Here is a 56879-nt window from a genome sequence, read left to right as displayed (position 1 = left end):
GATAAAACAGGGCTGGTTCGATCACCGGATGCTCGACAGCACCGGGTGGCAGATCCGGATGGTCCGGGGCTCGCCCGAGGTGATGGCACCACCCTGGCTCGAGAGCGGCCCGCGTCGATGGCGAAAGACCACGAAATCGCGAATCCAGATGGCCGACGCCATCGAACATAAGAACATCACCCGCGACGACCAGTAGCCTTGGATCATGACACGGCGCGAGAGTGAACCCCTGTACACGACGGCGATCACGGCCGGCCGGGCCGTTTTCGGCCTGCTGCGCCTGAAGCCGTCCGTCACGGGCCTGAAGAACCTGCCGGACACCGGGGGAGCCGTGCTGGCGATCACCCACTTCGGCTACATGGACTTCGCCCTGGTCGAGTGGATGCTGTGGCACAAGAACCGGCGTCACATCCGTTTCATGGCCAAAAAGGGCGCGTTCGACCAGAAGCTCGTCGGGGTGCTGCTACGCGGAATGCGGCACATCTCGGTCGATATGAAGGCGGGTGCGGAAGCCTACGGCCAGGCCGTGAAGGCGCTGAAGGAGGGAGAACTGCTCGGAGTGTTTCCGGAGGGCGGCGTGAACGCGTCCTTCACCGTGCGGGAACTCAAGAGCGGCGCCGTCCGGATGGCCGCCGAGGCCGGAGTCCCGATCATCCCGATCGCCGTCTGGGGCGGCCACCGCCTGCTCACCAAGAATCACAAGCCATCGCTGCGCGAGGCATCCGGCGTTCCGGTCAGCTTCGCCGTCGGTGAGGCGTTCACGGTCGCCGAATTATCGGCGGCTGCGGGGGAGGACGCCCAATCGTTGACGCAGGCGCTCCACGGCACCCTCCAGGGTCTCGTCGACGGACTGCAGGCCGCCTACCCGGTCGACGGTGCGGGGCAATGGTGGCAGCCGCGGCACCTCGGGGGCACCGCGCCCACGCCCGAGGTGGCCGCCGTGGCCGAGGCCGAACGCCGCCGCCTGAGGGACGCGAAGGCCCAGGCCGGGTCGAGTAAGACCAGTCGGGGCTAGACCCGTCGGGGCTGGACATCGGCCCCCGGCACGCGGTAGGTGCGCTCGTGATAGAGCAGGGCCTGGTCGTTCTCGCCCATGCCGCCGGACTCGATCTTCACGACCACCACGGCGCTGTTGTGCACCAGGACGCGCTCGATGATCCGGCCCACCATCCATGAGGTGACGTCCTTCAGCACGGGCAGGCCGTGCGGTCCGGGTTGCCAGTGGTCGCCGTCGAAGCGTTTGTCGGCCGGACCGGACATCACCTCGGCGACGCCGCGGTTGCGCGCCCCGAGAATGTGGATGACGACCCGGTCGCTCTCGGCGATCGCAGGCCAGGTGCTGGCCGACCGGGCCATGTTGAAGGTGGCCAGGGGCGGGACCGACGAGAGGGAGGCCAGTGATGTGGCCGTGAACCCCACCGGGGTGCCGTCGGGCCGCAACGCGGTGACCACGGCGACGCCGGCGGCGTGACGCCGGAAGGCGTGCTTGAACGCGGCCAGGTCCAGCGGCGCATTGGGGTCCTCGGCCAGGGGAACGGCGGCTGGCACCGCTGGCACGGCGGCTGGCACGGCGGCTGGTGCGGCGGCGTTCTGGGGCGTTTTGGTGTCGTTCATCTCAGTGACTCAATCTCCTCGGCGTTCAGACTATTCCCGGTGGGCGGGAGTTGATCGCTAGGCTGGAAGGCGATGATCCAGACTATTGACCTCAGAGGGACCCGGCCCACTCCGGCGGAATTGCTTGCGGCCGTCCCGCGCGCGCTCACCGACGTGACCGCGGCAAGCGATATCGCAGCCGAACTGATCGACGATGTACGGGCCAGGGGCGAGGATGCCCTCCTCGGCCAGGCGGAACGTCTCGACCGGGTGCGACCGGCCCACGTGCGGGTCCCCGCCTCCCACGTCGCCGAGGCGCTGGCCGGGCTGGAGCCCGCCGTGCGCACGGCCATCGAGGAGACCATCCGCCGGGTGCGCATCGCCAGCGCGGCCCAGGTCCCGCCGACCGTGACCACCACCATTGCCGACGGCGCCACCATCGTGCAGCGCTGGCAGCCGGTCAACCGGGTCGGCCTGTATGTGCCGGGCGGCAAGGCCGTCTACCCGTCCAGCGTCGTGATGAACGTGGTGCCCGCCCAGATCGCCGGCGTGTCCTCGATCGCGCTGGCCTCACCGCCGCAGAGCCACTTCGACGGCCGCGTGCACCCCACCATCCTCGCGGTCGCCGGTTTGCTCGGCATCGACGAGATCTACGCCATGGGCGGAGCCGGCGCCATCGGCGCATTCGCCTACGGCGTTCCCGGCCTCGGGCTCGACCCGGTGCAGCTCGTCACCGGACCCGGCAACGTGTACGTGGCCGCCGCGAAGCGCCTCGTCCGCGGGGTGACCGGCATCGATTCCGAGGCCGGCCCCACCGACATCCTCGTCATTGCGGATGCCTCCGCCGACCCGCGACTCGTCGCGGCAGACCTGGTCAGCCAGGCCGAGCACGACGAACTGGCCGCAGCCATGCTCGTCACCGACTCGGCCGTGCTCGCGGACGCCGTCGCCGAGCACCTCGTCGGGCTGATGGAGACCACCACCCACAGTGCCCGCGTCACCGCGTCGCTGAACGGGCGGCAGTCCGGGATCGTGCTCGTGGACGACGTGGCCGCGGCGGCCGCGTTCAGCAACGCCTTCGGACCGGAACACCTCGAGATCCAGACCCGGGACCCGGAAGCCGTCCTCGCCCTGATCGAGAACGCCGGCGCCATCTTCCTCGGCCCGCACTCCCCGGTCAGCCTCGGCGACTACGCGGCCGGCTCGAACCACGTGCTGCCCACGGGCGGGCAGGCCCGGTTCTCCTCCGGGCTCGGCGCCTACACCTTCCTCCGCCCGCAGCAGGTGGTCACGTACACCCGGGAGGCCCTGCGCGAGGTCGCCGGGCACATCGCGGCCCTGTCCGCCGCCGAGGCACTGCCGGCCCACGGGGACGCCGTCACCGCGCGTTTCGCCACCGCGCAATTCGGCACCGAGTAGGCTGGCAGCACAATGTTCTGCCCGTTCTGTCGCCACCCCGACTCCCGAGTCATCGACTCGCGCACGAGCGACGACGGACTCTCGATCCGCAGGCGCCGGCAGTGCCCGGAGTGCGGCCGCCGGTTCAGCACCACCGAGACGGCCAGCCTGAACATCGTCAAGCGCAGCGGGGTGGTCGAACCGTTCAGCCGGGACAAGATCGTCGCCGGCGTGCGCAAGGCCTGCCAGGGCCGCCCGGTGACCGATTCCGACCTGGCCATGCTGGCCCAGCGGGTCGAGGAGACCATCCGTCAGACGGGCTCGTCGCAGGTCGACGCGAACGACGTCGGCCTGGCGATCCTGCTCCCGCTGCGCGAACTCGACGAGGTGGCCTACCTGCGCTTCGCCAGCGTCTACCAGGCCTTCGACTCGCTCGAGGATTTCGAGGCCGCCATCTCCCAGCTCCGCATCGAGCACGGCGTCACCGCCGCAGCCCCGGCGGCCGCTGCCGGCCCGACCGAGCCCTAGAACCGAACCGCAGAACCGAACCTTAGAGGTCCCGTGTACCCGCTCGTCTTCTCGCTCTTCTTTGCCCGGCTCGACCCCGAACGCGCGCACCACCTGGCCTTCTCGGTGATCCGGGCCGTGCCCGCGCTGGGCTTCGGCCGCCTCGTGCACCGCTTCACCCGGCCCCGGACGGACCTCGGCGTCGACACCCTCGGGCTGCATTTCGCGTCGCCGTTCGGCCTCGCCGCCGGATTCGACAAAGACGGAAAGGCCGTCATCGGGCTCGGTCAGCTCGGCTTCGGCCATGTGGAGGTCGGCACGATCACGGCCGTCCCGCAGCCCGGAAACCCGACGCCGCGACTGTTCCGCCTGATCCCCGACCGTGCGGTGATCAACCGGATGGGGTTCAACAACGACGGCGCCCGCGCGGCCCGCGTACGCCTGTCCCGGGTGCGCGCCGTGCGTGGACGCCCGGTCCTCGGCATCAACATCGGCAAGAGCCGGGTCACGCCGGTGGAGGACGCCACGGCCGACTACCTGGCCAGTGCCGCCCTGCTGGCGCCCCTGGCCGACTACCTCGTGGTCAACGTCAGTTCGCCCAACACTCCCGGCCTGCGCGGTCTGCAGGAACTCGACCAGCTCGCCCCGCTGCTGCGCGCGGTCAAAGCCGAGGCCGGTGCCACCCCGCTGCTGGTCAAGATCGCCCCCGACCTCAGCGACGACGAGGTCACCCGCATCGCCGAACTGTCCGTGTCGCTTGGCCTCGACGGCATCATCGCCACCAACACCACGCTGTCCCGGGACGGGCTGAAAACGGATGCGGCCGTCGTCCTGGCCGCCGGCGCCGGCGGCCTCTCCGGCGCGCCGCTGCACGCCCGGTCCCTGGCCGTGCTCCGCCTGATCCGGGCGTCGGTGCCGGCCAGCCTCTGCGTGATCTCCGTCGGGGGCGTGGAAACGGCCGAACAGGTCGCCGAACGGCTCGCTGCCGGGGCCACCCTCGTGCAGGGGTACACCGGTTTCCTCTACCGCGGGCCGCTCTGGGCGCGCCAGATCAACCGGGGGCTGGATCGTATCCTGGCGGCCTGACGTCCGTTCCGAGGCCATCCAGGGTCCACGGGCGGGACCGGCTAGAGCAGGCCGCGCTCCGCGAGCTGGCGAGCCAGGCTCGCGCCGTCCGGGCCGTAGACCCAGCGCGGGTCGTGCGGCTCCTCCACGGTGTCTGTGACGACTTTGGCAGCCTTGGCCGGGCGTCCGGCCAGTACGGCCTCACCCGGCGACAGCTGGCGGATCGCGACCGTCTCCACGCTGCCGGGGAAGTCCCGCTGGAACTCGCCGTAGATGGCCTCATCGTGCTGGCCGTCGTCGCCGATCAGAATCCAGCGGATCTCCGGGAACTCCTGGGCCAGGCGCCGCAGATTCGCCCGCTTGTGATCCTGACCGCTGCGGAACCAGCGGTCGTGGGTCGGGCCCCAGTCGGTGAGGAGGAGCGCCCCGGAGGGGTACAGGTTGCGAGACAGGAATCGGGTCAGCGTCGGAGCGACGTTCCAGGCGCCGGTCGAGAGGTAGATCATCGGGGCGCCCTCCGCGGTGGCGGCCAGCCGGTCCAGCAGAACCGCCATGCCCGGGGTCGGAACGCGGGCATGCTCGTCGAGCACGAAGGTGTTCCAGGCGGCGAGCAGCGGCCGGGGGAGGGTGGTGACCATGACCGTGTCGTCGATATCGGAGATGATGCCGTGGCTCACGGAGGGCGCAACGATGAAGATGGGGGCGTCGACCGGCTGGAACGCGTCATCCGTGTGCAGCTGGGCCACGTGCCAGCCGGGCGTGAGCTTCACCTGGACGACCGTGTCGACCACGCCGCCGCGGTCGGCGCGCACGCGATGGGTGCTGCCGTTGATCTCGATGGTCACGGTCACGTCGTTGACCGGCACGCTGGTGAAACTGCGCCAGCCACGAATGCCCGCGTCCCGCCGCTCGGCCCGCCAACGATGGTGAACCGTTCTGGCCGGCTTCTCCGGCTTTTCCGGCTTGGCCAGGAGCACGCGGCAGAGGATGCGCACCCACTCGGTCGAGCCGTAGCCGGCATAGGGGATGACGGTCGGCAGGTAGCCGCGTTTGCGGGCCGAGCGTTCCCGCTTGAAATGCAGCCAATCCTCGACGCGGGCCGCGCGATGCATCATCTTCGCGGGTGCGCCCGTGGGCAGGATTCGAGGAGACGTCGACACAGTCCCTAGTCTCGCACGCGCCGGCCGCGGTCAAACCCGCGCCCGCGGCGGAAACCGCATCGGCAGCGCGCGGCGGCATCCGTGGAAAAAACGCGGGTTTCTCACATTCACCGGCGGGGCGCGCCGTTCCTGGCATCCGGAGCGTGTTTTGCACCGTAGGCTGATGACTTATCTTTCAAGGAGGACAAGTGTCACTCAGTGACCTTTTCGGTGGGGATCCTTTCGTACCGGGCCAGACGGTTCGGACCGAGCCAATTCAGCAGCGCAGCACGGCACGCCTGTCCGGCCTGCTCGACGCCGCTGCCGTCGTCGTCGACGAGGTGGGCTTCGACCGCATCACCACGGCGATGGTGGCCGAGCGCGCCGGGGCGTCGATCGGTACCGTGTACCGCTACTACCCCGACCGGGTGGCCGTGCTGCAGGCGCTGCGGGAGCGAGCGGTGCAGCGGTACCGGCAGCGGGTGGCGGATGAGCTCAAGCAGAGCTCCCCGCAGACCTGGTGGGACGCCGTCGACTGCTCCATCACGGCCTTCGTCGACCTGTATCGTTCCGAGCCGGGTTTTCGCATCATGCACTTCTCGGACCGTGAACTGTCCCCGATCACCGCCGATCTCGACTCCGGATTCTTCGCCCGGCAGCTGGCCGTGGTCCTCGCGGAGGAGTTCGGCCTCGCTGGCGGCGCCGAGCTGACTTTCCGCCTCGAAGTTGCGGTCGAGATGGCCGATTCGATCCTGTCCCGCGCGTTCCGGGCGAACCCCCAGGGCGACGAGCGTTTCATCGCGGAATGCCGACGTGTCATGCAGGATTACCTCCTCGGCTACTACGGGCCGGGCACCGCCTAGAAAGCGACTTCCATGATCGAGTTCCGCTCGGTGAGCAAACAGTTCCCGGACGGCACCCTGGCCGTTGAGGACTTCAGCCTGACCCTCCCGTCACACCAGACGACGGTGCTGGTCGGGTCGTCGGGTTCCGGCAAGACCACCCTGTTGCGCATGATCAACCGGATGGTCGACCCGTCGTCCGGCGCGATCGAGATCGACGGCGTCGGCATCCACACCCTCGAGCCCGTGCAGCTCCGCCGCCGCATCGGCTATGTGATGCAGAATTCCGGCCTGCTGCCGCACCGCACCGTGATCGACAATGTGGCCACCGTGCCCCTCCTGCGCGGGACGCCGAAGAAGAATGCCAGGCAGGACGCCCTGGCCCTGCTCGACACCGTCGGCCTGGACCGCTCCCTCGCGGACCGGTACCCGAGCCAGCTGTCCGGCGGACAGCAGCAGAGGGTGGGCGTCGCCCGTGGACTCGCGGTCAACCCCAACATCCTGCTGATGGACGAGCCTTTCGGGGCCGTCGACCCGATCGTTCGGGCGGAGCTGCAGCAGGAACTGATCCGGCTGCAGAGCGAGCTCGGAAAGACCGTCGTTTTCGTCACGCACGACATCGAGGAGGCGTTTCTCCTGGGCGACCAGGTCGTGATCCTGCGCGAGGGCGGCCGGATCGCGCAGATTGGCTCGCCGGCCGAGATCCTGGCCAACCCGGCCGACGATTTCGTGGCCAGCTTCGTCGGAGCCGACCGCGGCAAGCGCGCCCTGCATCTGGAGCGCCGGGGCGACGGTGACGTCCTCGTTGACAGCGAGGGGCGTCTGGCCGGAGTACTAGTGCCCGGCGGCCGGCCCCACGAGACAAAGGCCGGCCCGTTCCCGGGGCCGGGTGCTCCGGCGCAGGGTGGGGAGCCGCAGTGACCTGGATCTGGTCGAATCTGGACCTCATCTGGGATCGCACCCTCGATCACCTCGTCCTCAGCGTGCCGCCGATCGTCTTCAGCTTCCTGATCGCGCTGCCGCTCGGCTGGCTCGCGAACCGGTACCGGCTCAGCCGGGGCGTCATCCTGACCGTCAGCGGGCTACTCTACGCCATCCCGTCCCTGCCGCTCTTCTTCGTGCTCCCGGCCATCGTGGGCACCAGCCTCCGATCGCCCCTGAACCTGGTCATCGCCCTGACCCTCTACGGCGTGGCGCTGATGGTGCGCGTGGTGGCCGACGGCCTGGCATCCGTGGACGCGGACGTGCGCCAGTCGGCCGTCGCGCTCGGCTACTCCGGCTGGAGCATCTTCTGGCAGGTGGAACTGCCGCTCTCCGGCCCCGTTCTCCTCGCCGGCCTCCGGGTCGTGGCGGTCAGCACGGTCAGCCTCGCCACGGTGGGGGCTGTGATCGGCGCCCAGAGCCTCGGCAGTCTCTTCACGGATGGCTTCCAGCGCGGCATCGAGGCCGAAATCATCGCCGGCATTGTGGCGACCGTGCTGGTCGCGCTCCTGCTCGACGGGGCGCTCGTCGTTCTCGGCCGGGTCGCCCTGCCGTGGACGCGCCCGGCCGGCTCGAACGGGGCCGCCGCGCGCGAGGCCCGGATCGTCGAGGTCACCACATGAACCTCTTTGTCGACGCACTGAACTGGATCCTCGACCCGGCCAACTACACCGGGCCGGGCGGCATCTCCGTGCGCCTGGTCGAGCACCTCGGCTTCACCGTCGTGGCGCTGCTGATGGCCTCCGCCATCGCCATCCCGTGCGGGTTCGTCATCGGCCACACCGGCCGTGGCCGCGGCCTGGCCGTGGCCACGTCCGGCGGGCTCAGGGCCATCCCGACCCTCGGGCTGCTCACCCTGGTGGCGCTCTGGATCGGGATCGGGCTCGGCGCCCCGTACGTGGCGCTCACCGTGCTGGCGATCCCGCCGATCCTCGCGGGCGCCTACACGGGCTTCGAAGCGATCGACCGGGCCGTCATCGACTCCGCGCGGTCCGTGGGCATGTCCGAGGCCCAGATCGTGCGCACGGTCGAGATCCCGCTGGGCCTGCCGCTGCTGATCGCCGGGTTGCGGTCCGCCACCCTCCAGGTCGTCGCCACAGCGACCCTGGCCGCGTATGTGGCGGATTTCGGACTCGGCCGGTTCCTGTTCGCCGGCCTCAAGACGAGAGACTATGGGGAGATGCTCGGCGGATCCATCCTCGTCATCCTGCTCGCTTTCGCGCTCGAGGGAATATTCACCGTTGTGCAGAGACTTGTCGTCCCTAGAGGTGTTGCGTCCGGACGCCTCCCAGTCGACCGGGCCAGGTCAGCCAGACCCAGCCCGGGGATGGAACCCGCCATCACGGAAGGAAACCACTAATGTTCACAGTGAATAAAGGCCGGCTCGCGGCAGTCGCCGCGGTCGCGGTTGGGGCCGTCGTAGCCCTTGCAGGGTGTGCGTCCGGTGACCCGCTGGACTCCGGAAGTTCCGGCTCCGGTGATTCCGGGACCCTGGTCGTCGGTTCCCAGGACTACTACTCCAACGAAATCGTCGCCGAAATCTATGCCCAGGCGCTCGAGGCGAACGGCGTGACGGTCGACCGCCAGTTCAAAATCGGCCAGCGCGAGGTCTACCTGCCCGAGATCAAGGGCGGGGCCATCGACGTCTTCCCCGAATACACCGGAAGCCTGCTGCAGGCTCTCGACTCGAAGGCCGCCGGCGGCACCGCCGCCGAGACCTACGCCGAACTGCAGGATGCGCTACCGAAGGGCCTGAGCGTGCTGGACATGGCGGCCGCGACGGACCAGAACTCCTGGACCGTGACGCAGGCCTTCGCCGACAAGTACAAGCTGACGGACATCGCGTCGCTCAAGAACGTGACCGAGCCGATCACGGTGGGCGGCAACTCCGAGCTGGAGACCCGGCCCTACGGGCCGACGGCGCTCAAGGAGAAGTACGGCATCGAGACCGCCGGGTTCAAGCCGGTCGAGGATGGCGGCGGCCCGCTCACCGTCAAGGCCCTGGTCGACAACGACATCCAGCTGGCTAACATCTACACGGCCAGCCCCAACATCAAGTCGGACAACCTCGTGGCCCTGCAAGACCCCGACGGGCTGTTCTTCCCGGACAACGTCGTGCCCGTCGTGTCCAAGAAGGTCGACGACAGGGCCGCCGCGGTGCTGAACAAGGTCAGTGCCGCCCTGAGCGCCGAAGACCTGGTCAGCCTCAACTCCGAGAGCGTGAACGACCAGCTCTCGGCCGAGAAGATCGCGGCCGCCTGGCTCAAGCAGGCGAACCTCTTCTAGGCATCCCTCACCAATTCGACGGAGATTCTGCGCCCACGGGCCGGTTTTCGGCCCAAAACGGTCCGGAAGCCGAGAATCTCCGTCGAATTGGTTCGCGCGGCGGTCAGGCAGCGACGCTCAGGCAGCGAAGATGAGCAGCGTCGGCAGCACCAGGAGCGACGCCGAACACGCCACTGCGGCCACGACGACGGGGAGCGGCAGGGCCGGCGGAGGCGTGAGCAGCCGGCGCACCCGCGGGGTGACGAGGTCGAACGGATGGTCGGGGCCGCCGCCCGGGACGACGTCCCCGCCCAGCGGGTCCACCTGGTGCGCCGACCCGACCAGCGCGATGGCGGTCGCCAGCGTGCGGTCGGGCACCACGCGCCTGGCCCGGTCGTCGGCGAGCATCTCCACCAGCAGGGCGACCGCGTTCTCGGCGCGATTGGCGATGGGAAACCACGGCAGGGAGCTGTGCCAGGACTTGAACGCGAGCAGCACGAGATGGTGCTGCTGCAGCAGGTGGGCGCGCTCATGCTCGATCACCCCGCGCAACTGGTCCTCGTCGAGCAGCCGGAGCAGGCCCATCGACAGGACGGTCGCCGACCGGGCCGCGCCGGGCAGGCAGTAGGCCACGGGCGCGTCATGGTCGATGACGTGCATCCCCGGTCTGTCCGGCACCGGATGGCTGAGCAGACCGATCAGATGATGGTGCCGCCGGTGCTGCCGTTCCGCGCGAAAGAAGGTCGCCGCGAGGTTCAGCAGCAGGTGACCGCCGAGGATCAGGGCCCCGCACAGCATCAGCACCGACGTGAGCGTCGTGCCGGCCGGAAGGGTACCGGCCCCGAGATGCCCGGCCAGCGAACGGATGCCGCCCGGCAGGTCGCTGCCGAAGGGGAGGAGCCCGAAGGCGAGGAGCGAGCCGATCATGGACAGGCCGCCGGCCAGGGCGATGGACTGCCACAGCGTCAGGGCGAGAACGGGGGAGCCCACCGGCCAGCGCGCACCGGCCAGGAGGATCGGGATCGGGCCGGCGAGGGCGACGGCCACGACCATCAGGCCTATCGCGGTGACGAGCACGCGGATCCCGGCTGCACGCGACTCACTCGCGGCGGATGGTGCTGGTGCTGGTGCTGGTGCTGGTGCTGGTGCTGCTGGTGCTCGCGCTGCTGGTGTTCGTCGCGGGGGTGCTCGTTCTGATGGTGCCGAGGAGGTGCCGCAGCGCCTCGGCCTCCGCGGGGCTGACGTTGCCGATGAACCGGGCCAGGGCCGCCTGGCGGTCGGGAGCCGACCCGAGCACCTCGTGCATCAACTCGGCGGTGTGTTCGGCCCGGGTCGTGACCGCCCGGTACCGGTGCGGGCGCGCGTCCCGGTCGCGGGTCACGAAGCCCTTCGTTTCCAGCCGGGACAGCACGGTCAGCACCGTCGTGGTGGCCAGGGGCTTCTTGCTGGCCGCCACGGCCGCCGGGGTGAGCAGCCGGTCGCGCAGGTCCGTGGCGGGCAGGGACTCCCCGGAGTCCCAGAGCACATCCATCAGCAGTCTCTCGAGCACGCCCAAATTCCCCATAAGGGGGAGTGTAACAAGGATGAATACCGCAGTTCTACGGCGGGTAGAAGGGTAATGTCTTCTACGTATTGTAGAAACCGAAGTCGCTGGAGGGCGCATGAACGAGTGGCTGGATCCCTTACTCCTGTCGAGATGGCAGTTCGGTCTGACCACCGTCTACCATTTCCTGTTCGTCCCGCTGACGATCGGCCTCGCGCTGACCGTGGCGATCTTCCAGTCCGCCTGGGTGCGCACGGACAAGGCCAAGTACCTGCAGCTCACCCACTTCTTCGGCAAGATCTTCCTGATCAACTTCGCCATGGGCGTCGTCACCGGAATCGTGCAGGAATTCCAGTTCGGGATGAACTGGTCCGATTACTCCCGCTTCGTCGGTGACGTCTTCGGCGCCCCGCTCGCGTTCGAGGGGATCACCGCGTTCTTCCTTGAAGCCACCTTCATCGGGCTGTGGATCTTCGGCTGGGACAAGCTGCCGCGCGGCCTTCACCTGGCGACGATCTGGCTGACCGTCGCCGGCAGCATCGCCTCCGCCTACTTCATCCTGGCCGCGAACGCGTTCATGCAGAACCCGATCGCCTTCCGCATCAACGAGACGCGCGGGCGAGCGGAGCTGACGGATATCGGCGAGTTGCTGACGAATCCGATCGCCCTGGCCTCGTTCCCGCACACGATCTTCGCCTGCTTCATGGTGTCATCCGGCCTCGTCATCTCGGTGGCCGCCTGGCACCTGGCCCGCAAGCAGAACGAGGACACCATGCGTCCCGCTCTCAAATTCGGGATGTGGATGATGGTCATCTCCGGCGCGCTGACGACCTTCTTCGGCGACTCGCTGAGCCTGGCGATGACCGCGGCGCAGCCCATGAAGATGGCGGCCGCCGAGGCCATGTACAAGACGGCGACCGGGGCCAACGCCTCCTTCTCCATCTTCACCCTCGGCACCCCGGACGGTGTCAGCGAGCTGTTCTCCGTGCGCATCCCCTACCTCCTGTCATTCCTGTCGACGCACACCCTGGACGGCACCGTCGAGGGCATCGACAACCTGCAGGCGCAGTACGTGACCCTGTACGGCCCGGGCGATTACACGCCCACGATCTGGATCACCTACTGGGCGTTCCGCTGGATGATCGGTCTCGGCATCGCGCACATCCTGGTCGCCGTCGTCGGGCTCTGGCTGACCCGCAACGGGCGCACCCCGAAGGCCGCGTGGATCTGGAAGGTCGCCATCTGGAGCTTCCCGTTCTCGCTGCTCGCCATGAGCGTCGGCTGGGTCTTCACCGAGATGGGCCGCCAGCCCTGGCTCGTGTTCGGGCTGCTGCGCACCCAGGACGGGGTGTCGCCCAATGTCAGCGGTCTCGAGATCCTGATCTCGCTGGTCGCGTTCACACTGATCTACGGCATCCTCGCCGTCGTCGAATTCAAACTGATCCTCCAGGCTGTGAAGAAGGGACCCGCCCCCGCGCCGGTTCCCGACCCGGTTTCGGGCCAGGTCAAGCCACAGGTCACGGTGTACTAGGAGCTCATGATGGAACTCAACATTCTCTGGTTCTGGATCATCGCCGCGATGTTCATCGGCTACTTCGTGCTCGACGGCTTCGACTTCGGCGTCGGGATGTCCCTGCCCTTCCTCGGCAAGGACGACCTCGACCGTCGCGTCATCATCAACACCATCGGCCCGGTCTGGGACCTGAACGAAACCTGGGTCATCGTCGCCGGGGCCTCGCTCTTCGCGGCATTCCCGGAATGGTACGCGACGATGTTCAGCGGGTTCTACCTGGCCCTGCTCGTGATCCTGCTCGCGCTGATCGTGCGCGGCGTGTCGTTCGAATACCGCCACCAGCGGCCCGAATCCGTATGGAAGGCGCGCTTCGACCTCATGATCGTCGTGGGGTCCGCGGTCCCCGCCCTGCTCTGGGGCGTGGCCTTCGCCAACGTCGTCCAGGGCGTGCAGCTGGATGCCGGGCACAACTACATCGGCACCTTCTTCGACCTGCTGAACCCGTACGCCCTGCTCGGCGGGCTGACCACGCTCCTGCTCTTCTTCGCCCACGGCGTGGTGTTCATCTCCCTGAAGACGGAGGGCGACATCCGTCAGCGGGCCCAGAAGCTGGCCGTGAAGGCCGGCCTCGTGACGATCCTGGTCGCCGCGTCCTTCCTGCTCTGGACCACGCTGGTCTTCGGCAGCGTCGCGACGGCCGTCTTCGCGGGCGTCGCGGCGGCCGCGCTGATCGCGTCGTTCCTCGCAAATCTGCGCGGGTCGGAGGGCTGGGCGTTCACGCTGATGGCGGCGACGATCGCCTTCGCCGTGCTGACGCTCTTCGCCTCCCTGTTCCCCGACGTGATGCCGGCGAGCAACGACGCGGCCAACAGCCTGACCATCGACAACGCCTCGTCGACGCCGTACACACTCCAGGTGATGAGCTGGACGGCCCTGTTCGCGATGCCGGTCATCCTGCTCTACCAGGGCTGGACCTACTGGGTGCTGCGCAAGCGGGTCAGCCGGAAGACCGTGACGGCGGCGGTAGACTCCGCCGTCCACTGAGTCCGCCCTTCGCTGAGTCCGCCGCACATTGAATCCGCCGTAAACTGAAACGGATGCGCCCTCTCGATCCCCGGCTTCTCCGCTACGCGACCGCCGCCCGGTGGTTCCTGGCAGCCGGAGCCGTGCTCGGGCTGGCGCAGACCGTCACGGTGATCGCGTTCTCCTGGCTGCTCAGCCAGAGCATCACGCTCGCGGTGGCCGGCGCGCAGAGGAGCGAACTGGCCGGCACGATCGGCGCCCTCGCCGGCGTCGTCGTCGTGCGCGCGGTGCTGGTCTGGCTGCTCGAGGTCGCCGCCACCCGCGGGGCGGCCTCGGTCAAGAGCCAGCTGCGGCGCCAGGTGCTCGACCGGCTCGCCGAACGGGGCCCCGACTGGCTGGCCGGCCGGCAGAGCGCGAGCGTGGCCACCCTGGTGACGCAGGGCCTTGACGCGCTGGAAAACTACTTCGCCCGTTACCTGCCCCAGCTGCTGCTCGCCGGCATCGCCACGCCCCTGCTGATCCTGGTCATGCTCTGGCAGGACCTGCCCAGCGGGATCACCGTGATCGTGGTGCTGCCGTTCATCCCGGTCTTCATGATTCTGATCGGCCAGGCCACCCTGGCCGTACAGCGTCAGCAATGGGACTCCCTGCACCGACTGTCCACCGGGTTCCTCGACCTGGTCGGGGGCCTCGGCACACTGAAGATCTACGGCCGGCAGGCCCGCCAGTTCGAGCGGGTGCGCACCATCACCGACGACTACCGCACGCGCACCATGAAGGTGCTGCGGGTCTCCTTCCTCAGCGGCTTCGTGCTGGAACTGGCGGCCAGCCTGTCGGTGGCCCTCGTCGCCGTGTCGATCGGCCTGCGTCTGGTGGATGGCAGCCTCTCCCTCGGGGTCGGGCTCTTCGTGCTGCTGCTGGCCCCGGAGGCGTTCCTGCCCGTGCGCCAGGTCGGCGCCCAGTTCCACGCCGCGGCCGACGGGCTCGCGGCCTCCGAAGAGGTCTTCGCCCTCCTCGACGAGGGCCGGCCGGACTCCGCGCCGGTCCCGGCCCCGGTCTCCGCGTCCGTCCCGGTCCCGTCGCCGAGCCCGGTGCTGCCGAAGCCGGGCGGCCCGCTCCGGTTCGAACAGGTCACGATCCGGCGGGGCACGGATGCCACGGTGTCCGATTTCAGCGCCGTCTTCCGCCCGGGGCAGCTGGCCGTGGTCGTCGGCCCGAGCGGAGCCGGAAAATCCACCCTGGTGGCGGCCCTGCAGGGTTTCGTCCCGTTCGAGGGCCGCATCAGCCTCGGCGACCGCGCCCTGACCCCGGGCACCGGCCGGCCCCAGCTGGCCTGGGCCGGGCAGCGACCCGGACTCTTCCAGGGAACGATCGCCGACAATCTTGCCCTCGGCGACGCATCCGTCGACCCGGCCGCGGTGACGACCGCACTGGCCTGGGCCGGGGCGGCCGACCTGGCCCCGGACACGCTGCTCGGCGTCGCCGGGGCGGGGCTGTCCGGCGGGCAGTCCCAGCGGGTCGCCGCGGCGCGGGCGATCTACCGTGCCCGCACCCACGGCTGCTCCATCGTGGTGCTCGACGAACCCAGTTCGGCCCTCGACGCCGCGGCGGAGACGCTACTCGCCGCAGGGCTGCGCCGACTGGCCGACGAGGGGCGGATCGTGATCGTGGTCACCCACCGCCCCGCCCTGCGCGCCGCCGCCGACCAGATCGTGCAGCTGAGTGAGGTGGCCCATGTCTGAGCAAACCGTGCCCGAAGACACCGTGCCGGAAGACACCGTGCCGGAAAACACCGTGCCGGAAAACACCGTGCCGGAAAACACCGTGCCGGAAAACACCGTGCCTGAAAAACCCGCGCCGGAGACCTGTGGGTCTGGGAACGCGGACCCGTCGGCGGTGCGGACGGTGCTCCGGCTCGCCCAGCCGCGCGCGCGCCGGTTCGCCCCCGGCCTGGCCGCCGGCGTGGCGAGCGCGATCTTCGCGGTGGCCCTGCTGGCCTCCTCAGCCTGGCTGATCACCCGCGCCGCCGAACAGCCGCCGATCATGTTCCTCTCGATGGCCGTCGTCGGCGTGCGGGCCTTCGCCCTGGGCCGGTCCGCCTTCCGGTACCTGCAACGGCTGGCCAGCCACGACGCCGCCTTCCGCCAGCTCGCCGACCTGCGCCTGGGCGTGTTCGCCCGGCTCGTGCCCCTCGCCCCGGCCGGGCTCTCGAACACCGGCCGCGGGGACCTGCTCACCCGCCTCGTCCGCGACGTCGACGACCTGCAGGACCTGCCGTTGCGGGTCGTGCAGCCGCTCGCGACCGCCGGCATCCTCGCGGCCCTGAGCGTGTTCGGGGTCTGGCTGGTGCTCCCGGCGGCCGCCCTGACGCTGGCCCTGGCCCTCCTCCTCGCCGGCGTCGTCGCGACGCTTGCCTCCAGCGCCCTGTCCGCCCGGTCGGAGCGGGAACTCGCCCCCCTGCGTGGAGCCCTCGCGGGCGAGGTGCTCGAGGTCGTCGAGAACCTCGACGTGCTCACCGCCTTCGGCGCCCTCCCCGGGCGGCTGGACACCCTGGCGGCGGCCGACGACCGGTTGCGCCGGGCCTCCCTGCGTCGCTCACTGGGCGTGGGCGTGCAGGGCGCCGTGCTGTCCCTGTTCGCGGGCGCCGCGACCGTCGGGGCCCTGTGGGTCGGCATCCCGGAGCTCCTCAACTCCGGGCCCGACGGTGCGGGCCTGGTCACCGGGGCCGGCGCACTGACCGGGCCGGGCTTCGCCGTCGTCGTCCTCGTGCCGATGGCGGTCTTCGAGGTGTTCGGCCTGATCCCCCTGGCGCTCGGCGTGTGGCGGCAGGTGCGCTCCAGCGCCCGCCGGGTGACCTCGGCCGTCCCGGCGGAGGTCCCGCCGGAGATCCCACTCGATGCCTCGCTCGATGCGCTGCTGGACACCCCGCTCGACACCCCACCCGGCGTCGGCGTCACCGTGGGCGCGCGGCCGGTCCTCGAACTGGCCGGCCTGGGCGCGAGCTGGCCCGGCACGGATGCCCCGGCGCTCACCGACGTCACCCTGCGCCTGGCGCCCGGCGACCGGGTGCACCTCTTCGGCCCGAGCGGCGCCGGAAAGAGCACCCTCACCCTGGTCCTGGTGCGCTTCCTCGACTACACGGGCTCCTACCGGCTCGACGGCGTCGAGGCGCGCACGCTGCCCCAGGACGCGGTGCGGGCGCGCGTCGGACTGTGCGAGCAGCGCCCCTGGCTCTTCGACGACAGCATCCGTCAGAACCTGCTCTTCGCCCGCGACACCGCCACCGACGACGACCTTCTGGCCGTTCTCGGCCGGGTGGGCCTGGGCGCCTGGACCCGTCAGCGCGGCGGCCTCGACGCTCGGGTGGGGGAGCAGGGCGCCCTGGTCTCGGGCGGCCAGGCCCAGCGGATCGCGCTGGCCCGCGCACTGCTCGCGGATTTCCCGGTGCTCATCGTCGACGAACCGACCGCGAACGTCGACGAAGCCCAGGGCGAGCAGCTGGTCCGCGACATCCTGGAGACGGCCGCCGAAGACGGACGCGCCGTGCTGCTGATCTCGCACACCCCGGTGCCCGACGAGCTGATCACCGCGCGCGTCACCGTGCCCGGCCCGGCACGCCCGCGGCGATAGACGCGACGCTCGCGACAGCAGGCACCCGGAACCGGTCCCGTTACTCCTCGTGCAGGGTCGCCGGCCCGTCCGGCTGCTCCATGTGCCGGGCCTCCCGACGGTTCAACCACTTCTTGATCAGGAGCACGAGCAGCACGAAGGCCGCGATCGCGGCCACGAAGAGGTATCCGGCGAAGTGGAGCCGGTCGGCGAGCTCCCGGTAACCGTCGGCGGCGGCCCACCCGACCGAGACGTAGGCCAGCGACCACAGCACACAGGCCGGCACGGTCCACGCCATGAACGTGCGGTAGCGCATCGGGCTCATCCCCACGGTCAGCGGGATCAGGGAGTGCAGCACCGGCAGGAACCGGGACAGGAACACGGCGATCCCGCCGCGACGGGCCAGGTAGATCTCCGCCCGGGCCCAGTTGCGCTCGCCCAGACGGCGTCCGAGCCGGCTCAACCGGATCCACGGGCCGAAGTGCCGCCCCAGCGCGAACCCGATGCTCTCGCCGACCAGGGCGCCGACGATCACGGTGACGACCAGTCCCACGAACTCGACCGTGTTCCCCACCGCCGTGCTCGCGACGATCACGATGGAATCGCCCGGAACCACGAGTCCGACCAGCACGGATGTCTCCAGCACCATGCCGAGACCGGCCAGCAGGGTGCGCACGACCGGGTCGACACTGGCGACGGTGTCGAGGATCGAGCTGAGGATGTCGTTCACCCGGCCCAGCCTAGGCCGGATGCCGGATGCCGGATCCCGGAACCCGGCCCGGACCGGCCTGGCACGACGGCCGGGAACCGGGCACCTAGGCTGAGACCGTGACCGGGTCGATTCTTCGCGTTCCCCTGCCCGAGTGGCGGGATCCGGCGAGCGTTTTCCATGCCCTGTACCGCGACAGTCCCTACGCATTCTGGCTGGATGGCGGGGAGAGCTCCCGCACCGGACACAGCTATCTCGGTGCCGCCTCGCCCGCATCCCGCTTCGTGACGGCCTCGGTGCCGAATGCCACCGTGACGGTGGCCACCGCCGGGTGCACGGCGACGCCCGCGGAGATCCGGCCGAGCACCGTGTTCGAGTTCCTCCAGGAGGACCTCGCCCCGGCGCAGGACGATGGCGCCGACGACGGTGCCGGCGAGGACGACGACGCAGGCTTCCGGCTCGGCTGGGTGGGCTGGCTCGGCTACGAACTCGGTGCCCAGACCGTCGGCACGCCGGCGCACGATTCGCGCTATCCGGACGCCGCCCTGCTCGAGGTGCACCGCATGCTCGTGTTCGATCACGCTGCGGGCACCGTCACGGCGGTGGCCCGCCAGTGCCCCGGCGAACCAGTCGGCGCCGCCCGGGCATGGGCGGAACGGATGCCACGCACCCTCGCCGACCTGCCTGCCGGGGCATCCGTGGCCCCTGAACCGCTCCCGGGCGGGGCGGTGGCCCGCTGGCGGCACGACGACGACCGCTACGCGGAACTCGTGCACCGGTGCCAGACCTCGATCCGGGCGGGGGACGCCTATCAGCTCTGCCTCACCAATGAGATCCTGGTCGACGTCCGCCCCGACCCGGTGCGGGCCTACCTGCTGCTCCGCGCCGGCAGCCCCAGCCACCACGGCGGGCTCCTGCGCTTCGGCGACACCGCCCTGCTCAGCGCCTCGCCGGAACAGTTCCTCGCCGTGACCCCCGGCGGGCGGGTCACGACCAAACCGATCAAGGGCACCCGGCCCCGCTCCAGTCGGCCCGCGGAGGACCGGGCGCTCCGGGCGGAGCTCGAGGCCAGCGTCAAGGAACGCGCCGAGAACCTGATGATCGTCGACCTGATGCGCAACGATCTGGGCCGGATCGCCGAGGTCGGGTCGGTCAGCGTGCCGAGCCTGCTGGCGGTGGAGAGCTACGCCCATGTGCACCAGCTGGTCAGCACCGTCGAGGCGCGCCTCGCGCCCGGGGTCAGCGTCGTGGACGCCGTGGCCTCCTGCTTCCCCGCCGGATCCATGACGGGCGCACCCAAGATCAGCGCGATGACCCTCCTCGACGCCCTCGAGGACGGCCCGCGCGGCATCTATGCCGGCGCCTTCGGCTACCTCGGGCGGGACGGATCCGTGGACCTGGCCATGGTCATCCGCAGCATCGTGCTCGGCCCCACCGGGGCGTCCATCGGCACCGGCGGCGGCATCACGGCCCTGTCCGACGCCGGCGAGGAGATCGAGGAAACCCGGATCAAGGCGGCGGCGCTCCTGGCCGTCCTCGGCACCCGCCCGTCCGGGCCAGCAACGGGCCAGGGCCAGGTTTAGTAACCTAGACGTTGGACGACGCCTCCGGGCGGCCCTGTGCCTGCTGGCGCAATCCCCACTGCAACGAAGAGAGTCACGTGGCACACGAGTACGACCACACCCGCACCGGCCAGGGAAGCGACGAAGAAGTCTACGATTTCGCCGCCATCCAGGCGAAGTGGCAGCCGATCTGGGAGGAACTCGAGCCCTTCCGCACCAACGACCCGGGCGACACCCGCCCGCGCAAGTACGTTCTCGACATGTTCCCGTACCCGTCCGGCGACCTGCACATGGGGCACGCCGAGGTCTACGCGCTCGGCGACATCGTCGCTCGCTACTGGCGCCAGCAGGGCTTCAACGTGCTGCACCCCATCGGCTGGGACTCGTTCGGCCTGCCCGCCGAGAACGCGGCGATCAAGCGCGGCATCGACCCGCGCGGCTGGACCTACGACAACATCGCGCAGCAGAAGAAGAGCATGAAGCTCTACGCGGCATCCTTCGACTGGTCCCGTGAACTGCACACCAGCGACCCCGAGTACTACAAATGGAACCAGTGGCTGTTCCTGCAGCTGTACAAGAAGGGCCTCGCCTACCGCAAGGACAGCTGGGTCAACTGGGACCCGGTAGACCAGACCGTCCTCGCCAACGAGCAGGTCCTGGCCGACGGCACCTCCGAACGCAGCGGCGCCGTGGTGGTGAAGAAGAAGCTCACCCAGTGGTACTTCAAGATCACCGACTACGCCGACCGGCTGCTCGACGACCTGAACCAGCTCGAGGGCACCTGGCCGGCCAAGGTCCTGAACATGCAGCGCAACTGGATCGGCCGCTCCATCGGCGCCGACGTCGACTTCGTGATCGAGGGCCGTGAGGAGCGCGTCAGCGTGTTCACGACCCGCCCGGACACCCTCTTCGGGGCGACCTTCATGGTGGTCGCCCCCGACGCCGACCTCGCCGCCGAGCTGGTCGCGGATGCCTCGCCGGCCGTCCGGGAACGGTTCCAGGAATACCTGGTGCAGGTCCAGAACAGCACCGAGATCGAACGCCAGGCCACCGACCGGGAGAAGACCGGAGTCTTCCTCGAGCGGTACGCGATCAACCCCGCCAACGGCGAACGCCTGCCGATCTGGGCCGCCGACTACGTGCTCGCCGACTACGGCCACGGCGCCGTGATGGCGGTGCCGGCCCACGACCAGCGCGACCTCGACTTCGCCCGCAAATTCGACCTGCCCGTGATCGTCGTGGTCGACACCAGCGCCCCCGCCACCGGCATGATCCCCGTGATCACGCAGGGGATGCTCGACGGCACCGAAGAGCTCCCCGCCCTCGACCCGGCCGCCACGGGCGTCGCCCTGGCCGGTGAGGGCCGCCTGATCAATTCCGGGTCCCTGAACGGTCTCAGCAAGAACAACGCGATCAAGCGCATGATCGAGCAGCTGACCGCCGACGGGACCGGCCGCGCGGCCAAGAACTACCGCCTGCGGGACTGGCTCATCTCCCGTCAGCGCTACTGGGGCACCCCGATCCCGATCATCCACGGCGAGGACGGCACCGAGATCCCGGTTCCGGAGGACCAGCTGCCCGTGCTGCTGCCGCCGACCGACGGCCTCGACCTCAAGCCCAAGGGCACCTCTCCGCTCGGCGGCGCGACGGACTGGGTGAATGTGCCCAACCCGATCGACGGCACGCCGGCCCGCCGCGACGCGGACACCATGGACACGTTCGTGGACAGCTCCTGGTACTTCCTCCGCTTCCTCAACCCCACCGACGACACGAAAGCGTTCGACCCGAAGGAAGCCGACAAGTGGGCTCCGGTCGACCAGTACGTCGGCGGCGTCGAGCACGCCATCCTGCACCTGCTCTACGCCCGGTTCATGACCAAGGTGCTGTTCGACCTCGGCTACGTCACGTTCACCGAACCGTTCACCGCTCTCCTGAACCAGGGGATGGTCATCCTCGATGGCGCCAAGATGTCCAAGAGCAAGGGCAACCTGGTGTACTTCACGGAGGAGGTCGACCAGTTCGGCGTCGACGCCGTGCGCCTCACCATGGCCTTCGCCGGCCCGCCGGAAGACGACATCGACTGGGCGGATGTCTCGCCGGTCGGCTCGGCCAAGTTCCTGGCCCGCGCCTGGCGCGTCGCCCGGGACGTGACCAGCACACCCGACGTCGAGTGGAAGTCGGGTGATGCGGCACTCCGCCGGGTCACGCACCGTTTCCTGGCCGACGCGCCCGGCCTGGTCGAGTCGTTCAAGTTCAACGTCGTCGTCGCCCGCCTGATGGAACTGGTCAACGCCACCCGCAAGGTGATCGACACGGGCGCGGGCCCCGCGGATGGCGCGGTGCGCGAAGCCGCGGAGGTCACCGCCATGGCGTTGAACCTGTTCGCCCCCTACGCGGCCGAAGACATGTGGCAGCACCTGGGCTACGACCCCTGTGTCGCCCTGGTGCAGTGGCGCAAGGCGGACCCCACCCTGCTCGTCGAGGAATCGGTGACGGCGGTCGTCCAGGTGGACGGCAAGGTTCGCGATCGGATCGAGGTGTCGCCCAAGATCTCGGGCGAGGACCTAGAACGCCTGGCCCGCGCGTCCGCCGAGGTCATCCGGCGGATCGGCGACCGGGAGGTGCAGCACGTGATCGTGCGGGAGCCGCGGCTGGTGAGCATCGTCACCCGCAGAAATTAGCCTCGCCTCCACAGGGCCGCGTCCAGGGCGCGGGAGCACAGTTCGGCGCTGGCCGCCCGGGGGAGTACCCCCGGGCGGCCTAGCCTGCCGGGATGGCTCATGATCCGGTCGTATCCGCTCTCGATCGCCTGGCCCCGGCCGCGCATGCGCGCGCGGCCCCCCGGCTCCGCATCGGGGTGGGCGCCGCCGTCGTGCTGTTGATCGCCGCGCTGGCGACGGCCGTGGTCGTCTCGGCCGTGGGCCAGCAGTCCGGACACCAGGTGGTGGCCGCGGCCGGCGCCGCCGGCGGCACGGCTCCGGGCACACTGCCGTCTGCAACTCAGGCGCCGGGAACTGTTCCCTCGGGCGCTGTTCCCTCGGGCGCCCAGCCGTTGGGCGCCACGCCCTCGACCGCGGGGGCCACCACCGCGGGCGCCGTCCTCTTCGTGCACGTCCTCGGCGCGGTGCAGCGTCCCGGCCTCTACGAGCTGTCCGTCGGGGCCCGGGTGATGGATGCCGTGGCCGCCGCCGGCGGCCTCACCGAGACTGCCGATCCCGCGGGCGCGAATCTCGCCCGCCGAGTTGCCGACGGCGAACAGCTCTACCTGCCCCAACTCGGCGAGACGCCGCCGCGGTCGCCCGCCGGCGGGGCGGCCGGGGGCGGGGCCGGCGGGGGCACCGGCGCCGCCACGGTTCCCGTCAACCTGAACACGGCGACCCTGGCCGAACTCGACACCCTGCCCCGGATCGGGCCGGCGATGGCGCAGCGCATCCTCGACTACCGGGATGCCAACGGCCCGTTCGCCAGCGTCGACGACCTGCGCAATGTCACCGGCATCGGCGACAAGACCTTCGAGGGCCTGGCCGCCCTGATCACGGTCTGATCCTCCCCCTCCCCCCCCCCGTCCCCGTCCCCGTCCCCGTCCCGAGCGTCCCCGTCCCCCGTCGTTGAACCAATTCGACGGAGATATTCATCTAAAAATGTCTATCCGGCCTGTTTCGGGCACTTTCGGGCAAAATCTCCGTCGAATTGGTTCGGGCACCCCGCGGGAGCAACCGCTCGGAACCGCGGATCCGCGCCCCGCGTCGACCGTTCCGCGAGGACTCATTTGCCTAGCGGGAGTCACCGGGCCGCGGCTACAGTGATCGCCGTGGACATCTCCACGACCAGATGACCGCGCCACACCGACGTCAGGAGGCACCATGACCACCTCTTCCACCCAGGGGATCAAGACCGTGCTGCATCCCGTTTCCGACCTGGCGCGGGCCAAGGCGGTGTACGCCGCCCTGCTCGGCGTCGAACCGCAGACCGACGGGCCCTACTACGTCGGGTTCGAGGCGGAGGGGCAGCAGATCGGGCTGGTCCCGGGCGGGGGACCGCAGGGCCTGACCTCACCCGTCGCCTACTGGCACGTGCCCGACATCGAGGTGAAGCTGGCCGAGGTGACCAAAGCGGGCGCCACCGTCACAGAACCCGCGCACGACGTGGGCGCCGGCCGCCTGGTAGCCACGTTCTCCGACCCCGACGGCAACGTGCTCGGGCTCATTCAGGACCATTGATCCAGGACCACTGACAGCCGGCGGATACCCAGATCACCGGATCAGGGGCGGCAACCGTTGTCGCGCCCGCGCCGATACGGGAGAATCGGGTGAACCGCTGGTAGCCGGCCAGATTGCCCGGCAGAACCGCCCGGTAGCACAGCGCCCGGCAGGTGACCCTCCGGCAGAACACAGGGAGAACCGATGAGCGCCGCCGACAGCCACGATGTCATCCGCGTGCAGGGCGCACGCGTGAACAACCTCAAGGACGTCAGCGTCGAGATCCCGAAGCGCCGCCTGACGGTGTTCACCGGCGTCTCCGGCTCGGGCAAGAGCTCGCTGGTGTTCGGCACGATCGCCGCGGAGTCGCAGCGCTTGATCAACGAGACCTACAGCGCCTTCGTGCAGGGGTTCATGCCGACCCTGGCGCGGCCCGATGTCGACGTGCTCGACGGGCTGACCACGGCGATCATCGTCGACCAGGAGCGGATGGGCGCCAACCCCCGTTCCACCGTCGGCACCGCCACCGACGCCAACGCGATGCTGCGAATCGCCTTCAGCCGGATCGGGCAACCCCACATCGGCTCACCCCAGGCGTTCTCCTTCAATGTGGCCTCCATCAGCGGAGCGGGTGCCGTCTCCATCGAACGCGGCGGGCAGACCGTCAAGGAACAGCGCAGCTTCAGCATCACCGGCGGGATGTGTCCGCGCTGCGAGGGCATGGGCAAGGTGAGCGACATCGACCTGACGGCGCTCTACGACGACGCCAGGTCCCTGAACGAGGGCGCGCTCACGATCCCCGGCTACTCGATGGAGGGCTGGTACGGGCGAATTTTCCGCGGCTGCGGCTGGTTCGACCCCGACAAGCCGATCCGCAACTACACGAAAAAGGAGCTGAACGACCTGCTCCATAAGGAGTCGACCAAGATCAAGGTCGACGGGATCAACCTGACCTACCTGGGCCTGATCCCGCAGATGCGGAAGTCATTCCTGTCCAAGGACGTCGACGCGTTGCAGCCGCACATTCGCGCCTTCGTCGACCGGGCGGTCACCTTCGCGACCTGCCCCGAGTGCCGCGGCACCCGGCTCAACGAGGGCGCTCGATCCTCGAAGATCCAGGGCCTGAACATCGCCGACACCGCCGTGATGCAGATCAGCGACCTCGTCGACTGGGTCCGGGGCATCGACGAGCCGTCCGTGGCTCCGTTGCTCGGAGCACTGCAGCGCATCCTCGAGTCGTTCGTGGAGATCGGTCTGGGCTACCTTTCGTTGGATCGCCCGACGGGCACCTTGTCCGGCGGCGAGTCCCAGCGGGTCAAGATGATCCGGCACCTCGGTTCCTCACTGACGGATGTCACCTACGTCTTCGACGAGCCCACGATCGGTTTGCATCCCCATGACATCCAGCGAATGAACGACCTGCTGCGGCGCCTGCGTGACAAGGGCAACACCGTGCTCGTCGTGGAGCACAAGCCGGAGATGATCGCGATCGCTGACCACGTGGTCGACCTCGGCCCAGGCGCGGGAGCCGCGGGCGGTACCGTCTGCTTCGAAGGCACCCTCGAGGGGCTGCGGGCCAGCGACACCCTCACCGGGCGCCATCTCGACGACCGCGCCACCCTCAAGGAGACGGTGCGCACGCCCACCGGCGCGCTGGAGATCCGCGGCGCGACGGCGCACAACCTGCGGGACGTCGACGTCGACGTCCCGCTCGGGGTGCTGGTCGTCGTCACCGGCGTCGCCGGATCGGGCAAGAGCTCGCTCGTGCACGGTTCGATCCCCGCCGGTTCGATCCCCGCCGGCAAAGGAGTGGTGTCCATCGACCAGGGCGCGATCCGCGGCTCCCGCCGGAGCAACCCGGCGACCTACACCGGGCTGCTCGACCCGATCCGCAAGGCCTTCGCGAAAGCCAACGGCGTGAAGGCGGCGCTGTTCAGCGCCAACTCCGAAGGGGCCTGCCCCACCTGCAACGGCGCCGGAGTGATCTACACCGACCTGGGCGTGATGGCCGGCGTCGCCACCACCTGCGAGGAGTGTGAGGGGAAGCGGTTTCTGGCCTCGGTGCTGGAATACCACCTCGGCGGCCGCGACATCAGCGAGGTGCTCGCAATGTCTGTGGCCGAGGCCGAGGAATTCTTCGGCGCCGGCGAGGCCCGCACACCGGCCGCGCACGCCATCCTGAACCGGCTCGCCGAGGTCGGGCTCGGCTATCTGACCATCGGCCAGCCGCTCCCCACCCTGTCCGGCGGTGAACGGCAGCGGCTCAAGCTCGCCACCCACATGGCGGAGAAGGGCGGCGTCTACGTGCTCGACGAGCCGACCGCCGGGCTGCACCTCGCTGACGTCGAACGGCTGCTCCGCCTCCTCGACCGGCTCGTCGACTCGGGCAAGTCGGTCATCGTCGTCGAGCACCACCAGGCGGTGATGGCGCACGCCGACTGGATCATCGACCTCGGCCCCGGCGCCGGGCACGACGGCGGCCGGATCGTCTTCGAGGGCACACCCGCCGAGCTCGTCGGCGCCCGCTCCACCCTCACCGGGCAGCACCTCGCGGCCTACGTTCGCAGCTGAGACGAGACGCCCACGCACCGGGTTCTGGATTGCGCGTGGCGAGCGTACTCTGGGTCCGATGACGGATGTTTCGCTCATCGGTCCGGTGACCGCCCCCGACCTGCACGTGATGACTTACAACATCCGTCGACGCATGCCCCGGATGCAGCCGGGCAGTCCCGACCGGTGGGTGACACGGAAGCCTCTGCTACGACGTATCCTGCGCGCCGAGCAGCCCACGCTCCTCGGCGTGCAGGAAGCCCTGGCCGATCAGGTCGAATTCGTCGCGGATTCCCTCGGAGAGGACTACGGCTGGGTCGGCCGCGGCCGCAATGCCGCCGGAGCTGACGAGCACTGCGCGGTGTTCTACGACTCGCGGCGGCTGGAACTGACGGGTTGGCGGCAACAGGCCCTGTCCGCGACTCCGGAGACGCCGGGCTCCCGGTCGTGGGGAAACCTGGTGCGGCGCATCGTCGTGTCGGCCGAATTCACCGATACGGCGACCGGAGCACGGTTGCTCGCCTTCAACACCCATCTCGACTTCCTCTCCTGGCGCTCGAGACTGGAGTCGGCGAAGTACATCCTGGACCTCGTGCGGTCCGCGCGCGCCGCGGAGCCCGGCGCCGCGATCGTGCTGACCGGCGACTTCAACGCCGACGAGGGCTCGGCCGTGTACCGCAGGCTGATAGCCGACGGGGCGCTCCTGGACTCCTGGGAGGTCGCAGTCGAGCGGCTGACGCCGCAGTGGGGGACCTTTTCGAACTACCGACGCCGTCGCCCCGGCGGCAAGCGCATCGACCTCATCCTGGTGGGGCACGGAGTCGACGTGCTCAGTGTGGGCATCAACGCGGCCCGGTTCGACGGCCGGGCGGCATCCGACCATGAACCCGTGCAGGCCGTTGTGCGGTGCGGGGGCCGCTCGGCCGGGACATCCGAACCCTTTGAGGTGCTGCCATGATCCGTTCACTCCTGCGCACACCGTCGGGAGCGGCCGAGACGGTCGCCGACGGGCTGCGGGTGCTGGCCCTGATCGGCATCGTTATCGCAGCCCTCGGCTGGGGCACGATCGCGGGGCTGAGCCTCGCGGTCGTGTTCGTCGGAATGTTCTTTCCCCGGGTGATCGGCGTCCGGCCGAGCGTCGACATCGCCTTCGGCACGGTGGTTCTCATCGCCGTGTGGAGCAGCGTGCTACAGATCTACATCTCGACTCGGTGGTGGGACCTCCCGGTTCACCTTGTCACCAACGGGCTCAGCGCCGCACTGTGCTACCTCCTGTTCGTGAGGTTGGGAGTCCTGGCCGACACCGGGACGCTGCGGCGACCGACGATTTCGGCCATCGTGATGACCACCGCACTGGGGCTGTCGCTCGGAGTGCTGTGGGAGGTCTTCGAGTGGTTCGGGCACACGTTCATCGACAGTGAGATCTTCGTCGGCTACGTCGATACCATTGGGGACCTGGTCTGGGGCGGCATCGGCGCCCTGCTCGCGGGGTGCTGCATGCCGTTCCTGACCGGTCGATCCGCCGACCTGGACCGTTCGCCCAGGTCGGTGCGCGGCTGAGCCGTCAGGGCTATATCCCCCCGGCACCGATCGCGCGTCGCAGATCTTCGGCCAGCCGCGCGATATCGGCATCCGGCACCGCGCGCAGCCAGTTGCCGCGGCTCCTCATCGGGGTGACCGGCAGCACCAAGGTTCGCTCGGATGAGGCCACCTCGACCTCGATGGTGGCCATGATGCGCATCCCGATCTGCACGGATCCGACAGTGAAGCTCCGAACCAGGTTCGAGGGGAAGGCCGCCGCAGGGCTCCCGGTGGCACGGCCCGACAGGAATTGCACGCTCTGGTCGTCGACGACAAGGGTCGCGTATCTGGTCGGATTCACCCGCGACGGTGCGAGCCCCAGGGCGGTCGTCAGCGCCGACAGCTCCTGAGCCAGGAGCGGTGCCACGAGGACCGGGACGATCCAAGCCGAAGGAAACGCTCGTTGTGCTCGATCGATCCGGCGCGCATTCGAGACACCGAAGTAGAGCAGCAAAGCACCGACCATCCCACCGGCGATGACCAGGGCCAGGACGATCGGCCCGCTGCCGCCGTTGTCGTACGAACGGATGCCGCGGATCGCCAACAACACGACGGCCACGACCGCAACGGCGATTCTCAGCCAAAAACCCGGGCCCCGCAGTCTCTTTCCGTCCGTCTGCTCCGCGGATTCCGCAATCGAACTCTCATCGTGAATTGGCATAAGCCCCCCCAGTCTCATCGGCTGGGCCCAGCGTAGTCGGTGGATCGTGAGCCAACCACCGGACCTCCACAGCCGTGGACCTGGGTAAACGGGCCACAGATGCAGTGGGCCCTGGGGTGACGGCGCCGCCGCACCTAACCTCCACAGATGGAGTCCACGACAGGGATCGACCTGCGCCTGGTCGTGCCGGCGGCGACGGCGTGGCTGGCCGCCGGCGTCCTCGTGGGAGCACCCGGCGGCGTTCCCGCTTCTGCCGCCGTTGGGCTCTGGTTGGGGGCGGGCCTGTTCGTCGTGGCCGCGGTGTTCGACCGACGTGCCCGGTGGCGTCCACTCTGGGCCACCGTCGGGGTGAGCCTCGCGGTCTCCGCCCTGGTCGCTTCGGTCGTATTGGTCTCGGGGCCGGCCCGGCTGCCGGCGGACGTGCGTGCCGCGGCGAGTCGTCATGCGAACGCCTCTGCGCTCATCACGGTGTGGTCCGTGCCGGTGGAGACCGCGTCTCCGGGCGGATTCGGCACCGGGGGAACGGGAGCCCGGGTCAGATTCCGCGGCACGGTCACCGAGCTGACCGAGGGCAAGCGCTCGTCGCGAGTCTCCGTGCCCGTGCTGGTCTTCGCCGAGTCCTCCGGCCGGGGAACCGCGAGCCTGCAGATCGGCTCGGTCGTGCGTTTGGACGGATCCCTTCGGGCCACGGACCCGGGGGATTCCGCTGCGGCGCTGTTCTTCGGTCGGAGCCGGGCAGAGTCCGTGGCGGCACCCCCATGGTGGTTGGCCTGGGCGAACGCACTCAGAACCCGTTTCGTCGAGGCGGCCCGGGAATTGCCGGGCGACGGGGGTGACTTGCTGCCCGGACTCGCGATCGGTGACACCAGCCAGGTGAGCGCGGATCTGGACCTATCGATGAAGGCGAGTTCGCTCAGTCACCTCACCGCGGTGTCCGGCGCGAATTGCGCGGTGGTGATCGCGGGGATCATGCTGCTCGGCGGGTACCTGCGGCTCGGACGCGGGATGCGCATCACGTTGTCCCTCGCCACGCTGCTGGGCTTCGTGGTGCTCGTGACACCGGAGCCCAGCGTGCTTCGCGCGGCGCTGATGGCCACGATCCTGATGCTCTCCGTCGCGTCCGGCCGGCCGGGCCGGGGTGTGCCGCTGCTGGCCCTGGTCGTCGTGGTTCTGCTGGTGGCAGATCCGTGGCTGGCGCGCAGTTACGGCTTCGCGCTCTCGGCGCTGGCCACGGGCGGGCTCCTGGTGCTCGCCGGTCCGTTGACCCGGGTGCTGAGCCGCTGGATGCCGACCGCGCTGTCAGCGGTGATCGCAATCCCGCTCGCCGCGCAGCTGGCCTGCCAGCCCGTTCTGGTGCTGCTGACCCCGACGCTTCCGCTGTACGGGGTGCCGGCGAACCTGTTGGCGGGCCCGGCGGCCCCGTTCGCGACCGTGGTCGGCCTGGTGGCCTGCCTGCTCCTGCCCTGGTTGCCGGGGATCGCCGGGGGAGTCCTGTACCTGGCCTGGCTGCCCGCGGCCTGGATCGCGGCGATTGCGCGCACGAGCGCGCTCCTGCCGGGGAGTCGGCTGCCGTGGCTCGGGGGAGTCGTCGGGGTGGCTGCCACGGGCATCCTGACCGTCGCGTTCGTGGCGCTCGTTCTCCGCCGTCCGGGGGCGGTCCGGGGCTGGTGGCCGCCGACCGCCGTCGCCGTGCTCGTCCTGGCGGGCGGCGCCTACACCGGGACCCTGATCGGGTCGGGCGTGGGACGTGCCGTGGCCTTCCCGGCGGACTGGCAGATCGCGGCCTGCGACATCGGGCAGGGTGACGCGGTCGTGGTGCGGGATCAGGACCTCTACGCACTGGTCGACGTGGGGCCTGATCCGGCGCTCCTGGCGGAATGCCTCGACACCCTCGGAATCGACCGGATCGATCTGCTCGTGCTCACCCACTACGACCTCGACCACATCGGGGGCGTCGAGGCCGTGATCGGCCGGGTCGGAACGGCCCTGGTCGGCGTCCCCGAGAACGCAGAGGACGAGCGCCTCCACCTGCGCCTTGCGCGGGGCGGCGCGGACGTGCGTCAGGCCGCGCGCGGCGACACCGGAACGCTCGGCGCACTGCGCTGGGAGATCTTCTGGCCCGTTCGGGGTTCCCCGGCGATGCAGACCGGCAACGCCGGGAGCGTGACCATCGGGTTTGACGGGCGCGGAATCCGTTCGATCTTCCTCGGCGACCTCGGCCAGGAACCGCAGGACGCCCTCCGCCGGGTCGCCCCACTCGCCACCGTGGACGTGGTCAAGGTGGCCCACCACGGGTCGAGGGACCAGAGCCCTCAACTCTATGCCGACCTGCGAGCCACCGTCGGGCTCATCTCGGTGGGCCGAGATAACGGCTACGGGCACCCGACCGACGCCCTCCTCGGCATGCTGGCATCCGCGGGCACGCTCGCCCTGCGCACGGACCTCGGCGGGATGATCGTGGTCGCGCCCGCCCCGGACGGCGGCGGTGCCCTCACCGTGTGGACGGAGACCGTGCCGGTCGGCGGCCCCGACTAGGCTTGAATCGCGCCACCGGTGTGAGCTCCTCCACGGGTGTGAACCAGCACGCTGTCGACCAGTTGGCTGTGGAACCAGCAACGAAGGGAACCGAGTGGCCGCACGCACCGCCTCAGCCGGCCGCACCGCACCCCGCAGCGCGCCCAAGGCCGCACCGAAATCGGCTGCGATCCCGCAGCTGGCCTGGCATCAGGTGCGTCCGGCGCCGATCGTGCTGGTCTCCGGAACCGAGGTGTTCCTGGCCGAGCGAGCGATCCGCCAGCTGCGGGATTTCCTCAAACTGGAAGACCCCAGCCTCGAGATCAGCGATGTGCAGGCCGACAGCTACTCGCCCGGCGAGCTGCTCACCGTGGCCAGCCCGTCCCTGTTCGGCGAACCGCGGCTGATCCGCGTGAGCTCGGTCGAGAAGTGCAGCGACACCTTCCTCGCCGAAGCCATCGACTACCTGCAGAACCCGGCGGAAGACACCTACCTGGTGCTCCGGCACGGCGGCGGGGTGCGCGGCAAGAAGCTGCTCGACCTGATCCGGGCCGGAACCGGCGGCGGCATCGAGGTCGTCTGCGCCGAGCTGAAAAAGGACACCGACCGGCACGACTTCGCATCCTCTGAATTCAAGGCCGCCGGCAAACGGGTCACGCCCAGCGCGCTCCGCTCCCTCGTCGGGGCGTTCTCGGGAGACCTCGCCGAACTGTCCGCCGCCTGCCAGCAGCTGATCGCCGACACCGGCGCCGAGGTGACCGAAACGACCGTTGACCGGTACTACGGCGGACGGGTCGAGGCGAACGCCTTCAAGGTGGCCGACGCCGCGATCGCGGGGCACCGCGGCGAGGCCCTCGTCATCCTGCGGCACGCGCTGGCCTCCGGCGCGGATCCGGTGCCCGTGGTCGCGGCGTTCGCGATGAAGATCCGCACCATGGCGAAACTCTGCGGGGTGCGAGGCGGCTCGGCCCAGCTGGCCTCCCAGTACGGTCTGGCACCGTGGCAGGTGGAGCGGGCCCAGCGCGACCTGCGCGGCTGGTCGGACGAGGGACTCGCGCGCTGCGTCGTGGCCCTGGCCGAAACGGATGCCGCGGTCAAGGGCGCCGAGCGCGACCCGGTGTTCGCCCTCGAGCGGTTGATCGGCGTGATCGCTCGCAAGGGCGAGAGCTGACCGCGCCGCCGCTGACCGGGCTTGACCTGGCCGCCGAGCGCTGACTCGCCCAACTGGGTAGCCCCGGACACACGAAAGCCCCCGCCGAATCGGCGGGGGCTTTTCGAGCACGAGGTCGGGACCGTCAGACGGCCCGGATCCAGGTCAGTTGGAGACTAGACGAGTGCGCCGACCGACTTCGCGATGGCGGACTTCTTGTTCGCAGCCTGGTTCTTGTGGATGACGCCCTTGCTGACGGCCTTGTCGAGCTTCTTCGAGGCCAGGGCGAGGCCGGCGACGGCCTTGTCCTTGTCACCAGCGGTGACGGCGAGGCGCGTCGCGCGGATCGCGCGCTTGAACTCGCTCTTGACGGCCTTGTTGCGCTCCTGGGCCTTCTTGTTGGTGCCGATACGCTTGATCTGCGACTTGATATTTGCCACGTTTATACGCTTTCGTTAGGTTCTTGTTCGGATGGGCCGCTTGGCGGTAGAGGGCGCCGAACGGCAATAATCGTGTGGGGTGGGACCCAACACGCAAGCCAACAGGAAACGATACCAGTTATTCGCCCGGCCCGACACTCGGCCGGGCCCGGCCGGCGGCGACCTCCCGGAGGATCTCGCCGAGCACCGCCGTGAACCGTTCCGGTTGGGCCAGGCTGACCAGGTGCGAGGCCCGGGGAACGATCACGAGACGACCGTCCCGGCAGGCGGCAAGGAAGCGGCGTTCGTGCAGCCGAAACTGATCGAAAAAGCCGTTGACCAGCCACACCGGTCCGGGGTAGCGAGAGAGGCTGTCGAGCGGGCGGAGCGTGCCGGTGGCGCCGAGGCCGGCATCCATCACATTCAGCGGAACCCCGCCGGCGAGCGTGTCTGCGGCCCCGTCTCGCGGCAGGAGGGCCCGCACGAGTGCGGTGTGGAGCCACAATCCGTGGTCGGGCAGCCGGCGGACGAGCCGGGCCAGGCTCCGGTAGGCGTCCAGGGGCCACCCGGCCGGAATCGCGCAGCTTCCCGCGGCGACCAACCCGATCACCTTCTGCGGGTGCCGCGCGGCGTACTCGATGGCGTAATAGCCGCCCAGGGAGAGCCCGACCAGCAACACCCGGCCGCCCAGGGCCTCGACGCCCTGATCGATGGCTGTCAGGGCGCCCGCCACGGTGAATGGTTCGTCGATGCGCGAGCCGTGCCCGGGCAGATCGATCGCCAGGGCCGGATGCCCGGTCTCGCCCAGGGCGGACAACTGGCGCCGCCACATCGTGGCCGAGGTGCGGATCCCGTGGACGAAGAGGACCGGGGTGGCTGGGGTCATCTCCCCATTTAGGCAGGGATCTCGACAGATTGTGCTGAATTTCCGCACATCCACGTTCCGCACATGCACAAACGGTGCCTGTCCGCTCAGAACGGCGCGTCCTCCGGCAGTAGCGGCGGTGCGGTTCCCGGTGGCCCGGTGGGGAGCACCCTGGCCGGCGCGGTGACGAAGTCCCGGCCCGTCGGTGACGTCCAGGTCAGGATGCCGCCCGGCGTCTGGGCCACCTGCCATCGGGTCTCGGATTTCAGGGCGTGGTTGGCCTTGCAGAGGTGGGCGAGGTTGTCGTGCGCGGTCTGGCCGAGAAGATGCCAGTCGTGGGTGTGGTCGAGTTCGGCTCGCCGCGCCGACTTGTTGCAGCCGGGGAAGCGGCAGGTCTCGTCTCGGAGCCGCAGGAAGCGGCGCATCCGTTTGGGAACCTTGTATCTGTCCCGCCCGACCGACAGGACGACGCCCGTCTCCGGGTGGGTGAGCAGCCGGGTGAAGCTCGGCGCCCGCGAGGCCAGGTCCCGGGCCGTGTCCGGATCGATCGGCCCGTAGCCCTCGAGGTGACCGGGTTCCTCGCTGTGTCCGAGGAGCGTCATCACGGAAACGGAAACGGTGACCTGGACGGTGGCCCGGACTCCGTCGCCGACCCCGGTCGGGGTGACACCGTTGATGAGCAGGTCGCTGAGTACATCGGTGCGCACCTGGGTGAGGGTGCGCTGCTCGCCCGGACCCAGAAGGCTGACGGCGATGTCGTTGGCCCGGGTGAAGATCGACTGCACGAGCTCGGCCCCGGTGTTCAGATGAAGGGTGGCCATGCCATCGGGTTCGGCCTGCAGCCAGGAGGTGCGTTCCAGGATGGACCGGGCGCGGCGGCTGGTGATGGTCTCGGGGTGCAGGCGTTCCCGCAGCACCCGGGCCGTGTGCTTGAGCTTGGCCACGGTCTGGTTCTGGGCGGCCGGCAGCAGGGCCTGTTCGAAGGCGGGCAGGCCGGGGAGAGGGATCGAGCAGGCCTGCCCGATCAGAGTCTGGGCGTGCCGGTAGCTGATCAGCCCGTCCTCCAGCGCCGCCCGGGTGCCGGGAAGGTTTTCGGTCAGGGCGCGGCTCTCGGCGATCAGGTTGTCCGCGGTGGGCTCGGGCAGGTGCAGCGTCGCGGCGAGCTCGCTGGAGAACTCGCGGCGGGCGATCTCGTCGCGGTCCCAGCGGGAGTGCGGGCCGAGCGGGATCTCCGCGGCGTGGGCTTCGCTGAACCGGCGGGCCTCATCGACGGCGGCGGCTCGCACCGCGTGGTTCCGGGCGATCACCCGGTCGGCCGCCGCGACGGCGTCGAAGAGGAGACCGAGTTGCTTCTGGGTGGTGCCGACCGAAGTGGACATGACAGCAGGCTAGGTGCAGCCACCGACAGTCCTGACTAAAGCGCACGCCTGACGGGGCGGATGGCGCTCCTTCCTGAACGAATTCGACGGAGATTCTGACCGAAACCGCTCGGAACGCACCGAAAAAGGTTTGCGACAAGAGAATCTCCGTCGAATTGGTTCGCCGGTGCCGGGCGAAACCGGGAACCAGCCAGCTATGGGAGAATTGCCAGACCATGTCACCGAGACCCCTCACGGCGCTTGAACCGGCCGCCACCCCGCCCGAGTTCATCCGTAACTTCTGCATCATTGCCCACATCGACCACGGCAAGTCCACCCTGGCCGACCGGATGCTGCAGATCACCGGCGTCGTCGACGACCGGTCGATGCGCGCCCAATACCTGGACCGGATGGATATCGAGCGCGAGCGCGGCATCACCATCAAGAGCCAGGCCGTGCGCATGCCGTGGGAGCTCGACGGCCAGACCTACGCCCTGAACATGATCGACACCCCCGGCCACGTGGACTTCACCTACGAGGTGTCCCGCAGCCTGGCCGCGTGCGAGGGAGCCATCCTCCTCGTCGACGCCGCGCAGGGGATCGAGGCCCAGACCCTGGCCAACCTGTACCTGGCGCTGGAGAACGACCTCACGATCATCCCGGTGCTGAACAAGATCGACCTGCCGGCCGCCGACCCCGACAAGTACGCGAAGGAGCTCGCCAGCCTGATCGGCGGCAGCCCCGACGACGTGCTCCGGGTCTCCGGCAAGACCGGCGTGGGCGTCGCGGAACTGCTCGACCGGGCCACCAGCCTCATCCCCGCCCCGGTCGGCGACCCCAACGCCGCGGCCCGCGCGATGATCTTCGACTCGGTCTACGACAGCTACCGCGGCGTCGTCACCTACGTGCGCATGATCGACGGCAAGCTCAATCCGCGCGAGAAGATCCAGATGATGTCGACCCGTGCGACGCACGAGATCCTCGAGATCGGCGTCACCTCGCCCGAACCGACGGTCAGCAAGGGACTCGGCGTCGGCGAGGTCGGCTACCTGATCACCGGCGTGAAGGACGTGCGCCAGTCGAAGGTCGGCGATACGGTCACCACGGCCCTCCGGCCCGCCACGGTGGCTCTGCCCGGCTACACCGAGCCCAAGCCCATGGTGTACTCGGGCCTGTACCCGATCGACGGCAGCGACTACCCGGCCCTGCGGGAGGCCCTCGACAAGCTCAAGCTTTCCGACGCGTCCCTGGTCTACGAGCCCGAGACATCCGTCGCCCTCGGTTTTGGGTTTCGTTGCGGTTTCCTCGGCCTGCTGCACCTTGAAATCATCACCGAGCGGCTCGACCGCGAATTCGGGCTCGACCTGATCACCACCGCGCCCAGCGTGATCTACGAGGTCACCACCGACGACAAGAAGACCGTCACGGTCACCAATCCGAGCGAGTTCCCGAACGGCAAGATCGCCAAGGTCGAGGAACCGATCGTGAAGGCCGCCATCCTCGCCCCCAAGGACTACGTCGGCGTGATCATGGAACTCTGCCAGAGCCGCCGCGGCACCCTCCTCGGCATGGACTACCTCGGTGAGGACCGGGTCGAGATCCGTTACACGATGCCCCTCGGCGAGATCGTGTTCGACTTCTTCGACAACCTCAAGAGCCGCACCGCCGGCTACGGATCCCTCGACTACGAGCCGATCGGCTCGCAGGAGGCCGACCTGGTCAAGGTCGACATCCTGCTGCAGGGCGAACAGGTCGACGCGTTCAGCGCGATCGTGCACCGCGACAAGGCCTACGACTACGGGGTCCTGATGACCGGACGCCTCCGGAAGCTCATCCCCAGGCAGCAGTTCGACGTGCCCATCCAGGCCGCGATCGGCGCCCGCATCATCGCCCGCGAATCCATCAGCGCCATCCGCAAGGACGTTCTCGCCAAGTGCTACGGCGGCGATATCTCCCGCAAGCGCAAGCTGCTCGAGAAGCAGAAAGAGGGCAAGAAGCGCATGAAGATGGTCGGCCGGGTCGAGGTGCCGCAGGAGGCCTTCATCGCCGCACTGTCCGGCGACGAGCCCGCCAAGAAAGAGAAGAAGTAAACGGATGCGCCGCGCCACCTTCACCGACACCGCCGTCACCTACGCGTCCATCGGCGGCACCCTCGCGCCCGACCTTCTCCGGTACCCGCCCAAGGGCTACCGGCCGATCGTGCGCAGCGTTCGTCTCGGCAGCGGCGCGGACCGCTTCCAGCTGGCCTCGAAGTCACTGATGACCTGGGGCCTGCAGCGGGGCAGCGGCATGACCGTGACCGATCTGCAGGGCGGCACGGGCGAGCAGTACACCGGGTTGGTCTTCGGCGCCGACGGGCAGGCCGTCCGCGACCAGAAGCAGCCCGCCGACGAGGCCACGTTCGCCGAGGACGGCACCCCGTACATCGTCAACGGCATGTCCGCGCACCTCTCGGTCAAGGTCGGCCCGTTCACCATCGACGCCCCGGTGCGCGTGGTCTACGTGGTCGACGAGCCCGACCAGGTCGGCTTCGCCTACGGCACCATGGCCGGGCACCCGGAGAGCGGCGAGGAGTCCTTCATCGTCGACCACCGGGAGGACGACTCCGTCTGGCTCACCATCCGGGCTTTTTCCCGCCCCAGCACCTGGTTCTACCGCTTGGGCGCGCCGGTGCTGCGGCTGCAGCAGGCGAAGTTCACGAAGCGCTACCTGCGGGCGCTGCACCCGATCGGCGGGGCATAGGCCCGTGGGCAGTGCCCTTCCCCTCGGCGACCCCGCACCCCGCGACGGCCTGCTGCCGGCCACTGCCGCGCACCGGGCCGCGGACCGCGACTTCGGCGTCTACCTGCACGTGCCCTTCTGCCGGGTGCGCTGCGGCTACTGCGACTTCAACACCTACACCGCCACTGAGCTGAGGGGCGCGTCCCAAAATGACTACGCCGGCCAGGCGATCAGCGAGGTCGAGGCGGCCGGCGGCATCCTCGAGGCATCCGGCGTGCCCGCGCGCCCGGCGGCGACCGTCTTCTTCGGCGGAGGCACCCCGACCCTGCTCCCGGCCGCCGACCTGATCCGGATGCTGCAGGCCGTGCGTTCCACCTGGGGCCTGGCCCCGGGGGCCGAGGTGACCACGGAGGCGAACCCCGACTCCGTTGATGCCGCCTACCTCGCCACCCTCGCCGACGCCGGCTTCACCCGGGTGTCCTTCGGCATGCAGTCCGCCGTGCCGAGCGTGCTCGCCACCCTGGAACGCACCCATGATCCCGAGCGGGTGCCGCTCGTCGTGCAGTGGGCCCGCGACGCCGACCTCGACGTGTCCCTGGACCTGATCTACGGCACACCGGGGGAGACCCTGCTCGACTGGCGCACCAGCCTCGAACACGCCATCGCGCTGGCCCCCACCCACATCAGCGCCTACTCCCTGATCGTCGAGGAAGGCACCAAACTGGCCCGCCAGATCAAACGCGGCGAGCTGGTGCCGGTCGACGAGGACATGCAGGCCGAGTTCTACGAACTGGCCGACGAACTACTCGCCGCCGCCGGGTACGGCTGGTACGAGGTCAGCAACTGGGCCACGGATGACGCGGACCGCTCCCGGCACAACCTCGCCTACTGGCGCAGCCAGGACTGGTGGGGCGTCGGGCCGGGCGCCCACAGCCACATCGGCGGGGTGCGCTGGTGGAACGTCAAGCATCCGTCGGCGTACGCCGACCGCATCCGGGCCGGGGATTCACCGGCGGCCGGGCGCGAAACCCTGGACGCGGCGACCCGCGAAGTGGAACGGGTGCTGCTGCGCACCCGCATCCGTGAGGGCATCCGGATCGACACGCTCACCCCGCTCGGGCGCCGGGAGGTTGCCGGACTGATCGCCGACGAACTGATCGACGCCCGGGCCGCCCTCGGCGGAACGGTCGAGTTGACCCTGCGGGGACGCCTGCTGGCGGATGCGGTCGTGCGCCGCCTCCTCGCCGACTGACGGGCGCACCCACTGCCGCGCTGACGGGCGCACCCACTGCCCTCAGCCCGTCCTGGAACCAATTCGACGGAGATTTTGCCGGAATCGGGGCCGAACAGCCCGCATCCGTGTTTTTAAATCAAAATCTCCGTCGAATTGGCTCGGGGCGACCAGTGTCTGCCGCTAGTGACTGGCCCTAGTTGACGAACTTGATCGTCAACGGGTAGGTGTAGTACTCGCCCTTGTTGGCGGCGAGGGCGGCCATGATGCCGAACACGATGTTCAGGATGCCCGCTGCGGCGAGAATGAGGAACCCGACCAGGATGATGGTCAGGAGCCCCCCGACGGTGTACGCGATCAACAACGTGATCTGGAAGTTCAGCGCCGTGGCCGTGTGCGCCCGGATGAACGGGCCGCGATCCTTGAGCACGATGTAGCCGATCAGGGCGGGCAGGAAATTGAACAGGATCCCGCCGATGTGGATCAGGGTGGCCCACAGTTTCTCGTCGGCGGGGTTCATCTGGCTCGCGGCCTGGTACTGGCCGGCGGGCGGTTGCGGTGGGGTGGACTCGGACATTCGTGCTCCTTCTGACTGTTCTGGCTGGTGCCGGGCTACGGGATCAAGCGGCTACCGATCAAGCGGCTACCGATCAAGCGGTTACCGATCAAGCGGCTACTTGATCAAGTGAAGGGCGTAGGGGTACTGGTAGTGCGTTCCCTCCCTGGCCTTCTGGAATCCGAGGACGGAGAGGACGACCCCGACGATGTAGAGCGCCCAGGCGAGGATGCCGATGACGCCCCCGAGGCCGAAGGTGAGGAAGCCGATCACGTTGGCGACCAAGTTGATGGCGAAATAACCGATCAGGAGCGTGATCTGAAAGTTGAGCGCTTCCTTCGCCTCGACGTTGGTGAAGCGGCCGCGGTCCTTGAAGACCAGCCAGATAATGAGTGACGGCGCAAAGCTCAGGATGCCGCCGAGGTGCGCGAGGGACGCCCACTGCCGGTCTTCCGCCTCCGTCAGGGGTGCCGCAGCGGTCGGAGCAGCGGGCTGGTACGGAGGCTGCGGCGGCCGCTGTCCCCAGTTCGAATCGTCGGGTGTTGGCTCAGTGGAATTGCTCATGATCGTGCCTTTCGATGCACAGGGGGGACGCTTGTTACATGCCTAAGGTACTGCCGTCAATCATGCGGGAGCAATGGGGAACCACAGCCGGTCGCGGTATGATTGGCAGTCTCATACGAAGAGTGCCAGTGCACTGCGCTCAGGATGAACGGGAGGAGGCGACAACATGGTGTCTGACCGCGGCCTCGAAGTTCTGCGCGTGATCGTTCAAGACTACGTCGCCTCCCGCGAGCCGGTCGGCTCCAAATCGATCGTCGACCGGCACTCTTTCGGAGTTTCGGCGGCCACGATCCGCAACGACATGGCCCTCCTCGAAGAGGAAGAGTTGATCGCGGCCCCGCACACCTCGTCCGGCCGCATCCCGACCGACAAGGGCTACCGCCTCTTCGTCGACCACCTGGCCGACCTGCGTCCGCTGTCCGCGGCGCAGCGCCAGGCGATCGAGACCTTCCTCGGCCAGTCCGCTGACCTCGACGAGGTTCTGGCGCGAAGCGTGCGCCTGCTCTCCCACCTGACCCACCAGGTGGCCCTGGTGCAGTATCCCTCGCTGTCCCGCGCGAAGGTGCGCCACGTCGAATTGGTGCCCCTGTCCGAGACGCGCCTGCTCTCGGTGCTGATCACGGATGCCGGCCGGGTCGAGCAACGCATCGTGGACCTGCCCCGGCAGCTCGACGAGCCCGTTCTGGCCGAACTCCGCACCCGCCTGAACCACGCCCTGGTCGGACTCAGCATGAGCGAGGCCGCCGCCGCCCTGACCGGAGCCGGCGTGCTCGGACCGTTCGAGCAGCAGGAAGCCGTCGACCTGATCACCGGAACCCTGCACGACCAGGTCGGGGCCAACCGGCAGGACCGGCTGGTGATGGCCGGGGCGGCCAACCTCGTCCGCACCGAGGAAGACTTCACCGGCAGCATCTACCCGGTGCTCGAGGCCATCGAGGAGCAGGTCGTGCTGCTGCGCCTGTTCGGTGAGATGGCCACCGACCAGCACGGTGTGTCCGTCAGCATCGGCCGGGAGAACGCGCCGTTCGGGCTGGCCGAGACATCCGTTCTCACCAGCGGCTACTCGTCGCAGGGTGGCAACCTGGCCCGCCTCGGCGTGCTCGGCCCGACCCGGATGGACTACTCCAACAACATGGCGGCCGTGCGCGCGGTCGCCCGCTACCTTTCACGCCTACTCGGCGAGAATTGACCAGTTCCCCGGGCCGAGAAGCCGGGGGAGCACCACGTATCAGAACATATCGAGGAGAGCCAGCTTTGGCTGACCATTACGAAGTACTCGGCGTTGCACGCGACGCCACCACCGACGAGATCAAGAAGGCGTACCGCAAGCTCGCCCGGCAGCTGCACCCCGACGTGAACCCGGGCGCGGACGCGTCGGAGCGGTTCAAATCCGTGACGCACGCCTACGACGTGCTGAGCGACGCGAAGCAGCGCGACAACTACGACCGCGGCGGGAACGGCCGCTCCGGCGGCGGCAACGGGTACGCCGACGCCAACTTCGGCAACTTCGGGGACATCTTCGAGACCTTCTTCGGCGGAGGCGGAGGCGGCGGCACCCGCGGCCCGAGGTCCCGCCGGGAGCGCGGCCAGGATGCACTGGTCCGGGTCGAACTCGACCTCGACGAGGTCATCTTCGGCACCCACCGTGAGCTCGAGGTGGACACCGCCATCGTCTGCACCAGCTGCAGCGGCACCTGCTGCCAGCCGGGCACGTCGCCCGTCACCTGCGACATCTGCCACGGCACCGGCAACATCCAGCGTGCCGTCCGGTCGCTGCTGGGCAACGTCATGACCAACAGCCCCTGCGGTTCCTGCCGCGGCTACGGCACGATCATCGCGACCCCCTGCGTCACCTGCCAGGGCCAGGGCCGCGTGCGCGCGCGCCGCACGGTGCCCGTCGACATCCCGGCCGGCGTCGACACCGGGCTGCGCCTGCAGATGCCCGGCAGCGGCGAGGCCGGCCCGGCCGGCGGCCCCAACGGCGACCTGTACCTCGAGATGAAGGTGCGCCACCACGACGTCTTCAGCCGCGACGGCGACGACCTGCTCGCCACCCTCGAGGTGCCGATGACGGATGCGATCCTGGGCACCACCGCCACGGTGAAGGCCCTCGACGGGGACATCGAGGTCGAGATCAAGCCCGGTATGCAGAGCGCGGAGGTCATCACGATCAAGGAGCGCGGGGTGACTCGCCTGCGCGGGAACGGGCGCGGCGACCTGAAGATCGGCGTGCACGTGACCACCCCGACGCGCCTGGACCACAAGGAACGCGAACTGATCGAAGCGTTCGCGGCCCGGCACAAGGCCCCCGCGCCGGCGCTCAGCGCCTTCCAGCAGGGCTTGTTCGCCAAGCTCCGCGATCGGTTCCGCGGCTAGGCGTCCATGGCACACTTCTTCATCGATGAGGCCCTCCGGGCCTCGGACTGCACGGTCGGGGGCGTCGTCGGCATCGGCGGCGCCGAGGCGCGGCACGCGGTCACCGTCAGCCGGGTTCGCCCGGGAGAGCACCTGCAGATCGGAAACGGCGCGGGGCTGATGCTCGGCGCCACCGTGGTCGGCGCTGAGGCGTCCCTGCTCACCCTGCGGGTGGACACGGTGACCGTCAGCGCGCCGCCGACCCCGCGCATCCGCCTGGTCCAGGCTCTCGCCAAGGGTGACCGGGACGAGTTGGCCGTGCAAGCGGCCACGGAACTCGGCATCGACGGGGTGATCCCGTGGGCCGCCTCGCGCTCGGTGACCCGCTGGGAGGGCGCCAAGATCGCCAAGGGCCGGGACCGCTGGTCGAGCATCGTGCGTGAGGCGTCCAAGCAGTCGATCCGGGCCTGGCTGCCCGCGGTCGGTGACCTGGCGAGCACGAAGACGCTGGCGACCCTGGCCGGCTCCACCCGCATGCTGCTGCTGGAGCCCACCGCGACCGAACGCCTCACCTCGCAGGCCGCACCGACCGACGACCGCGACATCCTGCTCGTGGTCGGCCCCGAAGGCGGCATCTCGCCCGCGGAACTCACCCTGCTCGAGCAGGCCGGGGCCACCCGGGTGCGACTCGGCGACAACGTGCTGCGCACATCCACCGCCGGGCCGGCCGCCCTGGCGATCCTGAACGCGACGCTCGGCCGCTGGTAGCCGGGAAGCTTAAGATAGAGACATGTCTTCCACCGGTGCAGAACCGTCCATTTTCAGCCGCATCGCCGCGCGCGAGATCCCGGCGACGATCGTCGCGGAAACCGACCGGATCATCGCCTTCAACGACATCGCGCCCCAGGCCCCGGTGCACATCGTCATCACGCCCAAGACCGGCGAATACCGCAACGTGGTCGAACTGGCGGCCGGCGACCCCGGACTGCTGGCCGAACTCGTGGCCGTGGCCGACGCACTCGCGGCCGACCTCGCCGACGGGCAGTTCCGTCTCGTCTTCAACACCGGGGCGGCGGCCGGTCAGACCGTCTTCCACGTCCACGCCCATCTCCTGGCCCAGCAGCCCGGGGATCCAGCACTCGGGGAGGGATCGCTTGGGTTCCGCTGACTCCCACGAGCCCGGCCGGGCCGAGGTCCGCGTCCAGGTCGACGGCATCGCTATGGTGCGTTTGCTGGGTGCGCAGGATCGCCTTCTCGCCACCATCGAGAAGGAGCACCCGGGCGTCACCGTGCACGTGCGCGGCAACGAGATCACCCTCTCCGGTGAGGCGGGCCCGGTCGAGGCGGCGCGCTTGCTGATCGAGGAACTCCTGGTCATGATCCGCTCGGGCCGGGACCTGGCCGAGTCCGAGGTGAGCACGTCGGCACGGATGCTCGGAGAAGACAGCAGCACGAGTCCGTCCGAGCGCCTCGGCCCGGCACTCCTGACCTCCCGGGGCCGCAGCATCCGTGCCAAGACGATCGGGCAGAAACGCTACGTCGACGCCATCGACACCGACACGATCGTGTTCGGCATCGGGCCGGCCGGGACCGGCAAGACCTACCTCGCGATGGCCAAGGCCGTGCAGGCGCTGCAGCGCAAGGAGGTCGACCGGATCATCCTCACCCGCCCCGCCGTCGAGGCCGGGGAACGCCTCGGCTTCCTGCCCGGCAGCCTGACCGAGAAGATCGACCCGTACCTGCGGCCCCTCTACGACGCCCTCAACGAGATGATGGACCCGGAGCTCGTCCCCAAACTGCTGGCCGCCGGAACCATCGAGGTGGCCCCGCTGGCGTACATGCGCGGGCGCACGCTCAACTCCTCCTTCGTCGTCCTCGACGAGGCGCAGAACACCACGCCGGAGCAGATGAAGATGTTCCTGACCCGGCTGGGCTTCGGTTCCAAGATGGTCGTCACCGGCGACATCACCCAGATCGACCTGCCGGCCGGATCGAGCGGGCTCCGGCTCGTCAGCCGCGTGCTCGAAGGCGTCGACGAGATCGCCTTCGTGCGCCTGACCAGCGACGACGTGGTGCGCCACTCTCTGGTCGGCCGCATCGTCGACGCGTGGACCGAATACGACGCCCAGAAGCAGGCCCTGCGCTACGAGACCGAGCAGGCGCACGAATTCGCCAACCGCGGGCCGGGCCGCCCCAACACCCCCCGTGACCGCCTTCCGAAACGGAGACCTTCTTGAGCATCGAAATCAACAACGAATCGGCCATCCCGGTCGATGAGGCCGCCATCCTCCGCCTGGCGGCGTACGCGCTGGACTCCATGCACGTGCACCCGGATGCCGAGCTGGCGATCGTGCTCGTCGACGAGGGCGCCATGGAACAGCTGCACGTGCAGTGGATGGACGAGCCGGGGCCGACCGACGTGCTCAGCTTCCCGATGGACGAACTGCGCCCGGGCACCGAAGACGCCGAAACGCCGCCTGGACTGCTCGGCGACATCGTGCTCTGCCCGCAGGTCGCGCAGGCCCAGGCCGAGACCGCCGGCCACAGCACCCTCGAAGAACTGTTCCTGCTGACCACCCACGGCACCCTGCACCTCCTCGGGTTCGACCACGCCGAGCCGGCCGAAGAGAAGGAGATGTTCGGCATCCAGCGGGACATCCTGATCGGCTTCGCCCTGCAGGAACGCCTCCGCAACCGATGATCGTCGGGTGGTTTCTCGCGGCAGCCATCGTGCTGGTCGCCTTCGGCGGCCTGATGGCCGCCGTGGACGCCGCCGTCACGGTGCAGTCCAGGGCCGACATCGCCGAGCTGGCCGAGAAATCACGGGCGAAGAGGTCCCTGACGGCGATCGCCGCCGACACCGGGGCGCACCTGAACACGATCAGCTTCGTGCGGATCATCGCCGAGACCACGGCGGCCGTGCTCGTGACCCTCGTGTTCGCGACCACCATCGAGCAGCTGTGGCTCGCCCTGCTCCTCTCGTCCCTGCTGATGACCGCGGTGTCCTTCGTGCTGGTCGGGGCGAGCCCGCGCAGCGTCGGGCGGGCGCACCCCACCGGGCTGCTCCGGGCGACGGCGCCGCTGGTGCACTTCCTCCGCGTGCTGCTCGGGCCGATCGCGAACGCGCTCGTGGCGCTCGGCAACCGGGTCACCCCCGGCCGCACCCGGCTCGCCACGTTCACCTCGGAGGACCAGCTGCTGAGCATGGTCGACGAGGCCACCGAGCTCGACGTGCTCGAGGAGGAAGACCGCGAGCTGATCCACTCAATCTTCGAGTTCAACGAGACCGTGGTGCGTGAGGTGATGATTCCGCGCACCGACATGGTCACCATCGAGGCGGATTCCTCGCTCGGCGCGGCCATGGGCCTGTTCCTGAGCAAGGGGTTCTCGCGCGTGCCCGTCATCGACGGTGAGGTCGACGACGTCACGGGCATCCTCTATCTTCGCGATGTGGCCCGGCTCGTCTACGAACGCCCCCCGAACGTGGAGAGCCTGACCGTCCGTGAACTGGAACGGCCCGCGGTGTTCGTACCGGAATCGAAAAAGGCCGACGCCCTGCTGCGGCAGATGCAGTTGGAGTCGAACCACCTCGCGATGGTCGTCGACGAGTATGGTGGGATCGCCGGACTGGTCACCCTCGAAGACCTGATCGAGGAACTCGTCGGGGACATCTCCGACGAATACGACCGTGACGTCGTCGAGGTCGAAGACCTCGGCCACGGCCGGTTCCGGGTGAGCGCCCGGCTGCCGGTCGATGAGCTCGGCGAGCTGTTCGACCTGGAGCTCGACGACGACGAGGTCGACTCGGTGGGCGGACTTCTGGCCAAGGCGCTCGGACGGTTGCCGGTGGCCGGGTCGGTCGCCTCCACCAGCGGGCTGGTCCTCACCGCGGAACGCACAGAGGGCCGCCGCAAGCGCATCAGCACCGTGCTGGTGGAACGAGACCAAGCGTTGATTGATGCACAGACCGCATTCCTCGGGGTGTCGGACGATGAGAGAGTGAATGGTCATGACTAAAGAAGATGGATTCCGCGCGGGCTTCGTGTCGTTTGTGGGACGCCCCAACGTGGGAAAGTCCACCCTGACGAATGCGCTGGTGGGGGAGAAGGTCGCCATCACGTCCTCGAAGCCGCAGACCACCAGGCGAGCAATCCGCGGGATCGTGCACCAGAAGAACGGTCAGCTGATCCTGGTCGACACCCCCGGCATCCACAAGCCGCGCACCCTGCTCGGGGAGCGTCTGAACAGCCTGGTGCAGTCCACCCTCGCCGGCGTGGACGTGGTGGGCCTGTGCATCCCGGCGAACGAGCCGATCGGCCCGGGCGACCGTTTCATCAACGAGCAGCTCGACAACTTCCCCCGGGCCCGCAAGGTGGCCATCGTGACCAAGATCGACACGTCCTCCAAGACGAGTGTCGCCAACCAGCTCCTCGCCGTCTCCGAGCTGCGCGACTGGGAAGCGATCGTGCCGATCTCGGCCACCAGCCGCATCCAGCTCGACATCCTCAGCGCCGAGCTGCTGCGGCTGCTTCCGCTTTCGGATGCGCCGCTCTACCCGGCCGACGCGGTCACCGACGAGAGCCTCGAGTCGCGCATCTCCGAGTACATCCGCGAGGCGGCGCTCGAGGGCGTCACCGACGAGCTGCCGCACTCGATCGCCGTGACCATCGACGACATCATCGAGCGCGACGACCAGGAACTGGTCGAGGTCTACGCGAACCTGTTTGTCGAACGGGACAGCCAGAAGGGCATCATCATCGGCAAGTCGGGCAGCCGGTTGAAGGATGTCGGCATGCGCGCCCGCAAGCAGATCGAGCCCCTCGTCGGCAAACGGGTCTTCCTGTCGCTGCGGGTCAAGGTCGCTAAGGAATGGCAGCGCGACCCGAAACAGCTGGGCCGCCTCGGCTTCTAGCCGGCCCGTCCGCCGCGGGCTGATGCTCGTGCTCGCGCCCGCACCGCGGCGGGATGCTGGTGCCGGTCACCATCTACGCCTCCATGACCACGGCCATGGCGATCACCGTGACCCCGTGCTCCGCCCCGGTCGCGGTCGGTGCCGCCCTGTCCTGGTCTCCGATTCCCTGCTGGCGTTGAACAAATTCGTACCGGACGCGGGAATCTGGGAGAGCGGCTTCCTAGTCATGCTCAGCTACATCGCGGCCCAGTGCCTCATCGTCCTCGGCGTCGCCCGGGCTGGCGAGTCTGAATGCCAGCCGTAAATTCTCTGTAACGACGGCGGCGGTTCCTGAAGTGTCCTTCAGAACCGGTCTCCCGCGTGCCACTTCGCCGTGGTCGGTGTGAGAGTGGGTGGCGGAGGATTCGCATCATGACCGATCTGCTCGACACCAGTCTCCTGGCCGGCCCGTTCCTCCTCGGGCTGTACGCGCTGACCGGTGTCGTCGTCGTGGTGCTGGCACTGCGCCGCCTGAGCATCCGTCGTGCGCTCGTCTTCCTCGCGGGCGTTGCCGCCGCCGCCGTGTCCGGTTGGGTGCTGGTCTGGCTGCTCAGCGACGTCTGGGATGTCTTCGGAGTGTCCATGTCCCTGCCGACCCGCGTGTGGGTGACCGCCCTCTTCGCCGCGCTCGTGCTCGCCGTCACCAACCTCATCGGCAGCACCCGATGGCGTCGCACGGTCGCCGTCGCCGCCATTCCCCTGATCCTGCTGTGCACGGCCGCGGGAATCAACGCCGAATTCGGCGAGTACCCCACCCTCCGGATTGCCCTGGGGCTCCCGCTCTACGGCTCGCTCGACCTGATGCAGCGGGCGCCGGTCGGGTCCACCGGCGGCGCGATCGGAAAGGTCACCATCCCGGCATCCACCTCCGGCTTCGCAGCGCGGCCCGCATTCGTGTACCTGCCCGCCGCGGCCCTGGTCGACCGGCCGCCGATCCTGCCCGTCGTGGAGATGCTCTCCGGGCAGCCGGGGAGCCCGTCGGACGTTTTCACCTCCGACCGGCTCGCCGAAATCCTCGACGCCTACGCGGCCGCGCACCACGGCCTCACGCCGATCATCGTCGTGCCCGACCAACTGGGCGCCCCGGACAGGAACCCGATGTGTGTCGACTCCCCGCTCGGCAACGCCGCCACCTATTTGACGGTCGACGTGCCGGCCTGGATCCGGTCGCACCTGGCGGTGGCGGCCGCGCCGACCGGCTGGGCCATCGCCGGTTTCTCCCAGGGCGGCACCTGCTCGATCCAGCTCGGAGCCGCGCACCCGGAGCTGTACGGCACGATCTTCGACATATCGGGCGAAATAGCGCCGAAGTCCGGCAGCCCGGACCACACCATCCAGATCGGGTTCGACGGCAGCGCGGCGGCCTACGCCGCCGCGGCGCCGACCGCCATCCTGGCCGCGCACGCCCCCTACGCGGCGCTCCACATCATCTTCGCCGTCGGCGCCGACGACGCCCGCTACCTGGCCTGGGCGCACACCCTCGAGACCGCAGCGCGCCGGGCGGGCGCGACCACGGAACTCATCGTGTCACCGGGCACGGCACACGATTGGCACACGGTCATCTACGCCTGGACACGCGCGCTCCCGGTCATCGCGACAACCACCGGATTACCGGCCTCACCGTGACAGGCCTGCGGCGCCTGGTGGCCGGGCAGCCCCTGGCCATGGGGTACGCGCTGCTGCTGCTGGCGGCCCTCGTCACGGGGCCGCTCACCGGACCGTCGCCCGCCCTGAGGGGGATCCTCGGCACCGGGTACGAATCGGTGGTCGAAAACGGCCACTGGTGGAGCCCCCTCACCTCCGTCTTCTTCGTCGACAACGCCGCAGAAGTCGTCCTGGCGCTCTTCGCCGCGGTCGTCGTGCTCGGCCAGGCCGAACGGCTGATGGGCGGCGTCCGCACCGCGATCGCGTTCGTCGTCACGGCCGTCCTTGGTGCCGGCCTCGGCATCCTCGGGCAGAGTCTCGGCGTCGCCGGCGGCGAGTTCTGGTCCCGACGGGTGAGCGAACTCTGGTCGCTCGACCCCTTCACTCCGATCGTGGGAACCATCATGGCCGCCAGCTTCTACGCCGGACCGCTGTGGCGCCGCCGCATCCGCGTGTTCACAATCTCGGGCGCGCTGGTCCTCCTGCTGTACTCCGGCCAGCCCTCGGATGTCTACCGTCTGATCGCTGCCCTCGTCGGTCTCGGCCTCGGGGCGGCCTTCCGCCCGCGGCCGATCGACCTCACCTGGCGGCGCAGCTCACACCATGAGACCCGCACGCTCCTCGCCGCGGTCGTGGGAGTGCTCGCGGTCGGACCGCTCATCACCATCTTCTCCGGCGCCCGGTTCGGGGTGCTGGCGCCGCTCGGCCTCCTGCTCACTCAGGACGTGCCGGCGGCCGGCGACGTCGTCGACCGGTGCCTGCTGGGCGACATCACCCGGCAGTGCGTGCACGAGCTCACCCTGGAACGGGTCGGCGGCGTCGGGCCCGTCCTGGTCAGCCTGCTCCCTTTGGTCACCCTGCTCGTCGCCGCCTACGGCCTCGCCAGGGGACGGCGCTTCGGCGCCTGGCTCGCGATCGTCGTCAACGCCGCAATGGCTGTGCTCGGCGCCTGGTACTACGGGCTCCTGCCGATCTCCGGCCAGCCGTACGTGTGGCGGTGGCACCCCCTGCGCTACTGGGAAGTCGCACTCGTGCTCGTGGTTTCCGTGCTCGTGCCGGTCGCGACGGCGATCCTGATCGCCGCGAACCTCCGGCGATTCCCCGTGCGCAGCCGTCCGGGCGTGCGTCGGCGCTTCGCGCTCTCGATCGTGGCGGGTTTCCTCGCACTGGCCTCGCTTTACGTCACCGGCGGCTGGCTGTTGCGCGACCGTTTCCGCCCCACGGTGACCCTGCTGGATCTCGTGACGGATGTCCCGGAGCGGTTCATTCCGGTCGGCTTCCTCCGCCTGGAGCGGCTCTCCTTCCTCCCGACGGACTGGGTAACGACCGCGCTCTACCAGTGGGTGGGCCCCGCGTTCTGGATCATCGTGATCGTCGGCGCCATCCAGGGCATCCGCAGCAGCGGGTCCGGGGGCGGGAACGACCAGGCCAGGCTGCGGAAGTTACTCATCCGCGGCGGCGGAGGCGGGTCCCTGGCCTTCATGACCACCTGGGACGGCAACTCGATCTGGTTCAGCCCGTCCGGAACGACGGCCATCGCCTACCGGGTGTTCAACGGCGTTGTGATCACCACGACGGAACCGGTCGGCCCCATCGAAGACGGCGCCCAGGCGATCGCGGACTTCGCCACGATGTGCGACGACAACGGCTGGGTGCCCGTCTTCTACAGCCTCCACGACCACTGGCAGCCCACCTTCGCCGGAATGGGCTGGCGGTCCATGGGCATCGGGGAGGAGACCATCCTGCGGCCGCGCACCTGGGACACGAGGGGCAAGAAGTGGCAAGACATCCGCTCGTCAATCAACCGGGCCGACCGCGCCGGGGTGCGGGCGGAATGGACGGACTATCGCAGCCTGACCCTGCTGCAGGCCGTGCAGATCTCCGAGATCTCGGAACAGTGGGTGCAGGAGAAGGAGCTGCCGGAACTCGATTTCACCCTCGGCGGACTCGATGAGCTCCGTGACCCGGCGGTGCGACTGATGCTGGCGATCGACGCCGATGACCACGTGCACGCCGTGACCAGCTGGCTGCCGAGCTACCGCGACGGGGTCGTCATCGGCTGGACGCTGGACTTCATGCGCCGCCGACCGGACAGCATGAACGGGGTGATGGAATTCCTGATCGCGCAGACGGCACAGACGATGAGCGAACGACCCGAGATCGAGTTCCTCAGCCTGTCCGCGGCCCCGTTGGCCCGCACCGGGGGAGGAGCGGGCGACGAGCGGGACGGCAGCCTGGCGGCACGGGTGGTGAACTTCCTCGGCCGAGCGCTGGAGCCGGTCTACGGCTTCCAGTCCCTGCTGGCGTTCAAACGCAAGTTCCAGCCCGAGTTCCACCCCCTGTTCATGGCCTACCCGGATCCGGTCGCGCTGCCGACCATCGGGCTGGCTCTCGCCCGCGCCTACCTGCCGTCGCTGTCCATGCGGGAGGCCGTTGCCTTCGCCCGCAGCCTCGGCTGAAACCCTCGCTGCCGAGAATGCAATCACGCGAGCCGGGAATCGGTGCTAAATTAACAGAATGCATGCCGGTGTGCTCCTCCTTAGCTGCCGCGACGAGTCCTAATCTGAGGCCTCCCTCGTCGCGGAGTTTGTCGTTGGCTGACCACCATTCGCGAGGAGATGAAGGATCATGAAGAACAATCAAACCGCATCGGCGATGCCGATCCACAAATACCGCCCGTACCACGAGCAGTTCCGGGTCAACCTGCCCGACCGCACCTGGCCGTCCGGGCACATCGAGCAGGCGCCGCGCTGGTGCGCCGTCGACCTGCGCGACGGCAACCAGGCCCTGATCGACCCGATGAGCCCCGAGCGCAAGCGCATCATGTTCGACATGCTCGTGCGCATGGGCTACAAGGAAATCGAGGTCGGGTTCCCCTCGGCGAGCCAGACCGACTTCGATTTCGTGCGCAGCCTGATCGACGAGGACGCCATCCCGGACGACGTCACCATCCAAGTGCTCACCCAGGCGCGTGAACACCTGATCCGTCGCACCTACGAGTCGATCGCGGGCGCGAAGCAGGCCATCGTGCACCTGTACAACTCCACCAGCATCCTGCAGCGCGAGGTGGTGTTCCGTGAAGACAAGCAGGGCATCATCGACATCGCCCTGTTCGGTGCCCGCACCTGCCGCGCGATGGAAGCCACGATCCCGGGCACCACCGTCTACTACGAATACTCCCCGGAGAGCTACACCGGCACCGAGCTCGAGTTCGCCGTCGACGTCTGCAACCAGGTACTCGAAATCCTCGAGCCGACGCCGGAGCGCAAGGTCATCATCAACCTGCCGGCCACGGTGGAGATGGCCACGCCCAACGTCTACGCCGACTCGATCGAGTGGATGGGCCGGCACCTCGCCCACCGCGAGAACGTGCTGATCAGCCTGCACCCGCACAACGACCGCGGCACCGCGATCGCCGCCGCCGAGCTGGGCTACCTGGCCGGCGCCGACCGCATCGAAGGCTGCCTGTTCGGCAACGGGGAGCGCACCGGCAACGTCGACCTGGTCGCCCTCGGCGTGAACCTGTTCACGCAGGGAATCGACCCGCAGATCGACTTCAGCAACATCGACGAAGTCAAGCGCACCGCCGAGTACTGCAACCAGCTGCCGGTGCCCGAGCGCAGCCCCTGGGCCGGCGACCTCGTCTTCACGGCGTTCAGCGGGTCGCACCAGGACGCCATCAAGAAGGGCTTCGAGGCGATGGCCGCGGATGCCGCAGCTACCGGCCGCTCCGTCGACGACCTGGTCTGGGCCGTGCCGTACCTGCCGATCGACCCGAAGGACCTCGGCCGCAGCTACGAGGCCGTCATCCGGGTCAACTCCCAGTCCGGCAAGGGCGGGGTCGCGTACCTGCTGAAGACCGACCACGCCCTCGACCTGCCACGCAAGCTGCAGATCGAATTCTCGGGCGTCGTGCAGTCCAAGACCGACCAGGAAGGCGGCGAGGTCACCAGCGAACAGATCTGGGAGATCTTCAACGACGAGTACCTGCCGGCCAGCCACACCACCCCCGACGCCAAATGGGGCCGCTTCGAGCTGCACTCCACGCGCACGTCGAGCGATCTCTCCGGCACGGTCGACCTGTCGGTGGACCTGCGGGACGACGACACAGTGTCCAGCGCCGTCGGCTCGGGCAACGGCCCGATCGCCGCGTTCCTCGGCGTGATGGCCGAGCGCGGCATCGCGATCACCCTCTACGACTACGTGGAGCACGCCATGTCGGCCGGCGGCGACGCCCTCGCCGCCGCGTACGTCGAACTGGACGTCAACGGCAAACGGTTCTGGGGCGTCGGCATCGACGCGGACATCTCGACCGCGTCGCTCAAGTCCGTCGTGTCCGCAGTGAACCGCGGCATCCGCTCCGAAGCCGCCAACCGCGCCCTGGCCGAGGTCAGCGTCTAGTCCGACCCGGTCCGACCCCGTCCACCCGGGTAGGCCCGAGGCCCGGGCACACCGAAAACGCCGTTCCGTCCGAGAATCGCCGCCAGTCGGCGGCCCTCGGGCGGAACGGCGTTCTTCGTCCGCGGTTGCGCGGTGCGGCGGCTGCTAGACGTGCGCGGTGTGCGTACGCACCGGCTCTGTGCGCACCGGGTTCGCCTGAGCCACCGGCTCCCCGTGGAGCATCTTCTCCGCCGACCGGGTCGGGGCCAGCGCGGCCGTGCAATCCTCGATCGCCCCGGACAGAAGCGCGTAGAGCTGGCCGTCCGGATCGGGCGTGCAGGCCTCCGCGATGCCCTGCACCGAGACCCGGATGATGGTCTCCGCGGTGCGGTCCGTGAACTTGCTTCGCGTCCAGGAGCCCATGGAGGAGATGAACTCCCGCGCCCAGCGTTCGGTTTCCGGTGCGGAGTCGAACGCCGTCCGGATCCGGCCGGCGATGTCGTCGCTGAGTTCGCCGTCGGTGTGGGTCAGGTGTCGCTCGCAGTTGAGGATCCCCACCGCCAGCGCGCGCTGGTGGTCGGCGCTCGTGACCGGCAGGGCGGAGGCGGCAGCGCGGAGGGCGATCAGCAGGCGAACCTGCGGATTGTCGCCGTTCAGCCCGATCACCGACGGGATCAGGGGAACCAGGCGTGCCCGGGCGGTGTCCGAGGTGCAGTCGTTCACCATTCTCGCCAGGGAGGCGAGCAGAGGATGGGTGCAGGCCGGATGGTCCGTCCACGATTCGCCCGCGAGATAGGACGCGAACTCCATGAAACAGGCGCCCGAGCGCGGGTTCCGGTGTTTGCCTCGGGACAGCACCGGCATCAGGTCCGGCATCGATTCGGGCGGGTTGCCCTTGAACTTGTTCATGAGGATCCTCCAAACAATGTGAGTTCTTCTCATTAGTCTCACCCCGGATCGGGTGAAAGGCGAGAGCGGAATTCGTCGTGAGGGGGGATTGTCAGATGCCGCGATTGCGGCCCCGGCGGAAGGCGACCACGTTCTCGCGTCGTCTCCACCGGGGCCAACTGCCGATCGCCCGCTGCTGCGGCAGGCTCCAGCCGTAGCGGGCGGCGAGTACCCGGATGACCGTGGTCACGATGACGCAGCTGATCCCGGCGATGGTGATCGGAACCTGCAACAGGAACAGCACCACCAGGAGTCCGCTGCCCGCCCCGGCGGCCACCGCGTAGAACGAGCCGACGTGCATGACTGCGATGGGAACGTTCAGCATCATGTCGCGCAGGGCCGACCCGCCCACGGCCGTGACGACCCCCACGAACAGGGCGGGCACCTCCGGCAAGCCGGCGGCGAGCGCCTTGCTGGTGCCCAGGGCACCGAACAGGCCGATGGTGACGGCGTCCAGGGCGATGATGAACGGGCCGAGGCGGTTGAACAGACTCTGCAGCAGCATTCCGAGCAGGGCGGCTCCGGCGGCCACGGGCAGGTACCAGTTGCTCTGCAGCGCCGCCGGCACCCCGTCGAGGAGGATGTCGCGGAGCAGCCCGCCGCCCAGGCCCACGGTGACTCCGATCAGGGCGATCCCGAGCAGGTCGAAACGCCGATCCGTGAAACGCCCCGCGAACATGGCGCCCTGAATGGCGCCGATGGCGACGGCGGCGAGGTCGAGCCAGAGCGGGATGAAGAAAGACGTGGAGGGCACCCCTAATGAAACCACTGAAAGCCCCCGCCCGGCGCGGCGGCCGGCCGCTCGGCCGCGCGCGTGGCTTCCAGGTGGGAGAATCGACGGGTGCCTGTATATCGTGATGAAGCCGTCGTGCTGCGCACCCAGAAGCTGGGTGAAGCCGACCGGATCGTCACCATGCTCACGAGGCAGCACGGCAAGGTGCGCGCGGTCGCCAAGGGCGTGCGTCGCACCGCCTCCAAATTCGGGGCCAGGCTCGAACCGTTCATGGTCGCCGACGTGCAGCTTTACGAGGGTCGAACCCTCGACATCATCACCCAGGCCGAATCGCTGGGTTCCTACGGCGCCCTGATCGCCGACGACTACCCGAGCTACACCGCCGCCAGCGCCATGGTCGAGACGGCCGACAAACTGACCGAGGCGGAGGGGTCCCTGCAGCAGTACCTGCTGCTCGTCGGCGCTCTCCGATCCCTCTCCCGCCGGGAGCACGGGGCCGGCCTCACCCTCGACTCCTACCTGCTGCGCGCCCTGTCGATGGCCGGCTGGGCGCCCAGCTTCGAGGACTGCTCCCGGTGCGGCGCCAAGGGCAGCCACTCTGCCGTGGTCGTGCAGGTCGGCGGGATCGTCTGCGACGACTGCGCCGCCCCCGGCTCGCCGAGGCTCGACCCGGCCACGATCGCACTGCTCGCCTCCCTTCTCACGGGCGACTGGGAGCACGCACAATCAACCCCGGACCAGACCAGAGCCCAGGCCACCGGAATCGTCGCCGCGTATACGCAGTGGCATCTCGGGCGCGGCCTCCGATCCTTGGAGCACGTCAGTCGATGATCCCCAACCCCTTCGGCCAGAAGCCGTTCACCCACAAGGACGCGGTGGCTTACAAGCCCCTCGACTGGACCGGCCTGTATCCGCCGGCGCTGCCCGCGAAGGCCGTGCCCGAGCATGTGGCCGTCGTCATGGACGGCAACGGCCGGTGGGCCAACGCCCGCGGACTCCCGCGAGTGGAGGGACACAAGGCGGGGGAGGGAGCGCTGCTCGACGTCGTCTCCGGCGCCATCCAGATCGGGGTCAAGCACCTGAGCGTCTACGCCTTCTCCACCGAGAACTGGAAACGTTCACCCGATGAGGTGCGCTTCCTGATGGGGTTCAACCGGGACGTTCTGCACCGCCGGCGGGACCAGCTCAACGAGTGGGGCGTGCGGGTGCGGTGGGCCGGGCGCAAGCCCCGGCTCTGGGCATCCGTCATCACCGAACTGCAGTACGCCGAGCGTCTCACCGCCGGCAACGACGTGCTCACCCTGACCATGTGCGTGAACTACGGCGGGCGCACCGAGATTGCGGATGCTGTGCGCGCGCTGGCCGAGGACGTCGCCGCGGGCAGGCTGAAGCCCTCCGGCATCACCGAGAAGGCCATTCAGAGGCACCTGTACACCGCCGACCTGCCCGACGTCGACCTGTTCGTGCGCAGCTCGGGGGAGCAGCGCACCAGCAACTTCATGCTCTGGCAGAGCGCCTACGCGGAGATGGTCTTCCTGGACACGCTCTGGCCGGACTTCAGCCGCGTCGACCTGTGGCGGGCGGTGGAACTCTACGCGTCCCGAAACCGCCGGTACGGTGGCGCCGTGGACGCCCCCACCCCCTAGTAGTTCTTAGTTAGGTTGGGCGTGTCGGCTGTTAATCGTCGCTGGAATCTGTTAATTTTCAGGCGTGAATCCTGATGAACTCACCGAGACCAAAGCCGAGTTGG

Annotated in this window: 52 protein-coding genes and 2 pseudogenes; 41 read left to right on the top strand and 13 right to left on the bottom strand. The window is 69.1% G+C overall.

Annotation, left to right across the window (positions count from 1 at the left end; genetic code table 11):
* Both E3T42_RS16685 and E3T42_RS05915 read left to right on the top strand, forming a co-directional pair.
* A pseudogene (locus tag E3T42_RS16685) lies at positions 1–196 on the top strand (hypothetical protein); the annotation flags it as partial.
* A 9-nt stretch (positions 197–205) separates the two neighbouring features.
* Positions 206–1015 (top strand): 1-acyl-sn-glycerol-3-phosphate acyltransferase, encoded by an 810-nt coding sequence (locus E3T42_RS05915; protein WP_134365868.1) that lies wholly within the window; start codon positions 206–208, stop codon positions 1013–1015.
* On the opposite strand, the gene E3T42_RS05910 is transcribed toward E3T42_RS05915, so the two are convergent.
* On the bottom strand, positions 1012–1614 hold the full coding sequence (locus E3T42_RS05910) for a flavin reductase family protein (protein WP_134402645.1): 603 nt from the start codon (positions 1612–1614) through the stop codon (positions 1012–1014). The genes E3T42_RS05915 and E3T42_RS05910 overlap by 4 nt on opposite strands.
* Before the next feature lie 72 nt (positions 1615–1686).
* On the opposite strand from E3T42_RS05910, the gene hisD reads away from it, so the two are divergent.
* The 3 genes from hisD to E3T42_RS05895 are packed head-to-tail and all read left to right on the top strand — an operon-like array spanning position 1687 to position 4584.
* Positions 1687–3012, top strand: a complete 1326-nt coding sequence (hisD, locus tag E3T42_RS05905; protein WP_134402644.1) for a histidinol dehydrogenase — start codon at positions 1687–1689, stop codon at positions 3010–3012.
* Between the two features lie 12 nt (positions 3013–3024).
* Complete coding sequence (gene nrdR / locus E3T42_RS05900; protein WP_134365865.1) at positions 3025–3519, top strand: transcriptional regulator NrdR; 495 nt, start codon at positions 3025–3027, stop codon at positions 3517–3519.
* A gap of 33 nt (positions 3520–3552) precedes the next feature.
* On the top strand, positions 3553–4584 hold the full coding sequence (locus E3T42_RS05895) for a quinone-dependent dihydroorotate dehydrogenase (protein ID WP_134365864.1): 1032 nt from the start codon (positions 3553–3555) through the stop codon (positions 4582–4584).
* A 41-nt stretch (positions 4585–4625) separates the two neighbouring features.
* Here the strand turns inward: E3T42_RS05895 and E3T42_RS05890 are convergent, their stop codons facing one another.
* A complete protein-coding gene (locus tag E3T42_RS05890; RefSeq protein WP_134365872.1) occupies positions 4626–5678 on the bottom strand; it encodes an App1 family protein in 1053 nt (350 codons plus the stop codon).
* 233 nt (positions 5679–5911) lie between these two features.
* Between E3T42_RS05890 and E3T42_RS05885 the strand changes: the two genes are divergently transcribed.
* From E3T42_RS05885 to E3T42_RS05865, 5 genes are read left to right on the top strand one after another with little or no spacing between them, the layout of a single operon-like run.
* Positions 5912–6565 carry a TetR/AcrR family transcriptional regulator gene (locus E3T42_RS05885; RefSeq protein WP_134365863.1) on the top strand — a complete coding sequence of 218 codons (654 nt, stop codon included), beginning with the start codon at positions 5912–5914 and terminating at the stop codon, positions 6563–6565.
* Positions 6566–6577: 12 nt separating this feature from the next.
* On the top strand, positions 6578–7465 hold the full coding sequence (locus E3T42_RS05880; protein ID WP_134365862.1) for an ABC transporter ATP-binding protein: 888 nt from the start codon (positions 6578–6580) through the stop codon (positions 7463–7465).
* The gene (locus E3T42_RS05875) at positions 7462–8148 is read left to right on the top strand and encodes an ABC transporter permease (RefSeq protein WP_134365861.1); all 687 of its coding nucleotides are present in this window, start codon (positions 7462–7464) and stop codon (positions 8146–8148) included. Before E3T42_RS05880 ends, E3T42_RS05875 begins: the two co-directional genes overlap by 4 nt.
* Positions 8145–8885, top strand: coding sequence for an ABC transporter permease (locus tag E3T42_RS05870; protein WP_134365860.1), 741 nt, complete (start codon positions 8145–8147; stop codon positions 8883–8885). Before E3T42_RS05875 ends, E3T42_RS05870 begins: the two co-directional genes overlap by 4 nt.
* On the top strand, positions 8885–9811 hold the full coding sequence (locus tag E3T42_RS05865; protein WP_134402643.1) for an ABC transporter substrate-binding protein: 927 nt from the start codon (positions 8885–8887) through the stop codon (positions 9809–9811). Before E3T42_RS05870 ends, E3T42_RS05865 begins: the two co-directional genes overlap by 1 nt.
* 117 nt (positions 9812–9928) lie before the next feature.
* On the opposite strand, the gene E3T42_RS05860 is transcribed toward E3T42_RS05865, so the two are convergent.
* Both E3T42_RS05860 and E3T42_RS05855 read right to left on the bottom strand, forming a co-directional pair.
* Positions 9929–10867 carry a M56 family metallopeptidase gene (locus E3T42_RS05860; protein ID WP_134402642.1) on the bottom strand — a complete coding sequence of 313 codons (939 nt, stop codon included), beginning with the start codon at positions 10865–10867 and terminating at the stop codon, positions 9929–9931.
* 124 nt (positions 10868–10991) lie between these two features.
* A pseudogene (locus tag E3T42_RS05855) lies at positions 10992–11354 on the bottom strand (BlaI/MecI/CopY family transcriptional regulator); the annotation flags it as partial.
* A 97-nt stretch (positions 11355–11451) separates the two neighbouring features.
* Here E3T42_RS05855 and E3T42_RS05850 point away from each other — a divergent pair.
* Genes E3T42_RS05850 through cydC form a run of 4 tightly spaced genes read left to right on the top strand, consistent with a single transcriptional unit; the run spans position 11452 to position 17499 of the window.
* Positions 11452–12864 (top strand): cytochrome ubiquinol oxidase subunit I, encoded by a 1413-nt coding sequence (locus tag E3T42_RS05850; RefSeq protein WP_134365856.1) that lies wholly within the window; start codon positions 11452–11454, stop codon positions 12862–12864.
* Positions 12865–12873: 9 nt separating this feature from the next.
* Entirely contained in the window at positions 12874–13890 is a 1017-nt protein-coding gene (gene cydB / locus E3T42_RS05845) for a cytochrome d ubiquinol oxidase subunit II (RefSeq protein ID WP_134402640.1), read from the top strand.
* A 53-nt stretch (positions 13891–13943) separates the two neighbouring features.
* On the top strand, positions 13944–15611 hold the full coding sequence (gene cydD / locus E3T42_RS05840; RefSeq protein ID WP_134402639.1) for a thiol reductant ABC exporter subunit CydD: 1668 nt from the start codon (positions 13944–13946) through the stop codon (positions 15609–15611).
* Positions 15604–17499 carry a thiol reductant ABC exporter subunit CydC gene (gene cydC / locus E3T42_RS05835; protein WP_134402638.1) on the top strand — a complete coding sequence of 632 codons (1896 nt, stop codon included), beginning with the start codon at positions 15604–15606 and terminating at the stop codon, positions 17497–17499. The genes cydD and cydC overlap by 8 nt, the downstream gene beginning before the upstream one ends.
* A 40-nt stretch (positions 17500–17539) precedes the next feature.
* Here cydC and E3T42_RS05830 read toward each other — a convergent pair whose 3' ends face one another.
* Complete coding sequence (locus E3T42_RS05830) at positions 17540–18208, bottom strand: DedA family protein (protein ID WP_134365852.1); 669 nt, start codon at positions 18206–18208, stop codon at positions 17540–17542.
* Positions 18209–18306: 98 nt separating this feature from the next.
* Between E3T42_RS05830 and E3T42_RS05825 the strand changes: the two genes are divergently transcribed.
* The 7 genes from E3T42_RS05825 (at position 18307) to E3T42_RS05795 (ending at position 28058) form a co-directional block, all read left to right on the top strand.
* On the top strand, positions 18307–19770 hold the full coding sequence (locus E3T42_RS05825; RefSeq protein WP_134365851.1) for an anthranilate synthase component I family protein: 1464 nt from the start codon (positions 18307–18309) through the stop codon (positions 19768–19770).
* A gap of 77 nt (positions 19771–19847) precedes the next feature.
* Positions 19848–22430, top strand: coding sequence for a leucine--tRNA ligase (gene leuS / locus E3T42_RS05820; RefSeq protein ID WP_134365850.1), 2583 nt, complete (start codon positions 19848–19850; stop codon positions 22428–22430).
* Between the two features lie 92 nt (positions 22431–22522).
* Complete coding sequence (locus E3T42_RS05815; RefSeq protein ID WP_134365849.1) at positions 22523–23293, top strand: helix-hairpin-helix domain-containing protein; 771 nt, start codon at positions 22523–22525, stop codon at positions 23291–23293.
* Between the two features lie 319 nt (positions 23294–23612).
* The gene (locus tag E3T42_RS05810; RefSeq protein ID WP_134365848.1) at positions 23613–23969 is read left to right on the top strand and encodes a VOC family protein; all 357 of its coding nucleotides are present in this window, start codon (positions 23613–23615) and stop codon (positions 23967–23969) included.
* A 183-nt stretch (positions 23970–24152) separates the two neighbouring features.
* Positions 24153–26519, top strand: coding sequence for an excinuclease ABC subunit UvrA (locus E3T42_RS05805; protein ID WP_134402637.1), 2367 nt, complete (start codon positions 24153–24155; stop codon positions 26517–26519).
* Between the two features lie 58 nt (positions 26520–26577).
* The gene (locus tag E3T42_RS05800; protein ID WP_134365846.1) at positions 26578–27456 is read left to right on the top strand and encodes an endonuclease/exonuclease/phosphatase family protein; all 879 of its coding nucleotides are present in this window, start codon (positions 26578–26580) and stop codon (positions 27454–27456) included.
* Positions 27453–28058 (top strand): hypothetical protein, encoded by a 606-nt coding sequence (locus E3T42_RS05795; protein ID WP_134365845.1) that lies wholly within the window; start codon positions 27453–27455, stop codon positions 28056–28058. The genes E3T42_RS05800 and E3T42_RS05795 overlap by 4 nt, the downstream gene beginning before the upstream one ends.
* A 10-nt stretch (positions 28059–28068) precedes the next feature.
* Here E3T42_RS05795 and E3T42_RS05790 read toward each other — a convergent pair whose 3' ends face one another.
* Positions 28069–28638, bottom strand: a complete 570-nt coding sequence (locus tag E3T42_RS05790; protein WP_134365844.1) for a hypothetical protein — start codon at positions 28636–28638, stop codon at positions 28069–28071.
* A 249-nt stretch (positions 28639–28887) separates the two neighbouring features.
* Between E3T42_RS05790 and E3T42_RS05785 the strand changes: the two genes are divergently transcribed.
* Entirely contained in the window at positions 28888–31275 is a 2388-nt protein-coding gene (locus E3T42_RS05785; RefSeq protein ID WP_134402636.1) for a ComEC/Rec2 family competence protein, read from the top strand.
* Between the two features lie 94 nt (positions 31276–31369).
* Positions 31370–32425, top strand: a complete 1056-nt coding sequence (gene holA, locus E3T42_RS05780; RefSeq protein ID WP_134365842.1) for a DNA polymerase III subunit delta — start codon at positions 31370–31372, stop codon at positions 32423–32425.
* A gap of 155 nt (positions 32426–32580) precedes the next feature.
* Here holA and rpsT read toward each other — a convergent pair whose 3' ends face one another.
* The 3 genes from rpsT to E3T42_RS05765 all read right to left on the bottom strand — a co-directional run bounded on the left by rpsT (position 32581) and on the right by E3T42_RS05765 (position 35067).
* On the bottom strand, positions 32581–32844 hold the full coding sequence (gene rpsT / locus E3T42_RS05775) for a 30S ribosomal protein S20 (protein ID WP_134365841.1): 264 nt from the start codon (positions 32842–32844) through the stop codon (positions 32581–32583).
* Between the two features lie 118 nt (positions 32845–32962).
* On the bottom strand, positions 32963–33709 hold the full coding sequence (locus E3T42_RS05770) for an alpha/beta fold hydrolase (RefSeq protein ID WP_134365840.1): 747 nt from the start codon (positions 33707–33709) through the stop codon (positions 32963–32965).
* An 86-nt stretch (positions 33710–33795) separates the two neighbouring features.
* Positions 33796–35067 carry an HNH endonuclease signature motif containing protein gene (locus E3T42_RS05765; protein ID WP_134402635.1) on the bottom strand — a complete coding sequence of 424 codons (1272 nt, stop codon included), beginning with the start codon at positions 35065–35067 and terminating at the stop codon, positions 33796–33798.
* Positions 35068–35282: 215 nt separating this feature from the next.
* Between E3T42_RS05765 and lepA the strand changes: the two genes are divergently transcribed.
* The 3 genes from lepA to hemW are packed head-to-tail and all read left to right on the top strand — an operon-like array spanning position 35283 to position 39019.
* A complete protein-coding gene (gene lepA, locus E3T42_RS05760) occupies positions 35283–37136 on the top strand; it encodes a translation elongation factor 4 (RefSeq protein WP_134365838.1) in 1854 nt (617 codons plus the stop codon).
* Between the two features lie 4 nt (positions 37137–37140).
* On the top strand, positions 37141–37788 hold the full coding sequence (locus E3T42_RS05755; protein ID WP_134365837.1) for a DUF1990 family protein: 648 nt from the start codon (positions 37141–37143) through the stop codon (positions 37786–37788).
* A gap of 4 nt (positions 37789–37792) precedes the next feature.
* Entirely contained in the window at positions 37793–39019 is a 1227-nt protein-coding gene (hemW, locus tag E3T42_RS05750; RefSeq protein ID WP_134365836.1) for a radical SAM family heme chaperone HemW, read from the top strand.
* 175 nt (positions 39020–39194) lie between these two features.
* Here hemW and E3T42_RS05745 read toward each other — a convergent pair whose 3' ends face one another.
* Together E3T42_RS05745 and E3T42_RS05740 are read right to left on the bottom strand one after the other, a co-directional pair.
* Positions 39195–39575 carry a DUF4870 domain-containing protein gene (locus tag E3T42_RS05745; RefSeq protein WP_241975864.1) on the bottom strand — a complete coding sequence of 127 codons (381 nt, stop codon included), beginning with the start codon at positions 39573–39575 and terminating at the stop codon, positions 39195–39197.
* 96 nt (positions 39576–39671) lie between these two features.
* A complete protein-coding gene (locus E3T42_RS05740; protein ID WP_134402634.1) occupies positions 39672–40118 on the bottom strand; it encodes a DUF4870 domain-containing protein in 447 nt (148 codons plus the stop codon).
* 166 nt (positions 40119–40284) lie between these two features.
* On the opposite strand from E3T42_RS05740, the gene hrcA reads away from it, so the two are divergent.
* The 13 genes from hrcA to leuA all read left to right on the top strand — a co-directional run bounded on the left by hrcA (position 40285) and on the right by leuA (position 53469).
* Positions 40285–41307, top strand: coding sequence for a heat-inducible transcriptional repressor HrcA (hrcA, locus tag E3T42_RS05735; protein WP_134365833.1), 1023 nt, complete (start codon positions 40285–40287; stop codon positions 41305–41307).
* Positions 41308–41372: 65 nt separating this feature from the next.
* On the top strand, positions 41373–42494 hold the full coding sequence (gene dnaJ, locus E3T42_RS05730; protein ID WP_134365832.1) for a molecular chaperone DnaJ: 1122 nt from the start codon (positions 41373–41375) through the stop codon (positions 42492–42494).
* A 6-nt stretch (positions 42495–42500) separates the two neighbouring features.
* Positions 42501–43241: a 16S rRNA (uracil(1498)-N(3))-methyltransferase gene (locus E3T42_RS05725; protein WP_134365831.1), complete on the top strand. Its 741-nt coding sequence runs from the start codon at positions 42501–42503 to the stop codon at positions 43239–43241.
* A 22-nt stretch (positions 43242–43263) separates the two neighbouring features.
* Positions 43264–43641: an HIT domain-containing protein gene (locus tag E3T42_RS05720; RefSeq protein ID WP_134365830.1), complete on the top strand. Its 378-nt coding sequence runs from the start codon at positions 43264–43266 to the stop codon at positions 43639–43641.
* A gap of 52 nt (positions 43642–43693) precedes the next feature.
* Positions 43694–44710 carry a PhoH family protein gene (locus E3T42_RS05715; RefSeq protein ID WP_134365870.1) on the top strand — a complete coding sequence of 339 codons (1017 nt, stop codon included), beginning with the start codon at positions 43694–43696 and terminating at the stop codon, positions 44708–44710.
* A complete protein-coding gene (ybeY, locus tag E3T42_RS05710) occupies positions 44707–45174 on the top strand; it encodes an rRNA maturation RNase YbeY (protein WP_134365829.1) in 468 nt (155 codons plus the stop codon). Before E3T42_RS05715 ends, ybeY begins: the two co-directional genes overlap by 4 nt.
* Entirely contained in the window at positions 45171–46490 is a 1320-nt protein-coding gene (locus E3T42_RS05705; RefSeq protein WP_134365828.1) for a hemolysin family protein, read from the top strand. The genes ybeY and E3T42_RS05705 overlap by 4 nt, the downstream gene beginning before the upstream one ends.
* Complete coding sequence (era, locus tag E3T42_RS05700) at positions 46483–47385, top strand: GTPase Era (RefSeq protein ID WP_134365827.1); 903 nt, start codon at positions 46483–46485, stop codon at positions 47383–47385. Before E3T42_RS05705 ends, era begins: the two co-directional genes overlap by 8 nt.
* Positions 47386–47438: 53 nt before the next feature.
* Complete coding sequence (locus E3T42_RS17425; RefSeq protein ID WP_255572673.1) at positions 47439–47564, top strand: hypothetical protein; 126 nt, start codon at positions 47439–47441, stop codon at positions 47562–47564.
* Positions 47561–47689 carry a hypothetical protein gene (locus tag E3T42_RS17585; RefSeq protein WP_160140980.1) on the top strand — a complete coding sequence of 43 codons (129 nt, stop codon included), beginning with the start codon at positions 47561–47563 and terminating at the stop codon, positions 47687–47689. Before E3T42_RS17425 ends, E3T42_RS17585 begins: the two co-directional genes overlap by 4 nt.
* Positions 47690–47796: 107 nt before the next feature.
* The gene (locus tag E3T42_RS05690) at positions 47797–49050 is read left to right on the top strand and encodes an esterase family protein (protein ID WP_134365825.1); all 1254 of its coding nucleotides are present in this window, start codon (positions 47797–47799) and stop codon (positions 49048–49050) included.
* Complete coding sequence (locus E3T42_RS05685) at positions 49047–51527, top strand: bifunctional lysylphosphatidylglycerol flippase/synthetase MprF (protein ID WP_241975863.1); 2481 nt, start codon at positions 49047–49049, stop codon at positions 51525–51527. Before E3T42_RS05690 ends, E3T42_RS05685 begins: the two co-directional genes overlap by 4 nt.
* Positions 51528–51696: 169 nt before the next feature.
* Entirely contained in the window at positions 51697–53469 is a 1773-nt protein-coding gene (gene leuA / locus E3T42_RS05680) for a 2-isopropylmalate synthase (protein WP_134402633.1), read from the top strand.
* Positions 53470–53613: 144 nt separating this feature from the next.
* On the opposite strand, the gene E3T42_RS05675 is transcribed toward leuA, so the two are convergent.
* Positions 53614–54357, bottom strand: coding sequence for a hypothetical protein (locus tag E3T42_RS05675; protein WP_174776680.1), 744 nt, complete (start codon positions 54355–54357; stop codon positions 53614–53616).
* A gap of 91 nt (positions 54358–54448) precedes the next feature.
* A complete protein-coding gene (locus E3T42_RS05670; RefSeq protein ID WP_241975862.1) occupies positions 54449–55150 on the bottom strand; it encodes a trimeric intracellular cation channel family protein in 702 nt (233 codons plus the stop codon).
* Positions 55151–55237: 87 nt separating this feature from the next.
* Between E3T42_RS05670 and recO the strand changes: the two genes are divergently transcribed.
* Together recO and E3T42_RS05660 are read left to right on the top strand one after the other, a co-directional pair.
* Entirely contained in the window at positions 55238–55960 is a 723-nt protein-coding gene (gene recO, locus E3T42_RS05665; protein ID WP_134365823.1) for a DNA repair protein RecO, read from the top strand.
* Positions 55957–56775, top strand: a complete 819-nt coding sequence (locus E3T42_RS05660; protein WP_134402632.1) for an isoprenyl transferase — start codon at positions 55957–55959, stop codon at positions 56773–56775. The genes recO and E3T42_RS05660 overlap by 4 nt, the downstream gene beginning before the upstream one ends.
* Positions 56776–56879: the final 104 nt, after the last annotated feature.

Source organism: Cryobacterium sp. TMT4-10 (assembly GCF_004403275.1).
Taxonomy (GTDB): domain Bacteria; phylum Actinomycetota; class Actinomycetes; order Actinomycetales; family Microbacteriaceae; genus Cryobacterium; species Cryobacterium shii.
The sequence above is the reverse complement of the archived record's forward strand: the minus strand, read 5'-3'. Positions and strand labels throughout refer to the sequence as shown.

Bases quoted from the DNA above. Each gene is read 5' to 3' on its own strand.
- E3T42_RS05915 (WP_134365868.1), top strand. From the start codon at position 206: ATGACACGGCGCGAGAGTGAACCCCTGTACACGACGGCGATCACGGCC.
- E3T42_RS05910 (WP_134402645.1), bottom strand. From the start codon at position 1,614: ATGAACGACACCAAAACGCCCCAGAACGCCGCCGCACCAGCCGCCGTG.
- hisD (WP_134402644.1), top strand. From the start codon at position 1,687: ATGATCCAGACTATTGACCTCAGAGGGACCCGGCCCACTCCGGCGGAA.
- nrdR (WP_134365865.1), top strand. From the start codon at position 3,025: ATGTTCTGCCCGTTCTGTCGCCACCCCGACTCCCGAGTCATCGACTCG.
- E3T42_RS05890 (WP_134365872.1), bottom strand. From the start codon at position 5,678: ATGATGCATCGCGCGGCCCGCGTCGAGGATTGGCTGCATTTCAAGCGG.
- E3T42_RS05880 (WP_134365862.1), top strand. From the start codon at position 6,578: ATGATCGAGTTCCGCTCGGTGAGCAAACAGTTCCCGGACGGCACCCTG.
- E3T42_RS05870 (WP_134365860.1), top strand. From the start codon at position 8,145: ATGAACCTCTTTGTCGACGCACTGAACTGGATCCTCGACCCGGCCAAC.
- E3T42_RS05865 (WP_134402643.1), top strand. From the start codon at position 8,885: ATGTTCACAGTGAATAAAGGCCGGCTCGCGGCAGTCGCCGCGGTCGCG.
- E3T42_RS05850 (WP_134365856.1), top strand. From the start codon at position 11,452: ATGAACGAGTGGCTGGATCCCTTACTCCTGTCGAGATGGCAGTTCGGT.
- cydB (WP_134402640.1), top strand. From the start codon at position 12,874: ATGGAACTCAACATTCTCTGGTTCTGGATCATCGCCGCGATGTTCATC.
- cydD (WP_134402639.1), top strand. From the start codon at position 13,944: ATGCGCCCTCTCGATCCCCGGCTTCTCCGCTACGCGACCGCCGCCCGG.
- cydC (WP_134402638.1), top strand. From the start codon at position 15,604: ATGTCTGAGCAAACCGTGCCCGAAGACACCGTGCCGGAAGACACCGTG.
- E3T42_RS05815 (WP_134365849.1), top strand. From the start codon at position 22,523: ATGGCTCATGATCCGGTCGTATCCGCTCTCGATCGCCTGGCCCCGGCC.
- E3T42_RS05810 (WP_134365848.1), top strand. From the start codon at position 23,613: ATGACCACCTCTTCCACCCAGGGGATCAAGACCGTGCTGCATCCCGTT.
- E3T42_RS05805 (WP_134402637.1), top strand. From the start codon at position 24,153: ATGAGCGCCGCCGACAGCCACGATGTCATCCGCGTGCAGGGCGCACGC.
- E3T42_RS05800 (WP_134365846.1), top strand. From the start codon at position 26,578: ATGACGGATGTTTCGCTCATCGGTCCGGTGACCGCCCCCGACCTGCAC.
- E3T42_RS05795 (WP_134365845.1), top strand. From the start codon at position 27,453: ATGATCCGTTCACTCCTGCGCACACCGTCGGGAGCGGCCGAGACGGTC.
- E3T42_RS05785 (WP_134402636.1), top strand. From the start codon at position 28,888: ATGGAGTCCACGACAGGGATCGACCTGCGCCTGGTCGTGCCGGCGGCG.
- E3T42_RS05770 (WP_134365840.1), bottom strand. From the start codon at position 33,709: ATGACCCCAGCCACCCCGGTCCTCTTCGTCCACGGGATCCGCACCTCG.
- E3T42_RS05765 (WP_134402635.1), bottom strand. From the start codon at position 35,067: ATGTCCACTTCGGTCGGCACCACCCAGAAGCAACTCGGTCTCCTCTTC.
- lepA (WP_134365838.1), top strand. From the start codon at position 35,283: ATGTCACCGAGACCCCTCACGGCGCTTGAACCGGCCGCCACCCCGCCC.
- E3T42_RS05755 (WP_134365837.1), top strand. From the start codon at position 37,141: ATGCGCCGCGCCACCTTCACCGACACCGCCGTCACCTACGCGTCCATC.
- E3T42_RS05745 (WP_241975864.1), bottom strand. From the start codon at position 39,575: ATGTCCGAGTCCACCCCACCGCAACCGCCCGCCGGCCAGTACCAGGCC.
- E3T42_RS05740 (WP_134402634.1), bottom strand. From the start codon at position 40,118: ATGAGCAATTCCACTGAGCCAACACCCGACGATTCGAACTGGGGACAG.
- hrcA (WP_134365833.1), top strand. From the start codon at position 40,285: ATGGTGTCTGACCGCGGCCTCGAAGTTCTGCGCGTGATCGTTCAAGAC.
- E3T42_RS05725 (WP_134365831.1), top strand. From the start codon at position 42,501: ATGGCACACTTCTTCATCGATGAGGCCCTCCGGGCCTCGGACTGCACG.
- E3T42_RS05720 (WP_134365830.1), top strand. From the start codon at position 43,264: ATGTCTTCCACCGGTGCAGAACCGTCCATTTTCAGCCGCATCGCCGCG.
- E3T42_RS05715 (WP_134365870.1), top strand. From the start codon at position 43,694: ATGGTGCGTTTGCTGGGTGCGCAGGATCGCCTTCTCGCCACCATCGAG.
- E3T42_RS05705 (WP_134365828.1), top strand. From the start codon at position 45,171: ATGATCGTCGGGTGGTTTCTCGCGGCAGCCATCGTGCTGGTCGCCTTC.
- era (WP_134365827.1), top strand. From the start codon at position 46,483: ATGACTAAAGAAGATGGATTCCGCGCGGGCTTCGTGTCGTTTGTGGGA.
- E3T42_RS17425 (WP_255572673.1), top strand. From the start codon at position 47,439: ATGCTGGTGCCGGTCACCATCTACGCCTCCATGACCACGGCCATGGCG.
- E3T42_RS05690 (WP_134365825.1), top strand. From the start codon at position 47,797: ATGACCGATCTGCTCGACACCAGTCTCCTGGCCGGCCCGTTCCTCCTC.
- leuA (WP_134402633.1), top strand. From the start codon at position 51,697: ATGAAGAACAATCAAACCGCATCGGCGATGCCGATCCACAAATACCGC.
- E3T42_RS05675 (WP_174776680.1), bottom strand. From the start codon at position 54,357: ATGAACAAGTTCAAGGGCAACCCGCCCGAATCGATGCCGGACCTGATG.
- E3T42_RS05660 (WP_134402632.1), top strand. From the start codon at position 55,957: ATGATCCCCAACCCCTTCGGCCAGAAGCCGTTCACCCACAAGGACGCG.